At 55.8% G+C, this 57,671-nt stretch carries 53 protein-coding genes (1 of these 53 cut by a window edge); 31 read left to right on the top strand and 22 right to left on the bottom strand.

Going from position 1 to position 57,671, the window contains the following annotated elements; genetic code table 11:
- Window positions 1-1,208, top strand: the 3' portion of a protein-coding gene (locus NOR51B_RS11310) for a sodium-dependent transporter (protein ID WP_009021182.1). It extends 142 nt beyond the left edge of the window; 1,208 of the gene's 1,350 nt are visible here — the last part of the coding sequence; the start codon falls outside the window, past its left edge; it ends in the stop codon at window positions 1,206-1,208.
- On the opposite strand, the gene NOR51B_RS11305 is transcribed toward NOR51B_RS11310, so the two are convergent.
- Window positions 1,182-1,379, bottom strand: coding sequence for a hypothetical protein (locus tag NOR51B_RS11305; RefSeq protein WP_040482062.1), 198 nt, complete (start codon window positions 1,377-1,379; stop codon window positions 1,182-1,184). The two genes, NOR51B_RS11310 and NOR51B_RS11305, sit on opposite strands and share 27 nt — an antisense overlap.
- Window positions 1,380-1,448: 69 nt before the next feature.
- On the opposite strand from NOR51B_RS11305, the gene xrtH reads away from it, so the two are divergent.
- Together xrtH and NOR51B_RS11295 are read left to right on the top strand one after the other, a co-directional pair.
- On the top strand, window positions 1,449-1,952 hold the full coding sequence (gene xrtH / locus NOR51B_RS11300) for an exosortase H (RefSeq protein ID WP_009021673.1): 504 nt from the start codon (window positions 1,449-1,451) through the stop codon (window positions 1,950-1,952).
- Entirely contained in the window at window positions 1,952-2,554 is a 603-nt protein-coding gene (locus NOR51B_RS11295; RefSeq protein ID WP_040482061.1) for an exosortase H-associated membrane protein, read from the top strand. The genes xrtH and NOR51B_RS11295 overlap by 1 nt, the downstream gene beginning before the upstream one ends.
- A 124-nt stretch (window positions 2,555-2,678) precedes the next feature.
- Here NOR51B_RS11295 and NOR51B_RS11290 read toward each other — a convergent pair whose 3' ends face one another.
- Window positions 2,679-3,707 (bottom strand): MerR family transcriptional regulator, encoded by a 1,029-nt coding sequence (locus NOR51B_RS11290; protein ID WP_009020529.1) that lies wholly within the window; start codon window positions 3,705-3,707, stop codon window positions 2,679-2,681.
- Window positions 3,708-3,888: 181 nt separating this feature from the next.
- Here NOR51B_RS11290 and NOR51B_RS11285 point away from each other — a divergent pair, with 181 nt between their 5' ends.
- Window positions 3,889-5,178: a sigma-70 family RNA polymerase sigma factor gene (locus NOR51B_RS11285; protein WP_009019879.1), complete on the top strand. Its 1,290-nt coding sequence runs from the start codon at window positions 3,889-3,891 to the stop codon at window positions 5,176-5,178.
- Between the two features lie 21 nt (window positions 5,179-5,199).
- Here NOR51B_RS11285 and NOR51B_RS11280 read toward each other — a convergent pair whose 3' ends face one another.
- Entirely contained in the window at window positions 5,200-6,084 is an 885-nt protein-coding gene (locus tag NOR51B_RS11280) for a TIGR01777 family oxidoreductase (protein WP_009020306.1), read from the bottom strand.
- A 68-nt stretch (window positions 6,085-6,152) separates the two neighbouring features.
- Between NOR51B_RS11280 and NOR51B_RS11275 the strand changes: the two genes are divergently transcribed.
- From NOR51B_RS11275 to NOR51B_RS11265, 3 genes are all read left to right on the top strand, one after another.
- The gene (locus NOR51B_RS11275) at window positions 6,153-7,010 is read left to right on the top strand and encodes an NAD-dependent protein deacetylase (protein WP_009019320.1); all 858 of its coding nucleotides are present in this window, start codon (window positions 6,153-6,155) and stop codon (window positions 7,008-7,010) included.
- Window positions 7,003-8,436, top strand: coding sequence for a cryptochrome/photolyase family protein (locus NOR51B_RS11270; RefSeq protein WP_009020951.1), 1,434 nt, complete (start codon window positions 7,003-7,005; stop codon window positions 8,434-8,436). The genes NOR51B_RS11275 and NOR51B_RS11270 overlap by 8 nt, the downstream gene beginning before the upstream one ends.
- Before the next feature lie 91 nt (window positions 8,437-8,527).
- A complete protein-coding gene (locus NOR51B_RS11265) occupies window positions 8,528-9,802 on the top strand; it encodes a patatin-like phospholipase family protein (protein ID WP_009020785.1) in 1,275 nt (424 codons plus the stop codon).
- Here the strand turns inward: NOR51B_RS11265 and hldE are convergent.
- From hldE to asnB, 4 genes are all read right to left on the bottom strand, one after another.
- A complete protein-coding gene (gene hldE, locus NOR51B_RS11260; protein WP_009021049.1) occupies window positions 9,789-11,219 on the bottom strand; it encodes a bifunctional D-glycero-beta-D-manno-heptose-7-phosphate kinase/D-glycero-beta-D-manno-heptose 1-phosphate adenylyltransferase HldE in 1,431 nt (476 codons plus the stop codon). The two genes, NOR51B_RS11265 and hldE, sit on opposite strands and share 14 nt — an antisense overlap.
- A gap of 61 nt (window positions 11,220-11,280) precedes the next feature.
- A complete protein-coding gene (locus NOR51B_RS11255; RefSeq protein WP_009019054.1) occupies window positions 11,281-12,306 on the bottom strand; it encodes a glycosyltransferase family 9 protein in 1,026 nt (341 codons plus the stop codon).
- Window positions 12,299-13,573 carry an O-antigen ligase family protein gene (locus tag NOR51B_RS11250; RefSeq protein ID WP_009020365.1) on the bottom strand — a complete coding sequence of 425 codons (1,275 nt, stop codon included), beginning with the start codon at window positions 13,571-13,573 and terminating at the stop codon, window positions 12,299-12,301. The genes NOR51B_RS11255 and NOR51B_RS11250 overlap by 8 nt, the downstream gene beginning before the upstream one ends.
- Window positions 13,570-15,387: an asparagine synthase (glutamine-hydrolyzing) gene (asnB, locus tag NOR51B_RS11245; RefSeq protein WP_009019034.1), complete on the bottom strand. Its 1,818-nt coding sequence runs from the start codon at window positions 15,385-15,387 to the stop codon at window positions 13,570-13,572. The genes NOR51B_RS11250 and asnB overlap by 4 nt, the downstream gene beginning before the upstream one ends.
- A 113-nt stretch (window positions 15,388-15,500) precedes the next feature.
- On the opposite strand from asnB, the gene NOR51B_RS11240 reads away from it, so the two are divergent.
- Both NOR51B_RS11240 and NOR51B_RS11235 read left to right on the top strand, forming a co-directional pair.
- Complete coding sequence (locus NOR51B_RS11240; RefSeq protein ID WP_326544578.1) at window positions 15,501-16,616, top strand: glycosyltransferase; 1,116 nt, start codon at window positions 15,501-15,503, stop codon at window positions 16,614-16,616.
- Window positions 16,617-16,621: 5 nt separating this feature from the next.
- Window positions 16,622-17,272: a sulfotransferase family 2 domain-containing protein gene (locus NOR51B_RS11235; protein WP_009021390.1), complete on the top strand. Its 651-nt coding sequence runs from the start codon at window positions 16,622-16,624 to the stop codon at window positions 17,270-17,272.
- Here NOR51B_RS11235 and gmhB read toward each other — a convergent pair.
- The 3 genes from gmhB to cysK form a co-directional block, all read right to left on the bottom strand.
- Window positions 17,269-17,814: a D-glycero-beta-D-manno-heptose 1,7-bisphosphate 7-phosphatase gene (gene gmhB / locus NOR51B_RS11230; RefSeq protein WP_009021098.1), complete on the bottom strand. Its 546-nt coding sequence runs from the start codon at window positions 17,812-17,814 to the stop codon at window positions 17,269-17,271. The genes NOR51B_RS11235 and gmhB overlap by 4 nt on opposite strands.
- A gap of 7 nt (window positions 17,815-17,821) precedes the next feature.
- Window positions 17,822-18,394 (bottom strand): D-sedoheptulose-7-phosphate isomerase, encoded by a 573-nt coding sequence (locus tag NOR51B_RS11225; protein WP_009019931.1) that lies wholly within the window; start codon window positions 18,392-18,394, stop codon window positions 17,822-17,824.
- A gap of 148 nt (window positions 18,395-18,542) precedes the next feature.
- Window positions 18,543-19,607: a cysteine synthase A gene (gene cysK / locus NOR51B_RS11220; protein ID WP_040482060.1), complete on the bottom strand. Its 1,065-nt coding sequence runs from the start codon at window positions 19,605-19,607 to the stop codon at window positions 18,543-18,545.
- A 411-nt stretch (window positions 19,608-20,018) separates the two neighbouring features.
- Between cysK and NOR51B_RS11215 the strand changes: the two genes are divergently transcribed.
- On the top strand, window positions 20,019-20,753 hold the full coding sequence (locus NOR51B_RS11215; protein WP_009020316.1) for a glutathione S-transferase family protein: 735 nt from the start codon (window positions 20,019-20,021) through the stop codon (window positions 20,751-20,753).
- Window positions 20,750-21,445 carry a glutathione S-transferase family protein gene (locus NOR51B_RS11210; protein ID WP_009020107.1) on the top strand — a complete coding sequence of 232 codons (696 nt, stop codon included), beginning with the start codon at window positions 20,750-20,752 and terminating at the stop codon, window positions 21,443-21,445. Before NOR51B_RS11215 ends, NOR51B_RS11210 begins: the two co-directional genes overlap by 4 nt.
- Before the next feature lie 94 nt (window positions 21,446-21,539).
- Here NOR51B_RS11210 and NOR51B_RS11205 read toward each other — a convergent pair whose 3' ends face one another.
- Entirely contained in the window at window positions 21,540-22,406 is an 867-nt protein-coding gene (locus tag NOR51B_RS11205; protein WP_009020546.1) for an SDR family oxidoreductase, read from the bottom strand.
- A gap of 112 nt (window positions 22,407-22,518) precedes the next feature.
- Here NOR51B_RS11205 and NOR51B_RS11200 point away from each other — a divergent pair, with 112 nt between their 5' ends.
- From NOR51B_RS11200 to NOR51B_RS11185, 4 genes are all read left to right on the top strand, one after another.
- Window positions 22,519-22,983: an LEA type 2 family protein gene (locus NOR51B_RS11200; RefSeq protein ID WP_154647667.1), complete on the top strand. Its 465-nt coding sequence runs from the start codon at window positions 22,519-22,521 to the stop codon at window positions 22,981-22,983.
- Window positions 22,984-23,155: 172 nt separating this feature from the next.
- On the top strand, window positions 23,156-24,232 hold the full coding sequence (locus NOR51B_RS11195; RefSeq protein ID WP_009018899.1) for an NADH:flavin oxidoreductase: 1,077 nt from the start codon (window positions 23,156-23,158) through the stop codon (window positions 24,230-24,232).
- Between the two features lie 278 nt (window positions 24,233-24,510).
- A complete protein-coding gene (locus tag NOR51B_RS11190) occupies window positions 24,511-24,930 on the top strand; it encodes a hypothetical protein (RefSeq protein WP_009020795.1) in 420 nt (139 codons plus the stop codon).
- Between the two features lie 228 nt (window positions 24,931-25,158).
- Entirely contained in the window at window positions 25,159-25,992 is an 834-nt protein-coding gene (locus NOR51B_RS11185; protein ID WP_009020581.1) for a phytanoyl-CoA dioxygenase family protein, read from the top strand.
- Window positions 25,993-26,082: 90 nt separating this feature from the next.
- Here the strand turns inward: NOR51B_RS11185 and NOR51B_RS11180 are convergent, their stop codons facing one another.
- Both NOR51B_RS11180 and NOR51B_RS15715 read right to left on the bottom strand, forming a co-directional pair.
- Window positions 26,083-26,703, bottom strand: a complete 621-nt coding sequence (locus NOR51B_RS11180; RefSeq protein WP_040482059.1) for a DsbA family protein — start codon at window positions 26,701-26,703, stop codon at window positions 26,083-26,085.
- A gap of 245 nt (window positions 26,704-26,948) precedes the next feature.
- Window positions 26,949-29,033: an oxidoreductase gene (locus tag NOR51B_RS15715; RefSeq protein WP_009019839.1), complete on the bottom strand. Its 2,085-nt coding sequence runs from the start codon at window positions 29,031-29,033 to the stop codon at window positions 26,949-26,951.
- Between the two features lie 571 nt (window positions 29,034-29,604).
- On the opposite strand from NOR51B_RS15715, the gene NOR51B_RS11170 reads away from it, so the two are divergent.
- The 13 genes from NOR51B_RS11170 to NOR51B_RS11105 all read left to right on the top strand — a co-directional run bounded on the left by NOR51B_RS11170 (window position 29,605) and on the right by NOR51B_RS11105 (window position 43,837).
- Window positions 29,605-30,570 carry a UDP-glucuronic acid decarboxylase family protein gene (locus tag NOR51B_RS11170; protein WP_009020827.1) on the top strand — a complete coding sequence of 322 codons (966 nt, stop codon included), beginning with the start codon at window positions 29,605-29,607 and terminating at the stop codon, window positions 30,568-30,570.
- Between the two features lie 188 nt (window positions 30,571-30,758).
- Window positions 30,759-31,388 (top strand): sulfotransferase family 2 domain-containing protein, encoded by a 630-nt coding sequence (locus NOR51B_RS11165; protein ID WP_195891496.1) that lies wholly within the window; start codon window positions 30,759-30,761, stop codon window positions 31,386-31,388.
- Window positions 31,389-31,494: 106 nt separating this feature from the next.
- Entirely contained in the window at window positions 31,495-32,526 is a 1,032-nt protein-coding gene (locus tag NOR51B_RS11160; RefSeq protein WP_009018948.1) for a glycosyltransferase family 4 protein, read from the top strand.
- A gap of 542 nt (window positions 32,527-33,068) precedes the next feature.
- On the top strand, window positions 33,069-34,661 hold the full coding sequence (locus NOR51B_RS11150; RefSeq protein WP_040482057.1) for a DUF5672 family protein: 1,593 nt from the start codon (window positions 33,069-33,071) through the stop codon (window positions 34,659-34,661).
- Window positions 34,658-35,659 (top strand): GlcNAc-transferase family protein, encoded by a 1,002-nt coding sequence (locus NOR51B_RS11145; protein WP_009021209.1) that lies wholly within the window; start codon window positions 34,658-34,660, stop codon window positions 35,657-35,659. The genes NOR51B_RS11150 and NOR51B_RS11145 overlap by 4 nt, the downstream gene beginning before the upstream one ends.
- Window positions 35,660-35,711: 52 nt before the next feature.
- Window positions 35,712-36,086, top strand: a complete 375-nt coding sequence (locus NOR51B_RS11140; protein WP_009019761.1) for a hypothetical protein — start codon at window positions 35,712-35,714, stop codon at window positions 36,084-36,086.
- Between the two features lie 10 nt (window positions 36,087-36,096).
- Window positions 36,097-37,482 (top strand): PqqD family protein, encoded by a 1,386-nt coding sequence (locus tag NOR51B_RS11135; protein ID WP_040482056.1) that lies wholly within the window; start codon window positions 36,097-36,099, stop codon window positions 37,480-37,482.
- On the top strand, window positions 37,472-38,086 hold the full coding sequence (locus NOR51B_RS11130) for a hypothetical protein (RefSeq protein WP_040482055.1): 615 nt from the start codon (window positions 37,472-37,474) through the stop codon (window positions 38,084-38,086). The genes NOR51B_RS11135 and NOR51B_RS11130 overlap by 11 nt, the downstream gene beginning before the upstream one ends.
- A gap of 8 nt (window positions 38,087-38,094) precedes the next feature.
- Window positions 38,095-40,092: an O-fucosyltransferase family protein gene (locus NOR51B_RS11125; protein ID WP_009020081.1), complete on the top strand. Its 1,998-nt coding sequence runs from the start codon at window positions 38,095-38,097 to the stop codon at window positions 40,090-40,092.
- A gap of 13 nt (window positions 40,093-40,105) precedes the next feature.
- Window positions 40,106-41,086: a 2OG-Fe(II) oxygenase gene (locus NOR51B_RS11120; protein WP_040482054.1), complete on the top strand. Its 981-nt coding sequence runs from the start codon at window positions 40,106-40,108 to the stop codon at window positions 41,084-41,086.
- A complete protein-coding gene (locus tag NOR51B_RS11115; RefSeq protein ID WP_040482053.1) occupies window positions 41,083-42,084 on the top strand; it encodes a PqqD family protein in 1,002 nt (333 codons plus the stop codon). Before NOR51B_RS11120 ends, NOR51B_RS11115 begins: the two co-directional genes overlap by 4 nt.
- Window positions 42,081-42,998, top strand: a complete 918-nt coding sequence (locus NOR51B_RS11110) for a GlcNAc-transferase family protein (RefSeq protein ID WP_040482052.1) — start codon at window positions 42,081-42,083, stop codon at window positions 42,996-42,998. The genes NOR51B_RS11115 and NOR51B_RS11110 overlap by 4 nt, the downstream gene beginning before the upstream one ends.
- The gene (locus tag NOR51B_RS11105; RefSeq protein ID WP_009020166.1) at window positions 42,998-43,837 is read left to right on the top strand and encodes a class I SAM-dependent methyltransferase; all 840 of its coding nucleotides are present in this window, start codon (window positions 42,998-43,000) and stop codon (window positions 43,835-43,837) included. The genes NOR51B_RS11110 and NOR51B_RS11105 overlap by 1 nt, the downstream gene beginning before the upstream one ends.
- Window positions 43,838-43,909: 72 nt before the next feature.
- On the opposite strand, the gene NOR51B_RS11100 is transcribed toward NOR51B_RS11105, so the two are convergent.
- Both NOR51B_RS11100 and NOR51B_RS11095 read right to left on the bottom strand, forming a co-directional pair.
- On the bottom strand, window positions 43,910-44,269 hold the full coding sequence (locus NOR51B_RS11100; protein WP_154647666.1) for a hypothetical protein: 360 nt from the start codon (window positions 44,267-44,269) through the stop codon (window positions 43,910-43,912).
- Window positions 44,262-46,226, bottom strand: coding sequence for a C25 family cysteine peptidase (locus tag NOR51B_RS11095; RefSeq protein WP_195891495.1), 1,965 nt, complete (start codon window positions 46,224-46,226; stop codon window positions 44,262-44,264). Before NOR51B_RS11095 ends, NOR51B_RS11100 begins: the two co-directional genes overlap by 8 nt.
- Window positions 46,227-46,395: 169 nt before the next feature.
- Between NOR51B_RS11095 and NOR51B_RS15425 the strand changes: the two genes are divergently transcribed.
- The 3 genes from NOR51B_RS15425 to NOR51B_RS11085 all read left to right on the top strand — a co-directional run bounded on the left by NOR51B_RS15425 (window position 46,396) and on the right by NOR51B_RS11085 (window position 49,002).
- On the top strand, window positions 46,396-46,608 hold the full coding sequence (locus NOR51B_RS15425; RefSeq protein ID WP_230198455.1) for a hypothetical protein: 213 nt from the start codon (window positions 46,396-46,398) through the stop codon (window positions 46,606-46,608).
- Window positions 46,609-46,692: 84 nt separating this feature from the next.
- Window positions 46,693-47,703, top strand: a complete 1,011-nt coding sequence (locus NOR51B_RS11090) for an NAD-dependent epimerase/dehydratase family protein (protein ID WP_009020117.1) — start codon at window positions 46,693-46,695, stop codon at window positions 47,701-47,703.
- Window positions 47,704-48,624: 921 nt separating this feature from the next.
- Window positions 48,625-49,002 (top strand): glycine zipper domain-containing protein, encoded by a 378-nt coding sequence (locus NOR51B_RS11085; RefSeq protein WP_009019366.1) that lies wholly within the window; start codon window positions 48,625-48,627, stop codon window positions 49,000-49,002.
- A gap of 31 nt (window positions 49,003-49,033) precedes the next feature.
- Here the strand turns inward: NOR51B_RS11085 and NOR51B_RS11080 are convergent, their stop codons facing one another.
- The 7 genes from NOR51B_RS11080 to NOR51B_RS15540 all read right to left on the bottom strand — a co-directional run.
- Window positions 49,034-49,537 (bottom strand): nuclear transport factor 2 family protein, encoded by a 504-nt coding sequence (locus NOR51B_RS11080; protein ID WP_009020658.1) that lies wholly within the window; start codon window positions 49,535-49,537, stop codon window positions 49,034-49,036.
- Window positions 49,538-49,690: 153 nt separating this feature from the next.
- A complete protein-coding gene (locus tag NOR51B_RS15710) occupies window positions 49,691-49,879 on the bottom strand; it encodes a hypothetical protein (RefSeq protein ID WP_009021194.1) in 189 nt (62 codons plus the stop codon).
- Window positions 49,880-50,349: 470 nt separating this feature from the next.
- Window positions 50,350-51,912, bottom strand: coding sequence for a virginiamycin B lyase family protein (locus NOR51B_RS11075; protein ID WP_195891494.1), 1,563 nt, complete (start codon window positions 51,910-51,912; stop codon window positions 50,350-50,352).
- A gap of 434 nt (window positions 51,913-52,346) precedes the next feature.
- Window positions 52,347-52,955: a nuclear transport factor 2 family protein gene (locus NOR51B_RS11070; RefSeq protein ID WP_009019466.1), complete on the bottom strand. Its 609-nt coding sequence runs from the start codon at window positions 52,953-52,955 to the stop codon at window positions 52,347-52,349.
- A gap of 230 nt (window positions 52,956-53,185) precedes the next feature.
- The gene (locus NOR51B_RS11065) at window positions 53,186-53,614 is read right to left on the bottom strand and encodes a cupin domain-containing protein (protein ID WP_040482049.1); all 429 of its coding nucleotides are present in this window, start codon (window positions 53,612-53,614) and stop codon (window positions 53,186-53,188) included.
- A 173-nt stretch (window positions 53,615-53,787) separates the two neighbouring features.
- The gene (locus tag NOR51B_RS11060) at window positions 53,788-55,956 is read right to left on the bottom strand and encodes a PQQ-dependent dehydrogenase, methanol/ethanol family (RefSeq protein ID WP_009019041.1); all 2,169 of its coding nucleotides are present in this window, start codon (window positions 55,954-55,956) and stop codon (window positions 53,788-53,790) included.
- An 87-nt stretch (window positions 55,957-56,043) separates the two neighbouring features.
- On the bottom strand, window positions 56,044-57,671 hold a 1,628-nt coding region (locus NOR51B_RS15540), incomplete at its 5' end, for a GMC family oxidoreductase (RefSeq protein ID WP_195891493.1).

Below are 57,671 nucleotides of genomic sequence, written 5' to 3'. Positions count from 1 at the left end.
TGGTTCTGGCGTTTGTGCTTGCCTATCCGGTATTGATGGCCGAGCTTTTGATCGGTCGCCATGCCCACGGTAACGCGGTGGCGGCACTGCGCGGCATATCAAACTCGCGATTGAGCGCGGGAATAGGTGCCTTGACCGGCGGCATAGGTATTCTTATGGCCTGCCTCATCCTGAGCTTTTACGGCATCGTCGCTGGATGGATCCTGGGCTATACGGCCTCGTTTCCGATAGAGGCCTTGGGCTTTACCTCCGCAGCAGACTGGCTCATCGGTTTTGATTTATCGCGCAATATCTCACTGATGGTGCTGTTTATGTTTATGACCATCGGCATTGTGGTCGGCGGGGTTCACGATGGCATCGAACGATGGTCCACCCGACTTATGCCCGCCCTGATTGTTACCCTGATCGCGCTCGCGCTTTATGTGCTGACGCTCGACGGTGCCAGTGCAGGGTTAAAAGTCTATCTACTACCCGATCTCTCGAGAATTTTCTCGGGCGACCTCATCTTCGATGCACTGGGGTCGGCTTTTTTCTCGCTCTCGCTGGGGGTGGGAACCATGCTGATCTACGGCTCCTACCTATCCGATAAAGAAAATCTGCCATCCACCGGTGCGCAGGTCGCTCTCATCGATGTGGGCATCGCCGTTCTCGCCGGATTTTTGATCGTGCCGGCCATGTTTGTCGCCGCTGAGCGCGGTGTCGAAATATTTGATGCCCGCGGCGCCCTGCTTTCAGAAGACACCTTGATCTTCAACGTGCTCCCCGCCCTGTTCGAAACTCTGGGTTTAGCGGGGACTTTTATGGCCACAGCGTTTTTCGCTCTGCTCGGTGTCGCCTCGTTGACCTCGTCGATCTCGATTCTCGAGGTGCCGGTAGCCTTTCTGGTCGAGCAATTTAACTGGCCACGCAAGCGGGCGGCGCTGACTGCGGGCGCTCTGATAGCAACAGTAAGCGGCATTGTTCTGATGAATTTCGATGTCCTGTTTGGTCTGGTGGTCACACTGACTACCCGCTACGGCCAACCTATACTGGGCCTGATGCTGTGCATTTATGCGGGCTGGGTATGGCGCCAGGATAGCCTTCTCGGCGAGCTGAAAAAAACCGATGCAGCCGCCGAAACCTCGCTCTTTTTCAGAATATGGCCGGTTTATGTGCGTTTTGTCTGTCCGGTCATTGTCGGCTCAATCGTCATCCGTTCGATCCTCTGAATCGGGTCCACGGCGCAATCGGTCGAGGTAGCCACCCGAAAAAAAGAGGCCGTAGCAGCCGCTAAGCACCATGAAAAGAATGGCTACCCAATCACCGGTTTCGGAGTAAATCCAGGCGCTGAAAGCAAACATTCCGGCGCTGAGAGCAATGGCGATATACTTTGCAGACATGGGTTGCTACCTTTACCAAAAGCCAATTGTTAATCGTTACTAACACTTCACGGGGATACAAACGGATCAATGGGTCGATTTCTTCTGCTCTTTTGTGGCGCCCTCGCCGTCCTTTTTACACTGGAACTACTCAACCCGGTACAGGCGGCCGTGGTGCAGCCGTTTACCGGCTGGCTGGCATCGGTAAGCGCCGCGCTGGTGACACCACTTGATGCCGATGTTATCAGCACTGGCCGCATTCTCATGGACAGGACCACCGGGTTTGCCGTCTCCATTGAAGCCGGATGTAACGGCGTCGAAGCTTCCATTGTACTGGTCGCCGGGGTGCTGGCCTTTCCGTCACTGTGGCGACATAAAGTGGCCGCTATTTTGCTGGGCTTTGTGGCGATTCAGGCGCTCAATATTTTACGCATCGTGTCGCTCTTTTATCTCGGGCAATGGAACCAGCACATTTTCGAATGGTTCCACCTCTACTTCTGGCCCATTCTCATCATGATCGATGTTCTCGTTGTGTTCGCTGTTTACCTGCGCTGGCTTGCCCGACGCGGAGAACAGGCCTCGGTAGCTGCCTGATGTCCCCCTTTCGGCGGCAGGCCTTCTATACCGTCCTATTATTGCCCATTATGTTCGCGCTCTGGTATGCAGCAGGCAACCTGCTTGCCGCACCGGTGGCATGGCTTGTGGACATTCTCCTACCACTGTGGCTTGGCCACAGTGTCGATACAGCACAATTGAGCGGCACTGACATCATCGTCAGAACATTTTATGGCGAAAACAATGGGGTGATCACCAGTGCTGAAGTGGCCGGTTATCAGATGGGCCTGCAAATCAATACACGCCTTGTCAGTTATGCCATGCCCTTTTATGCCGCCTTACTGTGGGCGTCCAACGTATCGAATCCGCTGGAGCGGTTCGCGAGAGGTCTATTCCTGATCTGGGTGAGCATGACCTTCGGCATCGCCGCCATTGCTGCGAAAGACCTGATGCTCGTCATCGGCGAGCCTTTCCTGTCACAACCGGGCGTGCCACCGGCTCCGGTCATTGCGGTACTTTATCAGTTCAGCGTGCTGCTGATGCCAACACTCGTTCCGGTCGCGCTGTGGGTCTGGCAATTACAGGGCTCGCCCATGTGGGAGCAATTGTCCCGTCAGCTCTCCACGTCAGCCAAGGGCTGACGCCAGGGTTTGCCGTCGCAGTGCTCGTAGTTCGGGCAGTCCCGGGTGCAGCCGCGACAGGGAAGACGCACCCCTGCTGCCACCGAAACGTTTGCATGCTCGTCCCTGTTAACCTCCGTCGCCGTCATCGACCCTGCTCCCCACGCGTCGTCGCCGGCGCCTCAGCAAGTAGCTGCTGAAATTCCTGACCCCGATTTTCGAGCACGGCTTTGAGCGCCTTTTCCATCAACCATCGCGCCTGGTTGGTGTACGCGTAGATGCTCGAGTGCACCGCTGCATCGCGCCAGTTATCCACCGAACACTCACTGCTGTAGGTCTCGAAGTGGTTGAGCGCCATTAACAGATCGGCGATGTGCTTGGGACATTCGCAGTCAAGCAAACTCTTCAGCTTACCCGCCGCGATAAGCTCTTCATCGGTGAAAGTCCGGTCCTTGGGCTGGACCAGTTCGCCCATGTCATATTGCCCCTGGGTCGTATCACGTGCGGTTTTCAAGCGACTGAATTCAAAGGCCAGGCGCGCGGGCTCCGGCGGAAACTCCATTCCCGACGCGTCATGCCGTTCGAGTTCCTCAAGCCACCGCTCATTGGCATAGCGATAGAGCACCAGCACCTTGCCGACCTGTAACCTTGCGCGCAGCGCCTGAATCGCCTGCATACGGGAAGCCGACAAACTGGGACACTCAATCACCAATAGATCAATCTCGCCGTCAAAGGTCAGCTCGTCCAACTGCTCGGTAAGGGTCTCGCGCACCATAAAGGCGCTCACACCGGAGATGCACCCCTGGTGCCCGTCCAGCCAATGGCACAGCTCACGACCGACAAATACCACCGTAGACTTCGCCGCCGGCAGTGCCACTTTGATGCGGTCCCCGCGAGCTTTGACGAGCTGAGCCAGCGTCTTGCTCTCGGCGGAAGCGATTTCGCCGATGCGGGTCCCGTCCGCCACCAATGCGGCAATCAACTGCAGATGATCGAGGTCCGATTGCGTATACTGGCGTCGACCTGTGGCAGACTTGTAGCTCGCCCCCAGGCCATAACGGCGCTCCCAGACTCTTAGCGTGTCCGGCTTCAAACCGGTAAGACGCGCGACAGTTCCAATTCCATAGAGGGGGCGCGGCTCCAAAATGCCCGAGGGCTCGGCGACAGCATTCATAGTCAGTGTCCATTTGTCGTGAATTTGTCGTTGTTACGCCGCGCCTTCCTGGACAGATTAGCCAAATAGGTCAAATGTCCACGTTTTGACCAGAAGATACCTGGACAGGCTGTTCAACTATAAATCCTCTGAGCGCTCAAATACCGTATACCCTGCACAACCCATCAACTAGGACCGTGGCATGCAATACGCCAGTGACAATGACGACAAAGACCTCGAGCTGATGTTCGCTGAAGCGCGCCGGTACCCATTATTGACGGCGCAGCAGGAGCGGGAAATCGACGGTAGGAAGTGGGGTGCAGTGCAAGCGCTGCACGGCCTGTTCGCGGGCACGCCTGAGCTCGCTGAGTACCTGATCACCTTCGCCGGCCAGTGTCTTGAAAATCCCCCGGAGATCAGCCGCTTTCGCAACCGTGAGCAGCATTTTGTGCTGCGCCGGGAGCTCGCCACTTATTTTGCGGGCGCCGATGGCAGTGAGGCCGCAATCGCGCTGTCCAAGAAATTCCAACGTTTACGCAGTGTTGCCGGTAAAAGAAAGCTGGTGGACGCCCTGAACCTGCCCGCCAGCCTGACTGTGGGTATGGCCGTCGCCATGCTGCGTCGCTCGGGAGGGCAATACTCGGACAGCGTCGCCGACGCTATCGGCACCTGGGAGCGACAGTGGCAGTCACCAATCAGCGGCATTGTATTGGAGCGAGACAGCCTGAAGGCGCTGCGTTCAGCCTTAAATGACTACACCAAGGCGCGCGACGCCTTGGTCATGCACAACCTGCGATTGGTCTACTCCATCGCGGCGCGCTACAAGGGCCGCGGGGTCAATTACCTCGATCTGGTGCAGGAAGGCACCCTCGGGTTGATTCGCGCGGCTGAGAAGTTCGAATTTGAAAAAGGCTACCGCTTCAGCACCTACTGCTTTAACTGGATTACCCAGTCGGTCCGGCGCTACGTCGGCGATGTGGGCTCACTCATCCGGTTCCCCACCCATGTTCAGGAACAAATGGGCCGCCTCTACCGGGAAAAAGCGCTGGAGACCGCCCGCACGGGTATCGAGCCCGACGAGGAAACGCTGGCCAAGAATCTGGGCATGGACCTCGACAAGACCCGCGAGCTGCTGCAGCTGCGGAATCTAGGGGTATCGCTGGACGCCCCGCGTTTCGATGACGATGAAGGTACTATGGTTGACAGTATGACCGGAGATACCTTCGGCGATACGGAAGACACCGCCGAGCAGGACTCTTTGAACCGTTTTCTGACCAATGCCATCGACACTCTCGAACCCGCTGAACGGGATGTGGTCACCGCGCGCTGGGGCCTTCACAGCGGCCCGCCCCTTTCCCGCGCTGAAATTGCCGACAAGCTTGGCGTCAGCCGGGAGTGGGTGCGCCAGCTCGAACGATCGGGGTTGAAGAAACTGCGGGGACAGAGCGAGATCAATGAGGCCTACAGCGATTTTATTTCCGCGGAAAACTAAAACGGTGTCCCGGGCTGTTGTCTAGCGGTCCAGGATATCGGCGAGAGCAGCGTCCAGGGTCGGAAACTCAAAGGCAAAGCCGCGCTGTTCGAGCGCGGTGGGAACCACCTTCTGGCCGGTAAGCAGTAGCTCATCGGCCATTTGCCCTAACACCAGGCGCATCACCGCACCGGGGATGCCCATGTTAAACAGCGTGGGCTTGAAACGCCCAACAGTCTGGGCGAATTGCTGATGGGTTACGGCCTTCGGTGCCGTTACATTGAAAGGACCGCGCGCCGCAGGGTCGTTGAGCAGCAGCTCGATGGCATTGACCACATCCCGACGGTGAACCCAGCTGAGCCACTGTTGACCGCTGCCCAGCCAGCTTCCCACGCCAAAGCGAAACGATCGCAACATGGGCTGCAAAGCGCCGCCACCCTGATCGAAAACAACGCCCAGTCGGAGCAGTACAACCCGGGTGCCGAAACTCGATGCCCGCCTTGCCGCAGACTCCCAATCGTCACACAGGGAGGCGGAGAACCCCTCACCGCGAGGGCTGGTTTCATCAAAAATCGCGCTCTGGGACGCGCCGTAGTACCCGATTGCACTACCATTGATGAGGACCGCGGGCGGTTGATCCTGCCGCTCCATCCAGGCGGTCAGGTCGCGTGTAAGGTCCACTCGGCTGGCGATGATTTCCTGCTTGTAGCGCGCAGTCCATCGATGATCGGCGAGGGAAGCGCCGGCGAGATTGATGACGGCATCAACGTGATTATCGATCGCATCGAGGCTTTTGACGTAACGGACATCCGGCGTATCCGCGCGGCTGGCGCGGGACAATACGGTTACGGTGTGGTTTGAGGCGCACAACGCTGGTACCAACGCTGAACCAATAAAGCCCGTACCACCGGTTACCAATAAATGCATTACTGTTTCACACCGTTAAATGTTGATGACATCTGAAAGTATCGACCTCTGGGAGACATATACGCACCATGCCTGATTTGGTTGCCCATTTTAACGACTTACTTGAGTCACATCGCCGCTGGACGATAATTACCGGTGCCGGCGTCTCCGCCGACTCCGGTATTCCCACCTACCGTGATGCCCGCGGTAAGTGGCTGGGTAGCAATCCGATTCAGCATCAGGAATTTCTCCGTGATCCCGGGGCGCGCAGGCGTTACTGGAGCCGCTCGGTCCGCGGATGGCCCGGCGTCCGCGACGCAGCACCCAACCCCGTCCATCTCGCACTGACTCGTTTTGAACAACTGGGTCACCTTGAGCTTCTGATTACCCAGAACGTGGATCGACTGCACCAACGTGCGGGCACCAACAAGGTTGTCGACCTCCATGGCCGGCTCGACCGGGTCATCTGCCTGCATTGCGGCGCCGATGAATCCCGTGAGCGGGTTCAGCAACGACTCGAGCGAATCAACCCCACCCACGACTGGCGCCCGGGGACGCTGAGACCCGATGGTGACTCCGAACTCCCCGGCAGCGTCGTGGAACAGATAAAAATCACGCCGTGCCCACACTGCGAGGGAGTGCTCATGCCCGATGTGGTTTTTTTCGGGGGCTCAGTGCCACGTAGCCGGGTGCAACAGTGCGAACAGGCCATAGCGACCAGTGATGCCGTATTGGTGCTCGGCAGTTCGCTTCAGGTGTACTCGGGCTACCGTTTTTGCAAGCGGGCCCACCAATTGGAAAAGCCTATTGTGATACTCAACAACGGCGTTACCCGCGCCGACGCATTGGCGACCCTGAAGATACCAACAAACGCGATGCAGACGTTCATAAACGCTGTAGATACGTTAATGATGCAGCATGCCGACAAGAGGAACCTTCATGGCTGAGACGACTATTTTCTGGTTTCGGCAAGATCTCAGACTGACCGACCTTCCCGGTTTGTGTGCGGCGGCCGAACGCGGTGCCGTACTACCGGTATTTATCCATGACCCTTCCCTGGGCAACGAGTGGTCCCTGGGCGGTGCCAGTCAGTGGTGGCTGCACTACAGCTTAAAATCCCTGCAGGCTTCGATAGAAGCGCGCGGCGGCGAGCTCATCCTGCGCCGGGGTGCGCCCGAAGACGTGCTCACTGCACTCATCGAGGAAAGCGGCGCCAGTGCTGTTTACTCGAGTCGACAGTATCAGCCCTGGGCAACGTCACTGGAAACAACACTTCATGAGACGCTTACCGACGAAGGCATCGACTACAAGCGCTACGCCGGCACGCTCTTATTCGAACCCGGCAGCGTACTCACGGGCGGTGGCACACCCTACAAGGTGTTTACGCCATTCTGGCGCGCCTGCCTGCAATCAGAAGCGCCGCGGGAGCCTCGATCGATCCCCGATGTCGAGTGGCATGTCGGCGTCCGTTCCGAATCGGTCGAGGATTGGAATCTGCGGCCATCAAACCCCAATTGGGCCGATGGCTGGGAATCACTCTGGTCTCCCGGTGAAGAAGGTGCCACGCGGCGGCTGGACGATTTCCTCGCAGGCACGGTTAAACACTACGGGGATGGACGCGATATCCCCGCAGAAGCCTATACGTCCCGACTGTCACCGCATCTCAAATTCGGCGAGATTTCACCGCGACAAATCTGGCATGCGGCCCAGTACGCCAAGCAGCGACTGCCCGAGGCAGCCGAATCGATCGATAAGTTTCTCAGCGAAATAGGTTGGCGTGAATTCTGCTACACCCTACTCGACCAGTTTCCCGAAATGCCCAACAAGCCCTTCAAAGCACAGTTCGATCATTTCCCGTGGGCGGGAACCCAAAAAGCGCTGAAGGCGTGGCAAAAAGGACTGACGGGCTACCCCATTGTTGACGCCGGTATGCGCGAACTCTGGCAAACCGGGTTTATGCACAACCGGGTGCGCATGATTACCGGTTCATTCCTGACCAAGCACCTACTCACCCACTGGCGCGCCGGGGAACTGTGGTTCTGGGATTGCCTGGTCGATGCGGACATTGCCTCCAATGCCTGCAGCTGGCAGTGGGTAGCGGGTTCGGGCGCCGATGCCTCACCCTACTTCCGCATATTCAACCCGATCGCCCAGGGGGAAAAATTCGACAAAGCCGGGGAGTACGTGCGCCGCTACGTACCGGAAATTGCCAATTTACCGGATAAGTACATTCACAAACCGTGGGAAGCCCCGGCGTCGATTCTCGAGCAGTCAGGTATTGTGCTCGGTGATACCTATCCTGAGCCTATCGTCGACCACAAGTCCGCTCGCCAGTCGGCGCTTGCGGCCTATGAGGAAGTTAAAAACAGTTAATCCCCTGACCGGCGAGCGCTGACAGACATTACAAAGTGATGGCGACTGTGGTCGAATAGGCGGATTCAGCCGAGAAAGGGAAGATTGTGATATGACCGGTAAAACCGGCTTGGTACTGTCTGGTGGTGGCGCTCGGGCCGCTTATCAGGTGGGTGTTCTACAGGCCATTGCCGAGCTGCTTCCCGTCGGTGCGCGCCAGCCCTTTCCCATCATCACCGGCACGTCCGCCGGCGCCATCAATGCCCTTGGCCTGGCGGGTCGGCCCGGGAGTTTCCTCAGCCGCACCCGCGCACTGACCACCATGTGGGGATCCCTGCAGAGCGAGTCGATTTATCGAACGCACTTCTGGGGCGTGACGCGCAATGCCCTCGATATTCTTCTGGCCACGCTGAGCTCGCGGTATGCGCGAGAACGATCACTGGCGCTGCTGGACAACGAACCCTTGCGGGAACTGCTGGAAGACATTATTCAATTCACGCATATTGAGCGGGCCATCGGATCCGGGGACCTTCACGCGATCGCGGTTACCGCGATGAATTACTCCTCCGGTCGATCCACCACGTTTTATCAGGGTCAGCCCGATATCCAACCCTGGAGCCGCACGCATCGCCTGAGCAAACCCGAGGTGTTGGAGGTCGCACATCTATTGGCCTCTTCAGCGTTACCCACACTGTTTCCCGCGACGCAGGTCGGGGACAATTTTTACGGGGACGGCGCACTGCGGCAGACTCGACCGCTCAGCCCGGCAATCCACCTCGGTGCCGATAAACTGCTCATCATCGGAAACAGCGAAAACCGGCGACTGCAGCAGCCCGACGACAGCATTATTGTTCCTCCGACGATTCCTCAGGTGATGGGTCAGATGCTCAATGCCGTATTTCTTGACGCGATCGATGCCGATCTCGAAACCCTCGATCGCATCAATGGACTGGTGTCGCAGACCAGTCAGCGGCAGCGTGAAAATATTGGTCTGGGCAACCTGCGGGTCATCGATGCGCTGACCATATCGCCCTCGCAATCCCTCGCCTCCATCGCCCGGGAACACATCCATGAGTTGCCCCGCTCGATGCGGCTCTTTCTGAAATCAACACGATCGATCAAGGAGACCGGATCCGGTGGCGCCCTGAGTTACATTCTGTTTGAACGGGGTTACTGCAAACGCCTGATCGAGCTGGGATATAACGATGCCATGGCGCTGGCGGACCCGGTGCGCCAGTTCTTTGGTCTCACGCCGGAAGGCGCTGTCACTCGCAAATCAGCACTGTGGCGGGAACATGGCCCGGTGGTGAAAAAACCACTCAACCCGGTGACCAAGGCCTGGTATCACCTGCTCGGCAAAAAGACCCGGCGGATCAACGGGACTTGATGGTGCTAATCATCGACGACGTGGAGTGCCCGTCAACAAAGTCGAGTATCTCGACACGCCCCCCCGCATCCAATACGGCTCGATGCCCCGCGATCGCCTCGACCTCGTAATCGCCACCTTTTACCAGTACATCGGGCAGCACATCGGCGATCAGATTGGCCGGGGTATCCTCTTCGAAAGGCACCACCCAGTCGACGCTGCGCAATCCGGAGAGAACGCGAGCGCGTGAATCCAGTGGGTTAATCGGTCGCTCAGGGCCTTTCAGGCGGGCCACCGATGCGTCATCGTTAAGCGCAACAATAAGGCGATCGCCGAGCGCCCGCGCCGCCTCCAGATAAGCGACATGGCCGGCATGAAGCAGATCAAAACAGCCGTTGGTCATCACGACCCGTTCACCATTTAACCGCGCCTGCTCTACCAGTCGCAGCAGCGACGGCCGATCGAGCAGCCGACCGGGGGTTGCCGGCGAATGGTGGTCATCCGCCGCCAGTGCGTGATTTAGTTCATCGGCGTTTACCGTCGCCGTACCGAGTTTTCCGACGACGATACCGGCGGCGGTGTTGGCGAGTTCGGTAGCACCCAGTAGTGACTCGCCAGCGCCAAGCGCGGCACCCAAAACCGAAATTACCGTGTCGCCGGCACCGGTGACGTCGTAGACCTCTCGGGCCTGCGCAGAGAAATGTTGGACGGGCTCGCCACGCTCTATGAGGGTCATGCCCTGCTCGCTCCGGGTGATCAGTAACGCATCGAGATCCAGCGATTCGCGCAATGCCTCCCCGCGCCGCACGAGTTCGGATTCATCCGCACACGGCCCCACTACCGCCTCGAATTCGGCACGGTTGGGCGTTAGCACGGTGGCACCGCGGTAGCGGTCAAGATCGACGCCCTTGGGGTCGACCAGCACACGCTTGCCCAGCGCACGGGCTGAGGCAATCAATTCAGTCACACCGGTCAGGGTCCCCTTGCCATAATCACTGAGAATGACCACATCGGCCTGGGGAATCAGCGTCTTCACGTAACCGAGAAAAACGTCATCGGCGTGGTCACTGAGATTCTGCTCAAAGTCCATCCGCAGTAACTGCTGATGGCGGCTCAGAACTCTGAGTTTGACAATGGTATCTACCGAACAGGGCGTCACTGACCACTGAACGCCGTGCTGCTCAACGCTGCGGCGCAGGGCCTTGGCGGCATCATCCTCACCACACAGACCAGCGAGGGTCGCTCTACCGGCCAGAGCCGCCACATTGACCGCCACGTTGCCCGCCCCACCCGCGCGATCCTGGGTATGCCCCACCTTCACAACGGGTACGGGTGCCTCCGGACTTACGCGCGCGGTGCTGCCGCTCCAGAAACGATCGAGCATGACATCCCCGACCACAAGCACCGATACATTTTTAAAATCAGGACAGACCCGCATCGCTTTTTATCAATTCGCTAAAAACGGGCAGGATCGTAGCACAGTGGGCAGTCTCTAAGGATCAGGGTGCCAACAGGCGATCGACCTGGGCAAGAACTGCAGCGGGCGTGATCTCACGCATGCAGTCAAAGCGTCCCTCACAGGTCGGGTTGCGCCGACAGGGCGAGCATTCCAATTTGCGGTACAGCACCACTGCATTTTCCCGGGTGGTATCGGTGTAGGGGCAGGTTGAGCCGAAAAGCGCCACCGTGGGCGTCGCGTTGGCGATGCCCATGTGGGTAAGCCCGGTGTCCACGCCTATCAATATTTCAGCACGCTCGATAAGCGCCGATGTCTCGGTCAGCGTTGTCAGGCCAGCGCGACTCTCAACCGCAGTACCCTCAATGTAGGCATCCACCATCTCCACGTCACCGGGCCCACCCAGAAGCAACACCCGCAAACCTCGATCAGCAAGCCCAATGGCAACGTCGCGCCACTGCTCAACAAACCAGTGTTTCTGCGGCCGGGTCGTAAACGGGCACAGTACGGCATAGCGGCCCCGTAATCGCTCCCGATCAGCCTGCGCGCGATCGCCGGGGCGAGTGGCAACCTGCATCTCGAAGTCTCCCACATCCAGCCCTACCGCCTCGGCAAAGCCCAAATACTCAGAGCCAATACGCGCGACATTTCTGGATTTTGGAAGCACTCGCGTCATCAACCAACCGGTGGGTTCTCCGGAATCGAGACCGGTACGCTGTGGCGCTCCTGTCAGTCGGGCCAGAATGGCGCTCTTGAGCAATCCCTGAACATCGAAGACCTGATCGAAACGGCGCCGCTTGAGCTCACGACGAAAGTCGAGGACTTCCCTGAATAGCGCTAAAAGACGGAACGATCGCAACAGTGATTGCCAGCGTTGCCTGGGCCACACCACCACTTCCTCGATGTCGGGATTCACCGAAAGCATACTCGCCAACGCCGGTTCGGCAAGCCAGCTCACTTTGGCATCCGGCCAGGTCCGCTTAACGGCCCCTATCAGGGGTGAGGCAAAGACGCCGTCGCCAATAGCCCCCAGGCGTACGATCAGCACATGAGGACTATCTTCATTCATTGGCCAATGCACCCGCCACGTTTTGCTCTTCCGAGGGGCGCTGACCCGCTCTGGAAACCACCAGGGTCAAGGCGATAAGCGCCCAGGCAAGACCCGCGAGGCGCATGGAATAAACCGACAGGCTTGAACCGAGTGGGAATAGCGCGAGTAACGCAGCAATTCCGGGAACCCACGTTGAAAAACTCTGTGCAAGTAACCATCGGAGAAAGGAGAACAAGAAATAACCGTAACAAGCCAGGCCGATAAATCCTGTTTCTACCGCCACCTCAAGAACGATGAGGTGCGGCATCTCCTTTTGATTGGGCAAGGTATGTGCTGCGGACAGCGCCTCCATGGCGGCGACACCAAAACCCCGAACCCCAACGCCATTGATCGGATGCTGGAATAACAAAGTCCACGCCTCCTGCCAGATAAACGGCCGCAATGAGAGCGCTTTGTTCAGTTGCTCACCCGAAAACGAAAACAGGGCCAACGCATCCGTCCAGTGTTCACCCTGATCAAACCCGATAAACACCAGAACGCCCAATGACACGCCCGACACCACCAGCATCGCCGGTGCCAAAAATGCACGCCTACCGAAGTGAACGAAGCCTGCTATCAGGTAAACCCCGCCCCCCACCGCCATCAGGGCAAAAGATGCCCGGGAACCGCTCAACAAAACGGCCAGCGCAAACAGGGGAATCAGCAGCCAGGCGATTGTCGTCCGCTTACCTGACTGGCGGACCATTTCGAAAACAAAGGGGGACAGCACGGCAAGTACAGGCCCGTAATCGATCCCCAGCGTACCGGTGATACGGTCACCGTAGCGCCAATCGCTCAACACCGGATCCCCCGTCAGATTGATACCGACAACGAATTGCACGATTCCATCCACCGCTGCTACCAGCAGAATTAAGCCGGCAACTCGCCACAGCCAGTTCACCTGGGGTGTATTTAACACGGTGGTGAGTAATGCGGTGCCCGCGAAGCCATAGCTGAGCAATCGAAAAAGCGTACGCGCCGAGCGCTCAGGATCCGCACTGTCAAAACAGGACACCGCCGCCGGTAACAACCAGAGACACAGCAGGCCCCAGTAAAATCTGACCTCGGTATTTTCCCGCCAGACCTGTCGATATTTCAGCCACAGAAAAACGCCTGCAAGTGCCAGCAACCACATCACCTGCTGATGCACCGCACCGAGTACGAATCCAATGAAAAGCAGCGTCCATAACCGATGAGCGCGCTGGGTCCTTAGACTCGAAATGGTACTGGCACTCGATGCTGTCACCGGCTCGCCTCGAGAAAATCGACCGGATCAATCGCAGCGGGGCGCGAGCCACCCGGCTGCTCAATCATCAGCCGGTGCCAGATCGCAAACTGAAGCAGTGCCATCACATGACGGGCGACGTCGCCGCGGTGTGCCTGACGCTGGATTAAGGCCTCAACACCGTCGCGCTTAAACCACTCGTTGATTGCAGCGTTACCGACCAATGTTCGTCCGACCCGCTGCAGGTACTCACCGGTCATCCAATCTGAGATGGGAACATGAAATCCGCGCTTTTTACCCTGAAAATGCTCAGAGGGCATAAAGGTCGCGGCCCAGTCCTTGAGGAACGCCTTACCGCTCTTCTGTCGGATTTTAAGGGTATCGGGGAGCCGCAGACCAAACTCGACGATACGCCGGTCGACAAAGGGCATTCGCCCCTCGACACCGCACGCCATCAGCATCCGATCGGCTTTGACCAGAAGGTTATTCGGGAGCGCGTGTGTCAAATCCAGCGCCTGCACGCGCTGTAGCGCCGTCCAGTGGCCCGGGAACTCAACGCTCGATTCCGTGAGCGGCTGACGCCAGTCGCCAGCGATACGACTCAGCCGGTCACCGTAAAGCGAGCCGGCGAAACCCCGTTGAAAATCGCCCCGGGAACGGAAACCTTCCGTACCCGGGTACGCCCAGCTCTTCAGCAAGCGCTCGACACGCCCGACACGATAACGGCCGTACCCGGCGAAGGCCTCGTCCCCGCCCTCGCCGCTGAACACCACCTTCATGTCCGCTGACGCGGTCTCCGCCAGCATCAGGGTGGGCAAATTGGCGGCATCGCGCATCAAATCGTCCGCCGCCCACACCGTCGTCACCAGCCGTTCAAGCATCGCCGATGAGTCCGGCGTGCAGAGCTCCTGACGAACGCCAAAGTGACGTGCCAGCTCGGTCGCGATCTCGAGCTCATCGCCTACCGATGACCCGGGAAACCCCAGGCTGAAGGCCCGGATGTCGTCGACGCCGAATCGCCGCATCAAACCCAGGAGAATGGTTGAGTCGACGCCGCCTGAAAGAAACAGCCCAATCGGTACATCGCTGCGCAGATGCTGCGTGAAGACCGTTTCCATCAGCCTGTCGAAAGCCGCAATCGGGTCCTCAATAGGCGCATCGCCAATATCTGCGATCTGCCAATAACGCCAGCGCCGCTCTACCCGTGAATCGCGGATCAGTACCGCCTCGCCGGCAAGTACGCGGTCCACACCCGCGATCGGTGTGGTGCTCCCCGAGCTATGCTGCATCTCAAGAAACTGCAATAAGCCCAGGGGATTAACTTCCGGCTTATTATTAAGTAGAGGCATTAACGCCTTGATTTCAGAACCAAATATGACCGATGACGGAGTGCTGGCGAGAAAGAGGGGTTTCATACCCAGCGGATCCCGCGCCAGCAGTACCTGTCCCGACTTTCGATCGTGCAAGGCGAAGGCAAACATACCTTCGAGCCGCTGCAAAACCTCAACGCCCCACTGGCAATAGCCGTGCAGTATGACCTCGCAGTCCGAATCAGTGGCAAATTTCGCCCCGAGTTGCTCGAGGTCCCGACGCAGCTCAAGGTGGTTGTAAATCTCACCGTTGGCGACCAGCGCCACGCTCTCATCTGCAGTGATGAGCGGCTGCGCGCCGCCTTCAAGGTCAATAATCGACAGTCGGGTATGGCACAGGTGGACACCGCCGGACTCACAGGTACCGGTGCCGTCGGGACCACGGTGGGCGAGTTGTGCGAATACCTGTCGCAGGGTTGTGCTCGGTATAACACCAACGCCAGCACTGCCTGCAATTCCGCACATAATAGAGATCCGGGGATTTGGCGGGATTCTACCGTGGCTTAACCGAGCAGACCACAGCGACCCTACCCTATGCTAACTTTCCGTCTTATTCCTACCGCAGGGTACGCAATCCCGTGTCCAGACCGCCGCACCTCGCTGTCTTCATCTCCTTCTCAGGACAAGGGGGTGTGGAACGCATGATCACCAATTTGTGCACGGCCGTCACCGCGCTGGGGGTGCGCCTCGACATCCTGCTGGTCAAGGCAGAAGGCCCCTACGTTGAGAAGCTCCCGGCCAGTGCGCGTCTAATCCGCCTCCGAACCGGCCATACCGCCACCAGCGTTGTCGAGCTGGCCCTCTACCTTCGCCGCGAGCGACCCGACGCGCTGCTTGCCGTCAAGCACCGCGCGATTGTCGCCGCTGTGCGCGCGCGGCGCCTTGCGCGGGTCGATACACCCATCGGCGGGCGACTGGGAACCACGGTCACCGCCGCTCTGGAGGGCAAGAGCGAGCGTCGCAAGCGATTATGGTTCGATGCGATGCGCACCTATTATCCCGCAATGCAGGCCATTATCCCCGTCAGTGAGGGGGTCGCTAGCGATATCGCCCACATCACCGGCCTGAGGCGCGATGCGATGACCGTCATCGCCAACCCCGTTATTACACCCGAACTATTTCGCCTGGCCGATGCGCCATCGCCGCACCCCTGGTTCGACGAGGAACCCCCGGTGATTATCGGCGTCGGAAGGCTGACCGCGCAAAAGGACTTTCCGACGCTGCTTGAGGCCTTTGCGTTGCTTCGCAAGACACGAAACGCACACCTGATCATTCTCGGCGATGGCGAGCAGCGAGAATCACTACAGCGGTTGGCAGAGCAGTTGGGTATCGCGGATGACATCGGCCTGCCGGGCTTTCAGAAAAACCCCTGGGCGTGGATGTCACGGAGCCGGGTTTTCGTACTGTCATCCCGCTGGGAAGGGTCACCCAATACGCTTTCGGAAGCACTGGCACTCGGTGTTCCTGTCGTGGCCACAGACTGCCCGAGCGGGCCGCGCGAGGTCCTGGATGGGGGCGTCGTTGCACCGCTGGTGCCCATGGGGGATGCAGGAGCACTGGCGTCCGGCATGGAACAGATGCTGAACTCACCTCCACCACCGGAAATACTCAAAGCGGCGGTATCGGCGTATCATGCGGAAGCCAGCGCACGCGCCTATCTGCGGGCGCTGGGTCTTTCTGTCAACGGTCAATAGTTCCCATGCTGCTCTCTCACCGCTACCGTTTCCTGTTCGTCCACATTGCCAAGACCGGCGGCACCAGCGTCAGAGGTGCACTGCAGAAGTACCGGTGGCGCGACCCCTACTATCTGCCCCAGTTCATTGCCAGCAAATTAAGCAGTATCACGAGGCACGAGGTGGGCATCAAACTACCGCGACACAGCAAGATAATCGCTGCCCGGGAACTACTGCCACACGAGTTCTTCGACGAATTGTTCAAATTTGCCTTTGTCCGCAACCCCTGGGATTTACAGGTCAGTTCCTACCACCACATCAAGCGCGAACGACCGCAGCTACTTCTTGAGAACGAAAGCTTCGAAGACTTCCTGTCACGCAAGCTCGACCCGCAGCGACCGTGGCAGTACCACCTCGACACCTCGATTACGCCGCAAAGCGACTACCTGATCGACCTTCGAGGCAACGTGATTGCCGATTTCATCGGCCGCTATGAAAACCTGCAAGAGGACTTTTCCCATTGCTGTGAGCGGATTGGGATTCCTGCCCCCACGCTGCCCCACAAACGGAAAGCCGATGACCGGGATCGCTACCGCAGTTATTACAACGATAAAACACGGGATCTCGTTGCTCAGCATTTCGCCCGAGATATCGAGTTGTTTGACTACGCGTTCTAGGACGCGCCGATAAACCGATCCGCCGCATCCAGAAGCGATGCGACAGCGGTCGCCGGCGCAACCGGCGTCGCCTCGGTGACCTGATACAAATGTCCGATGGATGCCCGGATGCCCGCCTCGATATCGCTCGGCTTGTCACCGATGAGTAGCGAAGCACCAGGGTCGATATCAAATTCATCGATACCACGGAGAAGCATTCCCGGGGCGGGCTTCCGACAATCACAGGCCACGCGAAAATCCCCCAACGCCTTTTCGGGGTGATGGGGGCAAAAGTAAACGCGATCAATACGCACCCCCTGCTCTTGCAGGTGCTGACACATTGTGTCGGTCAGCGCCTCGAAGACGGCCTCGTCGTAAAAGCCCCGACCGATACCCGACTGATTGGTGATGACAATGATTCGACAGCCATGCTCCTGGAGACGGCGCATGCCCTCAATGGCACCGGGAAGAAATTCGAAATCCTGCCACTGATAAACATAGCCATGATCGCGATTAATCACTCCATCACGATCGATAAACGCCGCCTTACCTGAGCGAGCCATCGGCAATTTACTGACGCAGTCCCAATTCCGACTCGATGAGACCGCATAAAATATGGCCGATCAGAATATGGCACTCCTGGATACGAGCGGTGGTCTGGGAAGGCACGGTGATGCAGCCGTCGACCCGACGGGCAAGTTCACCACCGTCTTTGCCACTCAATGCGACGACGGTTCCACCTTTTTCAAAGGCAGTATCCACCGCGTTGAGGACGTTGGCGGAGTTACCCGAGGTCGATATTGCAATCAATACGTCGCCCGGGCTCAGCAGACCCTCGACCTGGCGCGCAAAGACATGGTCGTAGCCGTAGTCGTTGGCAATAGCGGTTAATGCTGATGTATCCGTGGTTAACGCCACCGCCGGCAGCGATTTACGGTCATGGATCAGGCGGCCAATGAGCTCAGCCGCAATATGTTGCGCGTCCCCTGCCGAACCCCCGTTGCCGCAGAGATAAATCCGCCCGCCACGATCCAGTGCAGCCGAGCAGAGCCTGGCCGCATCAGCGATATCGCGGGTCAGCGATCCCAGCGCCTTGATAACGTCGCAATGCTCGCTCAACTCTTGCTCAATAAATGCGTTCACTAATGTGCCTCCAGAGCACGGCGACGCCCGATCGATTGCTGGAAGACTCGCAGACCAACCCGACATTCAGACGCTGTAATAAATAGCGGCTTTAAGGCCGACGGGTAGCCGCAGGAACGGAGCCCGCCAGCGCTGTACCGCTGGATGTTCAGCACTGGTAACCGGGCGTGGACCGGGATAGAGCGCGCTCTTCATCGCTCATTTCCTCGGCGATGTCCTCAAACAACGGCGTCGACAAATAGCGTTCACCGGTATCGGGCAACATACATAAAATAACCGACCCTGCAGGCGCCTTTTCAGCCACAGCCATGGCCACCGCGAAAGAAGAACCACCGGAAATACCCGTGAGAATCCCCTCCTCTGACGCCAACCGCTTCGCCCAGGCAATACCGTCCGGGCCCGCCACTGGAATCAGTTCATCATAAAGCGAATCATCAATCGCCTCCTGCAGTACCCAGGGGATAAAGTCCGGGGTCCAACCCTGTATGGGATGCGGCTCGAACTCGGGATGACTCTCGGTCGGTTGGTGCGCTTCGTTACGGGCATTGATCTTGCCCGAGCCCAATAACTGCGCATTGGCAGGCTCGCTGAGTACGATTTTGACCTCCGGCCGATGCTCGCGTAGAACACGCCCAACCCCCGTGACGGTACCCCCGGTGCCATAGCCGGTCACCCAGTAATCCAGGCGCTGCCCAGCAAAGTCGCCCAGAATTTCGGGGCCTGTGGTGGACTCGTGGATATCCGCATTGGCGCTGGTCTCAAACTGACTCGCCAGAAACCAGCCATTTTTTTCGGCGAGTTCCTGTGCTTTTTTGACCATACCAAAGCCCTTCTCCGCCTTGGGCGTAAGCACCACCTTCGCGCCCAGAAAGCGCATCAACTTTCGACGCTCGACAGAGAAACTGTCCGCCATGGTGATCACCAGTGAATAGCCCTTCGCCGCGCAGACCATGGCGAGACCAATCCCTGTATTACCGGAGGTTGCCTCGACCACGGTTTGACCGGGCTTGAGTGTGCCATCGCGCTCAGCGGTCTCGATGATACTCAGTGCGAGACGGTCTTTGACCGATGCCGCCGGATTGAACGCCTCGGCTTTCACATAAACGGTGACACCATCGGGAGCCAGTCGATTGATACGGATGACCGGGGTGTCGCCCACGGTTTGCAGCACGGAGTCGTACCGCCTGCCGAGTCCAGTTGTCTGATACGCCATGATTTTGGTACTCCTTCAATGAGGAAAGACCGGCTATTGTCGCGCAACCGCTCCGGAGTTACGAGCGGCGATTGCTGACGGAGCCCACGTTGGTTTGGCGTATGCTGGGCCTTTCAAGAACGGGAAGAAGGGACCATACCGATGAGCATCCTCGTCTGGCACGAGCACTACGCCGAACAATGGCGGCAACGGCTCGGGCTCGGGCTCAGCCACTAACAATACCTTTGGCTCGCCTATGTGAAAGGCATTGTCACTGCGTTATTTGTGGTGTGGCTACTGACTTGGCCGCATCGCATCAAGATGCCACAAAGCGCCGTTTGACCTGCAGGGAGACCAGAATACGGCAGGTGCCGTGGACTAGAGCTGATATGCTCTTTCCCCTTCAAATTCACGCAACCGAGGTCGGAATCCATGAAGCTCTTTTACTCACCTTTCCACACCTTTATTCACAAAGTCCTGGTCACCGCGCACGAGGCGGGCCTGTGGGATGACATTACATTTGTACCGGCCTATCCGTTCAAAAACCGGGACGGTGAAGATCAGGGCGATGCCTATTCCTTTGCCGCACTCAACCCGCTGGACAAGGTACCCACGCTGGCCCTCGATAGCGGGCAGGTCATCTACGGCAGCCAGGCCGTCGCCGAATGCCTCGATAGTATGAGCAAGACAGGCAAGCACCTGTTTCCGTCGACCGGACCTGCACGTTGGGACGCCATTACCCGACTCGCACTGGCTGACACCATGTTTGAGACCACCGTCATGCTGGTCATGGAAGGCTGGCAGCCAGAGAAGGAGCAACGCATTGAATTCTTCGAGTGGATCTGGCCCAAGATTATCCGCGGCTGCGACCAGCTCGAAGTCGCCTGCAAGAAGGGATTCGACCAGTTTGATATCGGCCAGGCCTCCATGTTGCACGCCATCAGTTACATGGACTTCCGCGTCAAGTTTTACGAGGCCAAAGATCCGCTTCACCCGGAGTTTGATGTCTTTGCCGGCCGCCCGAACCTCAAGGCATGGTGGGAAGAGTCGATTCAGCGACCTTCAGTAACCAGCCACTACAACAAGGATTTTGAAGGCGACGATTCCGCGGCATTCCTGCAAAAAAATGTTCAGGAAGTACTCGCGGCGCAGGAAGCCAACGCATGATTAAGCACTATTACTGGCCGACGCCCAATGGCCACAAAACGGCGATCATGCTTGAAGAGGTCGGCCTCGATTATGAAGTCTGCCCTGTCGATATCCTCAATGGTGAGCAGTTCGACCCGGAATTTATCGCCATCAGCCCGAACAATCGCATTCCTGCCATCGTGGATACCGAGGGCCCCCATGGGGAGCCCTATGCGGTATTTGAAAGCGGCGCGATCCTGATGTATCTCGCCGAGAAAACCGGAAAACTGTGGCCCTCTGATACCCGGGACCGCTATGACGTTATTCAATGGCTGATGTTCCAGATGGGTAATGTGGGACCAATGTTCGGTCAGAACGGTTACTTTCAGGGTTACTGCCCTGAAGACGTACCCCTCGCCAAGGAGCGATACCACAAGGTGTGTAATCAGCTCTACGGCGTCATGGATCGCCGTCTTGCTGACTCTGAGTATCTTGCGGGTCCGGAGTACTCCATCGCCGATGTTGCCACCTACCCCTGGACAATGCCCAAGCAGCGGGAGATGCACCGCATCGATATCGAACACTATCCCAATGTGAAGCGCTGGGCCGATACCATCGCTGAGCGTCCCGCCGTGCAGCGCGGCGTCGCGGTTCTTGCTGAAGATCAAAAGGTAGGCAATCCCACCGAGGAAACCTACAAAAACATGTTCGGCGACAACCAGTTCAAGTAGATGCTGGGCGCCGGTTCGCCCTCTGCGAGCCGGCGATCTTAGCACCGCCGACAACGGCGACTGCGCTAGCCCATTCCACCGATATTGTAGGAGCCTAATACGTGGTTAGTGTCCGGGTAGGCAGCGCATCCGCTATCGACTCGGGAACAAAAAAATCGCGGTATAAATCGGCAGAGGGATCGACCGAGTACCGGTCGAAATCGATAACACCGGCGTCGCGAAGCAGCACTTCGTCGATATAAAAATTGCCGGTGCAGTCACCCGAAGGGCGTGTAATCACCTCGTAGGCCGCGTCGGCCATGATATCGACCGTGCGGCAGCCACCGGCGACTCCCTCTCCTCCCAGCACGTTTCTTACCGCAGCGGTGTCAATCGCCGTCAGGGGCCACAGCGAATTCACCGCGATTCCCTCTCCAGCAAGCTCCTCCGCCATTCCCAGCGTACACAGGCTCATACCCATTTTGGCGATGGTGTAGGCGACATGGGGGGCGAACCAGCGGGCATCCATATCCAGTGGCGGCGCCAGGTTGAGAATATGCGCGTTATCCGACTGCTTGAGATGGGGAATACACACCCGGGAAGTGAGAAAAGTCCCCCGGGTATTGATCTCATTCATCAAGTCGTAGCGTTTCATATCGGTCTCACAGGTAGGCGTGAGACTGATCGCGCTCGCATTATTAATGCAGACGTCGATACCGCCAAAACGATCGACGGTTTTATCCACCGCCGCCTGTACTTGATCCTCAAAACGAATATCGCAGGTCAGCGGCAAGGCCTGCCCCCCGGCTTCCTCGATCTCCTCAGCCGCGGTATAGATGGTGCCCGGCAGTTTCGGATGAGGCTCGGCGGTCTTGGCGGCAATCACAATATTGGCGCCATCGCACGCCGCCCGTTTCGCGATTGCCAGGCCGATACCGCGACTGGCGCCGGTAATAAAGATAGTCTTGCTGGAGAGGCTCATACTCAGCTCCTGAAGAAAGGACGTCGCCCACAATAGACAGGCGTAAACTCAAACGATTTTGGCATTGCCCAGTATCACCGGAACCATCAATGCGGGCCAGCGGAGAAAACCGATGCGATTAGTCATGTTAACAATCCTGACACTGATTATGTCTGGATGCAGTACGTTGAACGACCTCAGTGACTTTGATGACCCTGAAGTTGAGCTGCTCTATATCAAGCCCACGGGCACCCGTGGTCTGGATGCGGTTTTTGCGGTGGGATTGCGTGTCACCAATCCAAACGCCATTGCACTCGGTATCGACGGACTGGCCTACGACGTCTTTCTTCGTGACACCAAAATACTTTCGGGGGTTAGCAACCAGCGCATCGAGATCGGGGCATTCGACGAAGGGACAGCGGAGGTCGAGTTGACGGTCAGTATGCTGTCGTCACTAGGTGTACTGCGGGACTTCATCAACAACCCACCGGACGCTGCGGTGCCCTACCGGCTGGATGCCAAGCTCGCCATTGATGGATTGCCCGTATCGGTGCGTACCCGCCACGAGGGCGCTATCGATTTACGCGCCGGTCCCTGAGCATGACAGACTCTTTGGATCAATCGGCTTCGTTGTTAATGACCACTATCAAACTCCATTGCTTTGACCCCATGTTCGCCTGATATCGCAGTTCGCACTACATGACCCCAACCCACCATTCCGCTATATTGTCCGCCTCCCACGCCACAGCAAAAACAAGGAATACCCTCGCATGCCCACGCTTCAGGAACCACTCACCCTCGCCCATGGCCCCGCCTGGCGCAACCGTTTCATGCTGGCAGCGCTCACCAATCTGCAAAGTGCCGAAGACGGCGTTCTCAGTGATGATGAATATCACTGGCTGACTCTACGTGCCGAAGGCGGGTTCGGTGCGGTAAGTACCTGTGCTGCCCATGTCAGGCAACGCGGCATTGGATTTCCGGGGCAGCTCGGCATTTGGGATGATCGCCATCTTGACGGCCTGACACGTCTGGCTGACAAACTGAATCAAGAAGGGGCGCATTCGATTGTGCAGCTTCATCACGCCGGCATGCGCACCCCCCATGACCTGATCGAGGGGAAACCAGAGTGCCCATCGGATAACGATGAATTTGGTGCCAAGGCGATGCCGGCTGACGATGTGGAGCAGCTTAAGGACGATTTTGTTACCGCCGCACGTCGAGCCGCCAAGGCGGGCTTCGACGGCGTCGAACTCCACGCCGCCCACGGCTACATTCTCGGCCAGTTCCTGAGTTCGGAAATCAATCAGCGCGACGATCACTACGGCGGCTCATTGGAAAATCGGGCGAGGATTCTTTTTGATCTGGTTGAACGTGTTCGCGATGTCGCTCCCGCCGATTTCAGTCTGGGGGTTCGCCTTTCACCCGAGCGCTTTGGCATGCAACTGGATGAAGTCGTCGAGGTGGCTCGGCGCCTGTGTGCGGATGGCCTAATCGATTATATCGACCTGTCGCTGTGGGACGTGTTCAAAACTCCCGCGGACGCGGAAAGCGACGAGAAAACCCTACTGGAATTTTTTACCGAGCTGGATCGGCGCCACGTCAAGCTCGGCGGCGCCGGAAAAATCTATAACGCCGCTGACGCCCAGCGCGCGCTCGATAGCGGACTCGATTTTATAATTCTCGGCCGCGGGGCCATTCTGCATCACGACTTTCCCCAACAAGTAGCCCGCAATCCTGACTTTAAAGCCGCCGAGTTACCGGTGACGGCTGCTCACTTGAAAAAAGAAGGACTGGGGCCTGATTTTATCGACTATATGCGCGGTTGGGACGGCTTTGTCTCCGACTGATAAGAGCTGCTAATTCCCGCTCGCTCACAGAACCCCAAAGCGGGCACGCCGATCTGCTTCAACATTTGCCTGAGCAGGAACGTGAACAAAGTATCGGACAATGAAGTTCACGGCGTTGATATACGCCTCCCCTATGAGGGAATGAACTCCATCGGTGAATGACACCAAAGCGTGATGCATGACCTAAGCTCGTTATCAGAGCCGTGGCATGGCCACGTCTTGTGGGCGAAAAAATCACATGACATGATCACAACTCCCTTCGAGAATAGAAGCACCCTGTGGACAGCTTTTCAAAAAAATACCTGACAGTCTTGGTCATTCTTATCGTGGCCGTTGTGGCTTACAACCTGCTCGGTCAAGATGAGCGCGTTGAAGCGATCAACGCGATGCTATCGGCTGATGAACAACTGAGCGCTTACCCGTATCAGTTCCGGGTGCTGCGTATCGAAAACACCACGGCGATTGTTGGCTCGCCCCGGTCCTCTGACGTTTCTGTCATTCATTATCTTCGAACGCAGTTCCCGGAACTTAGCGCCAGTACAGTCGACGATCCTGCGGTAATGGAAGCCCAGATCAAACTGGCGCGACACCAGAGTCGTGCCATGGCGCTGGTTCAATCTACGGAGTACATCGAGGGTGTTGGTTGGGAGCTTGACGAACGCTGGTTCAACGAACGCGGTGTCTTCCTCAACTTCTGACCACTTGCGGAAGGAACCGCACTCCAAAAGACGGGTCAGTTATTCGCTGTCAAAGGTCTTTGTGGGGATTGATCTAGAGAGCCAAACTCAAAGACAATGTTTCTTCTAGCGAGCACGCATTTTGCGTCATAGCGATATAGAGCGGCTTGGCGCCCCTATCTACCATTCGATAAGAGGTGCGCACTCAAAAAGCAGTGAACGTCAGCAGGTATAAGGAGTGATAACAACATGGCCCGCAAACTCTCCGATGACGAAATCAGTAGCTATAACAACGCGGGAGTAGCCTTCCTACCTCAGGTAATTGATCCAGAGTGGATTGATCGCCTCAATGCCCTCGTCGACGAGCAACTGAGTAATCCCGGGCAGTGGGTGAATGATGCCAATCCTGGCCAGACAAGAGACCGGATGTTTACCGAGCGCTACATGTGGCAGCACAATCCCACTATTCGCGATTACGTCTTCAACAGCGGTTGTGCTGAGCTCGCCGCACAGGCAATGGACTCCACTACGGTGCGGTTCTACTTTGATCATCTGTTGGTAAAAGAGCCCGAGACAGCCACACCCACCCCCTGGCACCAGGACGTTCCCTACTGGCCGTTCAAAGGCCATAAAATTTGCTCGATCTGGCTGGCACTCACGGAAACTACGGTCGAGGAAAGCGCCATGGAATTTGTCCGCGGCTCCCACGCCGCGAGAACCTACTATCGCCCGGAAGTCTTCGCTGCGCGCGAGGACCATCCGAACCAGGCCTGGACCGGGGCAGAGGGCGGTGAGCCGGTACCCGATATCGAGGCGCATCGCGATCAGTTTGATATTGTGGGCTTTGATGTGAAACCGGGAGACGCCGTTATTTTTTCCGCCTGGGTCCTGCACGGCGCCCAGGGCAATAAATCAACCGACAAACGACGTGCGGCCCTGTCTACGCGCTGGTTGGGTGACGATGCCGTTTGGTGGCCGCATCCCGGCAGTGATCCCACGGTATCGCAGGATGACGTCAACTTACGTCCCGGTGACTACCCGGCGGATGACCAGGTATTCCCGCAGGTCTGGCCCAGAACCTAACGGGAGATCAGCGGCGCTCTAACCGCTGGCAGCACGGAAATCGTTAGACTCATGCGCAAGGCGCGCCGGCAAGCGCTGACGCGGAAGCACCTACGCCGCCAGAATAGTGTCGACCTGTTTGAGGGCGGCTCGGTGATCCTTATAGTCGAGTTCGATGCTGTGGGCCATTCCCTTGTGAACTAACACCAGCGAGGGGAAACCCTGTATCGGCAGGCTTCGCGAAAATTCGAGCTCAGCCGTGAACTCATCCTGTAAGGAATCCGAGCCAAGGTCCGCGGTAAATCGATCAATATCCAGGCCGAGTTCCCCAGCCAATTGCACATGTACCGCGGTATCCGACGGATTCATGGCTCGCAAATAGTAGGCGCGCTGTAGGGCATCGACCATCGCCAACTCTGCGTCTTGCCAGCGCGCGGCGATACTCGCCCGACAGGCCGGGTAGGTAGATCGACGAGGTTTGGCGGTAGTCCAAAAATCGAAGTTGAACTCCGTACCCAGCAAGTCATGTATTCGCCGCCAGGTCGCAGAAATAACGGCCTGCTGCTCTTCGGGCATGGGCGCATCGCTATCGGGCGCGAGCCCACCCACTCGGTATTCAACAGGCACCCTTTTCCCGATTTCGGCGGACAGCACATCCCATACGGGTCGATGACCCCAGCACCAGCTGCACATGGGATCGTGTACATAAACAAAGCGGCTTTCTGAGTTCACAGTGCGTCCCTACCATTTAATTCTGTCTTACTAGAATAGGATGGGGCTGGCTACTTCCCCACCAGTGTCACACCGCTAAACCCGAGTTTCCCAGCTTCTGCCCAAAGGTACTGGGCGGCAGCGGCAATGCTGAACCGGAAGCTGCCGCCGCTGACGTAACGAAACCACTTGTTCGATGGATCCGCGCGCGCAACCCCATTGTTTGAGCGCAGCGCTGGCCGGGTGCGGCTGATATCGAAACGATGCTAACCAGACACGACGCTCTCGACGGCTTTATCCCAGCCGTCCAGCTCGCCCGTCTGTATGTACCTCGAGTCTTCAGTCAGGATTTCTCTCCCCGCAAGTTCGGCCTCATAAATCACATGATCCAATGATCGCGGCGCAAGTGCATCACCGATGAGATGAACGTTATCCAGTTTGGCTTCAAGATCGTGGAACAGCGCGTTATTCGCCTCCGCACCCCCTGCCAGGACAAAGGTATCGATATTCCTGAGCCGGGTCTCTTTACCGGTATAAAGATGGTATAGCGTTGCTGATTTGCCCTTGATCGACTGAACCCATGAGTTGGCAACCACATTCAACTCCTTCGCGAATACGTCGGAGTAAACGAGGGCCATTTCCAAGGTCTGTCCCGTGATCGGGGCATACATGGGAAAACGCGTTACTGCGCTGACGTTGTGCCCCTTGTTCAACAAGAATTGGGCGGTACCCGCCGCGTGCCGGGTACCGTCATCGTCAAGTATCAGCACCCGATTGCCAACCTTCTTCCCCTTCAAAACATCCCAAGTGGTTAATACATTGTCCTGATCAACGCCGGGAAGCTTTTCTACAAATGGCGCGGCTACCGAAAAGCCATCTTTCAGCGGGGTCGATCCGGTGGCCACAATGACTCCGTCGGGTTTCATGCGAGCAATAGACTGAACAGTTGCCGTGGTCTTTAGCTTTACCCGGACACCCAAAATGTCGAGTTTTCGAGCCAGGTCGGTGATCAACGGCTTAAACGACTTGCGATTGGGCTGCTTGATAATCAAATTGACCTGACCCCCGAGCTTCGCTGATTTTTCGATTAGCGTCACACGATGCCCGCGAGTAGCCAGAACGTTTGCCGCATGCATACCGGCGGGACCCCCGCCGATGACAACCCATTTTCCGGGGGACGATGCTTTATCGAGGGAATCACGCCCAAAAATTTCTTCGCGACCGGAAGCAGGATTGATGGTGCAGCCTATAGGTGAGGCGCGGTAAATTCGGTTAATACAGCCCTGATTGCAGCGAATACAGTGGGTAATCTCATCGGCCTTATTTGCCTTTGCCTTTTCTGCCCATTCCGGGTCCGCCATCAGCGGCCGCGACATGGCGATAGCGTCTGCAGCCCCGGTGGCAATCGCTTTCTCGCCCATCTCGGGCCGCGTGATCGCACCCGAGACAATGACCGGCACATCAACTTTTTTCTTGATCTTTCGGGCTCTCGAAATCAACCAACCTTCCGGCAGATCCTCGGGCGGCACCTCGTAGGAGTAGGCGTGGTAGCTACCTCCCGCCAGGCTGATGTAATCAACAAGGCCGGTTTCCACAAACCGCTGCGCCATAACGGCACACTCCTCAGCGCCCATCCCGCCGGGAAACATCTCATCGGCACACAGCCTGACACCGACCGCAAAATTCTTATTGGTTGCGGCTCGAACGGCCTCCAAAATCTCCAGCGGATAACGCATGCGATTTTCAAGCGAACCACCATACTCATCAGTACGCTTGTTGTAGGTAAGAGACAGGAACTGATGCATGAGATAGCCATTGGCCATATGGATTTCTGTGCCATCAAACCCAGACCCTTCGGCTATTTTTGCAGACAGCGCCCACTTATCACGCACCTCATCCATGTCCGCCCGATCCATCGGCTTGGGGGTTTCACCCCAGGAAGGCGACTTCATCGTGCATGATGAAATGAGATTACGATAATCATCATTACTCATCGTATTGGCCTGGGAGCCGAAATGATTGAACTGCACGAAAATCTTCGATCCGTACTTGTGCACCGCATCGGTGAGCACTCGATCACGCTGCATATTTTTCTTAAGAAAGCCCCAGGAATAACCTCTGCACGGCGCCGACGAATGCTCCTGGGTCAAGCGATTGCCGGCAATAATCAAGCCGGTACCGCCGCGGGCAATTTCGCGTAAAAAGTAGACATTCCGCTTTGATATCAAGCCGTCTGGAATAGAAAAGACCTCTGCGGTCGCAGCCATGGTGACGCGATTGGAAATCGTATGAGAACCGATCTTAAAATTGGAAAACAGGTTCGGGTAATTCGACTTAGTACTTTTACTCATTATTCTTCCTCGTCTCTTATTGGCGGTCTCTTAAGTCTTCAGTAACGGTGGCTGGGATGATTAAACCATCACATCACCGCAAAAACACGCTGTCAGTTTGTTTCGTTTGAAATATCGAATCACGCCCCTCCCCTGCAGTAAGACCTAACAGGCGCTCACTGGTGGGTCGATAGTCGTCGTTCATCTGCCCGCTAACGTTCGCTATCCGTAGCCATGAGCGGCCCCCTGACAGTCTGGATCATTTGCCTCCCTGTAACTATCCGCAGAGACAGGAAAACGTAGGTCAGCGGTGTCTCACTCGAGGCAAAGTAGACCGTTTCACAGCGAGTCGTTGATTGAGCCAATGAGCGACAGATTACAATGATGTACATTTAACCTGACGAGCCGACTCAAAATGCCCGTATCGCACCGTGAAGCATGAATGGGGGGTTACAGTTGGACGCGGAGATATCGGCTAAAACGCCAGCCCGGAGAGTGGCGCTCTTCGGTATGGCGAACGATCGCAAGACAAAGGGTGTATTCGCTGGCCTGAGATGTCGATGTCGGCAAGCCCTGGAAATAAGGATGCTCCATGACACGCCTACACGAAAGCCGTAAACGCATTTTGGTTACCGGCGGCGCCGGATTTCTCGGCTCCCATCTTATTGACCGGCTTCTGGATCAGGGCCACGAGTTGTTGTGCGTGGACAACCTGTTCACCGGCACCAAGCGCAATATAGACCACCTTCACAACCACCCCCGCTTTGAATTCATGCGCCACGATATAACGCTACCCCTGTATGTCGAGGTCGATGAAATCTACAATCTGGCCTGTCCTGCTTCGCCGATTCACTACCAGTATGACCCGGTTCAAACGACAAAGACCTCAGTGCACGGCGCAATCAATATGCTGGGCCTTGCCAAGCGGTTGAAATGCAGGATTCTTCAGGCCTCAACCTCGGAAGTCTACGGCGATCCATCCGTACATCCCCAATCTGAGAGCTACTGGGGCAACGTCAACCCGATTGGGCCAAGGTCGTGCTACGACGAGGGGAAACGCTGCGCAGAAACGCTGTTTTTCGACTATCACCGGCAACACGCGCTTGATATCAAGGTGGCTCGTATCTTCAACACCTACGGTCCTAGGATGCATCATGCCGACGGTCGCGTAGTGTCAAACCTCATCACCCAGGCCCTGCGTGGGGATCCCATCACGATCTATGGAAACGGGGAGCAGACACGTTCATTTTGCTACGTCGACGATCTGATTGACGGTCTCATACAATTAATGGAAAGCGACAGGAAAGTCACAGGTCCGATCAATCTGGGCAACCCGGCCGAATTCACCGTCCGCGAACTGGCCAATAAAATCCTTGTAATGACAAATTCAACATCTGAATGGGTGGAGCTTCCCCTTCCGCAGGACGACCCGAAGCGGAGGCGGCCGAATATCGAAAAGGCGCAGGAAGTCCTTGGATGGCAACCTACCGTCAGCCTTGACGAAGGACTTGGAAAAACCATCGACTTCTTCAAGACACGCCTACCCAAAACAGGCTGAACCAGCATAATGGATCATAAAAGTCTTTGCCAAACTGCGCTTGCCACATGTGTCCAAACAGCAGCCAAATGGAAGGATTATTGGCCCCTCCCATAGGGGCCTGGCCTTCCAGTCCCGTCACATAAGGTACGTTCTGGCCAGTGGGCATAACCCATACACCGGATCAAGAAAGAAAAAGGGGTGGTTTCGTGCCAATCTGCCACGCGAGAAAGTTTATTTTCTTCCACATACCGCGTTGCGGCGGGACTTCATTTGAGGCTCATTTCAACCTCAACAGCATGGCCAATCTTTACGGCATACGCGCCATTGAGAAAAATGTCCTGACCCTACAACATATGACGGCTCCTGAATTACTGCGCGCAGGGCTGATCGACGAACACACGCTACAGTCTTATTTCAAATTTACCGTGATCAGAGAACCCTTTGATCGCATGGCCTCTGACTTTTTCTGGCAGAAGCAACATGACGCGCATGGGGAATTCGAGGATCTTGGATTCACCGCTTATCTGGAAAAAGCAAAACGCATAGTGAGTGAAAAACGTTTTTTTGAAAAACGCCATTACGACCACTTTCGCCCGATGACCGATTACTGCATCAATGAGGGCAAATTGCTTGTCGACGATATTTTGCGTTTGGAATACATCGAGGATGAATTAACACGAATCGCAGATTATCTCGGAAATTTTCAGCTTCCGCACCTTAACCATGTCCGTAGCTACGATGAACTGCGAACCACTGAAAATATCGAGCGTGTCCATGAGCTTTATGCCGGCGACAAACTGCTTCACGATAACGTGGAGGCCATACTCGGTCGATAAACCCGTTCACATCGACTGTGTTGGCATGCTCTGAAGAGGGCCCATAAAAAGTCCTCTTCGACTATCACTGCAGCCCACGCGCTGACGTCGCACTGCGACACGTAGTATGCTCATTGCAAGCCAATTATGCAGCGCAGTCGCCTTGATCAAGGTCCTCGAGTGGACAAATCAGTGGTCCATGGGTGGCACCGAGAAAACGGCACAGCTGTTTGTTGAACACCTGCCAAAAAACAAGTACGCGGTATTCGCGGCAGGCTGGCGCGGTGGTGAACGCCTCGCGGCTTTTAAGCGCTCTGCCACCGAGATTTTTATCAATCAAAACCCGGTCGAAATGGCCGCATGGATCCGCTCGCGAGGCATTGATATCGTGCACTTTCATCGCATGGGCGTCACCGATGAAAAGCTGATAAAAACGTTTACCAACGCCGGCGTAAAAATCCTTGTCGAACATAATATTTTCGGCCATTTCGATCCGTCAGCGGACACCCATAAGATTCACCGACACATCCTGCTCAGCAAGGCACAGCGGCACATCTACGCCGCGCGCGCCGGTGCGGAATACGCGCCAGAAAAGTGTGTCGCCATGTACATGCCTATTGAAACCAGATCCTGGGATCAGCACTCACGGCCCCGCGACCTGTCCAGACCCATCTTTGGTCGTCACAGTCGCGCAGCGGCGGCAAAATGGCACGATATCAACGTCGATAGCCTACCGCACATCAGAGAGGTGCTACCCGATGCGCGCTTCCACATCATTGGCCTCCCGGACGAGTATCGGCAAAAAATCAAAGCGATTCACTGCCTCGATATGGTCCGGGAATTTCCACCGGCGATCGATAACAAGACACTCAGTGAATTTCTGTACGGCATCAATGTATTCAGCCACGGATCCAACCTCGGTGAGTCGTTTGGTGTCGCAATCGGTGAGGCAATGTCAACTGGCCTGCCGGTAGTGACCCACAGCGGCGGTGATGCGACCCAGGAAGAGCTGATTTCCGATGGCTTTAACGGTTACGTTACCCACCCCAATAATGCGCAGGGGTATGCCCAACGCATTATCGAGCTGTTACAGAACCCAGAGCAAATGGCGACACAAATATCACGTTTGACAGGTGCTTGTGATGCTGCCTGTCGATAGGGCTCCTTTACACAGTAGCCAATTGGAATTACCCGGCGCTTGTAGTCCTCAAGCCCATCCCTCCGGTGGCGAACAACACTGCGCTTGAAATACAGGCAAAGGGGCGCAGGGAATACGTGGGTCTGCTGGTCACGGTAATCCACCATGATGGTCTTTTCAGGTCGGGTGATGCGATAGTAGTCGTGCAGCAGGTGCCGGAAGTCCAGCAGTATAAAGTCCGCCTCTTCCGGGCAGGCGCAGTGTTCTGCCGCATCGGAGGTGGTCACACCACCGAACAGGACCGACTTGAGCTCACCCATGAAGTGAACTTTCGGCACAGGTGGAATATGAATTTTCCAGCGTTTCATTGCTGCAGACTTTATGATGTTGTGCTCAGATGCCATGTAAGAAATAGAGCGCCCTGGGTTTGGCTATTTGCCACTGCACAATGATACAACGGTACCCGCATGACAGCGTTTGCTGTGCAAGCAGAGGACTGCACGTGCGATGACCGACCATGGCAACGGGGCAGGAACGTGCACGGGGCAAAACAGAGGCAGGGTATGAAACCAGATTCACTCTCGTCTGCTTCGATACTGGCGCAGCAAATCACGCTCCGGACTGGCACCCCAAGAGAACACCTTGGCAGCGAGCATATCGCCGACCTCGGCAGTACACTGAGCAAGATCTTCCCAGATGCAACCGAATGTGTGGTATCGGAGGCCTTTGCGCATCTTGAGTTCGATCCGGAGCCCTCTGGCGAGCCGCTCTGGGGCGTTATTGTCGAAACACGCGAGCATCCAGCGCTGCACACCGTGCTGCACAACATCATCAGCCACTGTGCCATTCCGGTACAGCTGTTTCATGGGGCTGAAAATCGCAATTTCATCTACTCAGGGCCGATTGCCAGACTTATCGACGACGGGCAGCTGACCACTACCGAACTGAACATCAGGGCACCCATTGATCTTCGCTACTACAACCAGCTCATGCTGTCACGCCGGTTCTGGGATCAGATCTTGGGACGGGGCAAGATTTTGATTTTCCAGACAGACTCGATGTGCTGCCCGGGATCGAGCTACCGTATCGATGACTTCACCGCCTACGATTACATTGGCAGCAGGTGGGGCCGCCAGCGCCCGGTTGGATTGACCATCGATGGCGGTAGTGGCGGCTTCAGCCTGCGGGACTGGTCGCGTTCTGTCGGGTGCCTTGAGCGGTTCCCGCCCACGCATTGGCCGGCCGGCGAGGACGGTTATTTCGCATTTCATCTCGATCTCGTCGGGCACCGGGTCGCCAGCATGGCGCAAGCCGGGCGATTTTCTACCCAGGACACATTTACCGAGCGCAGTTTTGGCTGTCATCAGATCAGTCGTCTGCCTGTAAGCAAACAGCAGGCATTCCTGCGTTACTGTCCCGAAGCACTGGATGTCTTTCCGGAACTTCGGCATGGTGAACTTAGAGGAATGGTTGATTCATCGCCAAGCGTGCAAGAATCGACCCATCAGGGAGCGTTTTCGTCCGACTCAATGTTTATTTCACATCGATACCAACTGATATTTTTCGAAGTCCCCCGCACCGGCAGCAATTCGGTGACGCAGGTATTGAATCGGATCGATCCCGATTCCCCCACCCTGGCCGAACGCAAGGTTCGCGGTGGCGGCTGGGCTTTTCATTACTTCACCGAAGCCGCTGAAGAATTTCCGCACTATCGGCTCGTTGCGGCACACCGCAATCCCTACGAGCGACTTTGGTCTTTCTGGAAGCACCGCAAGCACGGCGGCAATCCCGAAATATTCCTCAGCCTGAGCTGGAAGCGCTACATTGACTGGGTCTGCGAACCGACGTCGGTACCCGAGGTTCAGGCAGCGATGCAGGACATCCCGATCACCGAGATGCTCGACGTATCGCGGGTCAGCCATTGGCTGGACTTTCACAGGTTGGGCGACAGCTGGCAGACTCTGATCGAACAAATGGGGCTGCCGCCCGCAGTGCTGCCAGCATCGAACGGTTCACCGGATCACGGCACCCTGCACCAGGCCTTCAACGAAACCCTGGCACAACGGGTTGCCGAGCGATTTTCCCAAGACTTCGACTACTTTGGCTACGATCGCAACAGCTGGCAAGCGGGCTATCCACTTGAGTCCCAACGATGACAGCGCGTATTTTCGTGGCCATTGCCTCCTACGCAGACCCCGAGCTGCCCCGGACCGTGAAAGACTGCATCGACATGGCGGCGATGCCTGAGCAACTCAGCTTCGGCATTTGCGCGCAACAGGACCCGCTGGCACCCATCGACCTCGACCCTTTCAAAACCGATGCTCGGTTTCGATTGATAGAGCGCCCCGTCAGTGAGAGCCGCGGCGGACCCTGGGCGCGTAACCTGGTGCAGTCGCTGTGGCGCGGCGAGCCCTACACCCTTCAGGTTGACGCCCATATGAAGTTCGAACCCAGCTGGGACACCCGGCTGATCGACATGCTGGAGGCGCTGCCTGCAGAAAAGCCGATTATCACCATGAACGCCCCACTTTTTTATTATGACCAGCAGGGTCGGCTGCACCGGAAAACGGAAATGGGGGTACCCACCACCCGGGTTAGCGACTGGAACGCCGACTATGGCTGGGCGCCCTGGTTCGATTTCGGCCCGCCCAACCGTCAATCCCAGGCTCGGACCCGGTTCATCAACGGTAACTTTGCGTTCAGCCACGGGCAGTGGAACATCGAGGTGCCCCAGGATCCCGAGCATTATTATTGGGGCGAGGAATTCAGCGTCACCGTGCGCTCCTACACCTGGGGCTACGATTTCTTTCTCCCTGATGAGGTCGTCGCCTGGCACATGTTGCATACCGGCGCGCCACCCCGGCGGCATTGGGAACACGGCGAGGCGGTCATCCGGCAGCGCAATGCTGTCGCTTTTGCGCGCCTGCACCGGCTTGTTTACAGCCCGGGCGGCTACTCCCTGGGCCCTTACGGCCTCGGCCCCCACCGAACACTTCGCGACTATGAACGCTACGCAGGCTTCGACCTGACTCAGAAAAGAGCACATCCGGATGTATTTACCGGGACCAATCCCGACCCGGTGACCCTTCACGGGGCCGCCGACTGGCAAAAATGCATCGAAATGAGTGAGGCTCGGGGGCTTTTACCGGCCTGAATAGCCTGATATTCTCTGAGGCGATACGGGTTTTTCGAAGGCGGAGCGGCTTATGAGTGATTCAGACAAAACAAAGGAAGAGTTGCTGGCAGAAATTGCGGCGCTGCGTGCAAAAATGAATGCCGACGACGCGCCGGACGAGAGCGATACTGGCGGCAGTGGCTTAACCCGCCGGGAAGTGCTCTCAACCGCCTGGGTAGCCCCCGTTATCCTGACCGTGCCGCTGGGTGGCATGGTAGCGCCGAATCGCGCGCAGGCTCAGACGCCCGCCCCCACAGTTCCGGCAACAGCCCCTCTGCCGACTGCAGCGCCGGGAGCAGTCCCACAGCCCCCTACGCCTGCACCTACCCTAACGCCGACGGCATTCCCCACAGTGGCAACCGCAGAGCCCATTCCGGTAGAAATCTCAGACTTCGATATCAGCTGAGGCGACCGCGGTGGACACCGCGGCGGATAGCTCCGCCGACGACGAGCCGCGTGCACTCGCTCGGTCAGACCGCACTGATTCGTTGACCAACAGCAGCCACCCCCAAGCTCGCCCCCTTCAAAAGGCAGGCTTTACCAGTTATTCGGTATCCGATGAGCTCGTGCTCCTGCCTGGAGCCGGTGAAACCGTCTATGCACTGAACAGCACCGGTGCCGCCATTTGGCGACTGTGTGATGGCAACCATACGCTCGAAACGATCTTCAGCGCGCTGCGCCAGCAGTTCAGTGGCGACGATCTGCAGATCATGTCGGACCTCAGCGCCGCACTGTTTCAGTTTCGCGAGCTCGATCTGCTCGAACCCGCGCCGCCGAGTGACAGTCATGCGGCTCAGTCCGGTGTCATCACGGCACCCCGGCGTGACGCTGATCGTGGCCGGGTACGCATTGTCCACGGCATCGAAGATCGCCCCTACTTCCACTGGCAACTCGCGATCATGTTCGAATCCCTCATGGGGCAACTGCCCGCGGGTTGGGACATTCAGGTCGTGGTGTGCAACAACCACGAGCCCATCTCCGAAGCGCTGCAAAACATCCTCAATCTCTATGGTGTACAACACCACACCGGCGCCAGCCCCGGTGACAATCACGATATCGATTTTGCTGATGGCGGCGACCGCTATGTGCCGATGAATCGCGTGGAAGCTCTGAACGTGATTCGCCACCATACGGCGCCGGATGATCTCGTCTGCCTGATGGATACGGATATTTTCCTTTATGGCGACCTCCAAGCGCCACTGTTCCCCAAAGGTAACGCTCTGGCGGCCAACTGGATAATTGGCCAGGAGCGGTTTTTTCACTTTTCCACCAGGGATTCACGCGGCCTGTCCCTGCCAAAACTTCTCGACGCCCTTGGCTTCGAGGGCGACTTCAAGGCGGGTGGCGTCAACGTCTTTGTGACCGGTGAAGCGCTTCAGGCTGATGATGGCAAGCTGGTCAAGGACTGTTTCCGGTTTCTGCAGATACTCTATCTGTCGGGAAAGCTGTTGAAGCTGCCACCCAGCGGCATGTGGGTTGCCGAGATGGCCTGCTTCGCGATGGCAATGCAGTTTAACAAGCTCGATGTTGAGCTGCTCGACACTGAGCAGTTTGCCGTCCAGGAGCCCGCCGCGGACACCCTTGCCGACGGCAGCTTCTGCCACTATTACACCGATCGTAACGATGGCGCCGTCGGCCCCTTCAGCAACTCCCAGTGGCACAAGCAGCTATTCGCTGAGCAGAGCTTCCTGGACGCCGATATTGAGAGTTTCCGCAAGATCGCCGAGGGTCCGGTTGAGCGCCGCTTCATGGAGCTTGCTCTGAACGCACGCAGCAGGATTTTCGGTAGCGATGATGCGTGATCAGGCCTCGAATCGGGTCCCTTTCGATATGCCGGATTGGCTGGCACAGCAGACGCGGCAACACCAGGCTCAGGCACCCTATCTGGGTCTCGGGTTTGCGCAGGGGCAGCTGCCCGACGAGCTGCACAACGTGCTGCGCGATAAGCTTGCCGCTAGCGCGGGCCAGTTTCGCCCGGAACAAGCCATCCCCGAGTTGGCAACGGCAGACGCTGACTTTATCCCCGCCATGCATTTTGAAGATCCGAGCTTCAATGCGGCGATCTGCGACACTCTGAGGCCTGCACACGAGGCGTGGTCCGGGATGGAGCTTATCGACTCTGCCTGTTATGGGTTTCGTGCCTATCAGCGAGGCAGTTATCTGCACAATCACGTCGATCGCGGCACCACGCATATCATCAGCTCCACGATCTGTGTTGACTCGCGCCTCGATGAGCCCTGGCCACTTTATATCGAAGACATCTACGGTGAGGCGCACGAAGTGAATCTCTCGCCCGGGGAATTTATTTACTACGAAGGCGCGCGCCTGATTCATGGCCGCCCGTGGCCACTCGTTGGCGATTACTACGTGGGCCTATTCGTCCATTACCGTCCCGTGGGCACCTGAGGCACACTATGCGACAGCTGTTCTTTACCAATTACATGTCGGGCCGGGTCGGCCTCAGCAACAGCATCATGTCCATCGAGTGTGCCGTGATGATGGCATTTCTCACCAAGCGGTTCTTGCTTCTGGATGGCAACACGCCGCCGCTTGCAAATCTCGTCGACTATGACGGTCGGGTGGACAACTCCCGTCCCAGCCGGGTCACGGATCTCATGGACATCCCGGTGCCCTGGTCGGAATCAGCCGAGAATGAAGTGGCACATCTCGATGCCGAGGAGCTGACGCAGCACAGCCTCATGGACACGGTGTTTCACGTACCGGGCTCTGTCGATATCGGCTCACAGGATGCCGTGGATTTTGCTCGCGGTCGTACCGAGTGGGTGGGCGAGGACCCTCGCCTGGCTGAAGTTCCCCTGCTTCGGGTGTCCGAGCTGCCCCTTGTCCCCGGACGCGATCAACATCGCAACAACCTCTGCTTCTATTCCTACCTTTTTTACCTGGATCCCGAGCACCGCAAAGCCGTCTACAACCTGTTGACGCGAATGCAGGCGCAGGCGCCCTACGCAGAGCTCGCGCAAAAAGTGGCGTTTGACCTTGGGGATTTCAACGCGATTCATATGCGCAGAGGTGATTTCAAGGTGACTTATGGCGTAACCGTGCTCGATAGGCAGCCCTGGGAAGCCATTGATGCCATGGATCACCATTTCGACCGCGATGACCGGTTGCTCATCTGTACTGACGAGCGGGACGATCCTTTTTTTCATGACATCAAACAATGCTTCAACGATCACGTGTTCGTCGATCACCATATCCTCGACTACTACGCCGCTGAATTTGCGGCGCTGCCGCAGAATGACAGCCTGGCACTGGCTTATCTTTCTCAGCTGGTGGCTGCCTACTCGAAAGATTTCATCGGCTCCATGACCAGTACCTACACCGGCATGATCCAGCGGCTACGGGGAAACCGAGGCGTGCACGAGCCTTTTAAGTTTCTCTGGAATGAATTGCCGGACCCTGGCGACACCCTCGAACGGGGCAGTCATCCGGTCAGTAATTGCGTCCCCCTGGAGCAGGGAATCATGGTCCCTGAGTTCGACGGTCCGTACTCCTGGAATCATTACAGTCCACTGATCAATCCTGCGTGGATGCGCGAATGGCCGGAGAGTTTTCTGACCCCGGAGGTGCTCGCTTCAGGACGTTTTGGGTCCGCAGGACAACAGGGCTCGACACAGTCCATACCGCAGACATCTGAAAACGCCTACGCCTACTTTGAGGGTTTGCGCTTCCGTATCAAAAGTACCGTGCCGGGACTTGCGAAAAAGCTGACCGAAATGCTTTACGACGATATCGAGCATCCAGAGACCAATGTGATCGCCGACATCGAGGTCAAAAGTTTAGGGAAAGCATTTCTAGTCAGGCTTCCCGAAGCCCCCACCACCCGAGTAGCGGAGGAAGCAGAGGTGCCGGGCGCAATACTGAAAAAAATCATTCCGCTGCTTGCCCGTACCCGCAGGCATTGTTGCTGGCTCGCGGGAATGGCTTTACGTAGGAGCGGCAAGACTATCCTGGTACTGGGTGATTGGTCCGCGGAGGATGCCGGCATCGGGCTGGCTGATGCATTGGGTCGTGATGGTTGGCAGCTTCTCGGTGATACTGCACTACCGCTGCGAACTCAGGACTGGAGCCTCGTACCCTTCACACGGATCGACAACAACTACGGCCAGCCATCGCTACAGGATATTGGAAATCCCACTATCGATGCCATTGTTTACTGCGCTCGCCAACTCCAAAACCACACCGCATTGTTTCAACTGTCGCCATCGGCGGCGGTGGCGGAAATGACCCGTTCATCAATCACTTTCCCGAGTGATCGCGATACCACCATAAAGAATCTTTGCAAGCTCGCTGAATCTATCCCTGTCTACCAGCTTTGTTACAGCCATCTCGAGAGCGCGTCCGCCCCCCTCGAGTCACTGTTTGCTGATTCAGATGCCGTTTCTCAGGATTGATTGAGGGTCACCGATGGAGCCAAGGCTGATTGAGGTGACCCTGCTGCTGGAGGGTGGACAACGAGAAACGCTGGAGCTGGCATCGGACTCGCCAGAATTAAGCCGCCTGCTTGCGGTACTCGGTGGGCGCAGGTCGCGGACGGACAGTCAAGAGGAATTCGTGCAACTGCCGTTGCGAGGGGGCGAGGAATCTCTGAGTTTCAGTACCGCCCAGCTGGTGGCTATCAGCACGCGACCGCCAGTGCTGGTGCAGTTTGACCAGCCTGACGTAGCCGTTGCCAGTAATGCCGCCCAAGGCGCCCAGGCGTCGGCACCAATGACGATTAATCGATCGCCGCACATGGTGATCGATGACTTCCTGAGTCCTTATGAGCACCGGGATATGCTGTCCTACGCGCTCATGCAGGAAGACGCCTTCGATGCCGGCACGGTTTCTACTGGAGAAATACGCTCACGGAAAAACCTCGCCATCCTCAACTTTTCGGAAGCTGCTCACTCGAGGCTGCTGTGCAACCGCTTGCTGACCTGGCTCCCCTACATCATCAAAGGCCTGGGGATCGATTTCTTTCCGGTCCAACGCGTGGAATCCCAATTAACAGCGAGCAATGACGGCCACTATTTTCGCGCACATATCGATTCTGATGAGCGCACAAGACTGGACCGGATGCTCACCTGCGTGTACTACATCAGCAGAGAACCAAGGCCCTTTACCGGCGGCGCGCTTCGGCTCTATGACAGCGTGGTGCGCGATGGCGTTCGCCAGCAGGGAACCAGCTTTCAGGATATCCAGCCGGTATCCAACCGCATGGTTGTTTTTCCCAGCGAAACGTTTCACGAGCTGCTCCGGATACGCTGCCCAAGCGGACGCTTTGAGGACAGCCGATTTGCAGTGACCAACTGGATATGGCGCAACGATCCTGAGCATCCGCCAGAAGCACAAGGTTGGGGCCACATGAATTGCGCCCGAATCCATCTCGACTGGAACGCATCGTGATCATCACGATACTGGTCAACGATCCTGGCGATGAGGCACAGCGTGAAGCAGAGCTTCTGGAAGTCAGCTGGCAGCAGTGCGGCCAGTCGGGAGAACTGCTGCGTTTGCTTTGCAGTCGCCCGGGGCTGGAGCTTCCGAGACACGCCCTCGCGCGGGTGGAGGCTGCCCTGCCCTGGGAGCGCCACCCCTATATCGACGACACCTTCAAAGGCTACAACGTTCCCGCGGCGCTTCTCGAATGGCTGCTACGGGAGCCCCTCGACAGCACCGTGCTGGTCATGGGCGGCGGCAGTGTAATGCGGGAGGCGGTTACCAGGGAGCTAAGCCCGGGAAAAGCCATCGCCTGTCATTGGGAGAACTTTCCCGAGGGGCCGGGGCCCTTTGGCCTCCCCGACACTTACAGTGCTTTGCGGGCCTACTGTGTGCAGCGAGACCTGCCGCTGCCGAAAATTAGACTACCACTGCTAATACATTCAACGGACTTATTGAAAATCTGCCCGCGGTGGCTGGAGCTGCTGGGGTTGCTGCGGACTATGCCCGGCGCGGACTCGCAGCCCGAGTCGGATTATCTGAATATTGCTCTCGCCATCGCTGCCACCGAATATCAACTCACCGTCAATACGCAGGGGCTGTCGCAACGAATAGCCGTACCCGATGATCCGGCCTATCCGGAACTGTCGACAACCTATGACAGCGCTCGGTCCACAGGTGCTTACCTGACCACGCTGCGCCCGGTGCGCCAACCCGGAGTACGACAGGCGTGCGTCCTGGATCACTACTATCTTGAGCTGGGCGCCGCTGACCACCTGATGTCACTGAATCGGTCGGCGAGTGAAATCTGGCAGCTGTGTGATGGCCAAAAAACGGTGCAGGACATCATTGCTGAACTCGAAAACCGCTATCAAACTCCCTATGAACTGATGGCGCCAGACGTTATCAATACGGTCATAGGCCTCAAATCTACCGAAGCCCTCAAACTGGAAGTTCACAGTAAATGACTGACAATGCCGATACAGCCAAAATCTTTGTTTCAATAGCCTCCTATCGGGATCAATTCCTGCCTTTCACCATTGAAGCGGCATTGTCACAGGCGAGTCACCCGGAACGACTGACTTTTGGCATCTGCTGGCAGGCCGATGAATCTGAAAACCTCGATAAATGGCTGGAGGACCCGCGCTTCAGAATTCGCAAGTACCCCTACCAGTCCAGTCTCGGTTATGGCTGGTCCCGGACCGAAGTACAGAAACTTTACGCCGGGGAGGAGTACCACTTGCTCGTCGACTCACACACCTGGTTTGCCGAGGGCTGGGATGTCAATCTCATTCAGCAGCTGGAGAGTAAACCCAGCGAAAAACCGCTGCTGACAACAAGCTCCCCGCCCTTCACCTTTGACGATCAGGGCAAGGTGGTAATCCCCTGGGCCGGAACCGACTACGATGGTGTACCTCTCATGCGCTGTGAGCTGATTCCTCCCGTGGGATGGATCGATATTCAGATGTCAGAAAAGCGGAAAACTGAACCGCACCAGAAAACAGCCCTGGTCTGTTGCAACTTTGTATTCACTCATGGACGTTGGATACGGGAGGTTCCTGAGGATCCGGCGATGATCAATGCGGGACACGAGTCAGCGCTGTCGGCCCGGACCTATACCCATGGTTACGATATTTATCTGCCCGACGAAATCCAGATCTGGCACCTCGACTACAACAATTATCCCGGTGGCAATCGCCACAAGGTATGGGAATCCAAGACCGATGCGTGGCAGGACGACAATACTCGTGAGATGGTCCGACGCCTCCATGCGCTGCTGTTCGGCAAAGAGGACCCGAAGATTCTTGGTCGCTATACTTTGGGCACAGAGCGAACGGTCGACGACTGGGCCAGGGAGGCCGGGCTGCGACTCGTTATTTGATGGCCGCTCCCGTTCAGCTCCGCGTCACGCTCAGGGGTGGCCACCGGTTGGCACTGGATCTCGCGCCCGACGACCCGGAGCTTAGGTGGTTACGCGAGCAACGTGCGCAGATCGTGTCACCAGAGCCGACGACAGCCACTCCACTACTGCAACTACCCCTGGATGACGGCCGGGAGGCTCTGACCGTCTCGTCAGTGGATGTGATCGATTTACAGTTCGTCAACCCGGAACATCCGGCCATGAATATTCGCGAGGGCCATCTCGGCGGTTATATCAGCGCACGGCATCCGGATGCTCACCAACTCAGTATCGAGAACGGCGACCCACTGACCTGGTCGCCGACGCTTTGGCGCTGGATTGTTGAAGAACTGGGCGTCACGAGCGTTCTCGATGTGGGCTGCGGCGAGGGCCACGCGGCTGGATTCTTTCTCGAGCTCGGCTGTGATGTACAGGGTGTTGATGGCAGTGCGGAGGCACTACGCGACTCGGCGATACCCAAAAACCATGTCAGGCACGATTTCACCGCGGGGCCCTACCATCCCCTGCGCCGTTTCGACATGGTCTGGTCCTGCGAGTTTGTAGAACACGTCGAGGAGCGCTATTGCGAGAATTTTTTGGCCACCTTCGCGACCGCCGAACAGTACATTTTCATGACGGCGGCACCCCCGGGTCAGCCGGGCTGGCACCATGTGAACTGTCAGCCGTCGAGCTACTGGGTAAGCAAAGTTGAGCAGCGGGGTTTTGCGCTCAGTCAGCACCTGACCGACAGGGCCAGAGCCATGGTTGAGCCCGGGCATTTCGCCCACACGGGGCTGGTATTCAAACGCTGCGCACCGTAGTCGCTAACCACTGGGCGCTCCAAGGCTTTCCCGGACCGAGTCATACTGCATCAAAAGCTCACAGAATCCGCGCTACCAGGAAAGCCGTGACTTGGGCCGTGAAGCACCCACGGGCGTCAGGCGCGTATGTTCTCCCGACAGCGAGACGCTTTCGACGTAGTACCAATATACTGCGTCGAACTCAATATCAGCATCGCTGAATCGGTAGCGCTGGGGTAGGTCAGTTGTTCCGGCACCAAGAATCATTTCGGTGCTGATGCGCTCGAAGGGCCCCTCTCGACTTGTGCCACGAAACACCACATAGGCAAAGGTATTGTGTTCACTTTGCGTGGTCCAGCGGATGACATTGGGCGCCGGTGCGCGCACAAAAAGCCACCAGCCGAGCATAACGACAATCGCCATCCCCAGACTCACGCCCACTGCCCTATTCATGGCTCGTCCCGAACCGCAGCGGCATCGCCGGATCACCCAGAAGGTTATACGACTCTACAAGACTGCGGTGGCGCTCGGCGCGTTTGGCCTTCATAAGCGCAGTACCGATGGGCGTACCGGGAATAAGTAAAAAGCGCAGCAACCGTTCACTGAAAGCGTGAACCGGGACCACTCGCCAGGAAGCAGCCACAACAGCAAAGGCACCGCGATTTTCGGCAGTTAAGAACACCTCGGCTAGGGAATTGGCGTTAGGATGATCAAACGGGCCCGAAGAGCAGGTCATACTCAACACCAGCGGCAGATCTTTTTTCGCGTCAAGATCTGTGAGGGATTCTACACTGAAAAGGTCTGCAGCAGTCCGCAAATCCGGGGGACCGGTCCGCCAGACAAACCGCCCACCGTGACCGAGAAAATGCACGACATCAGCATCGCCGTTGAGCGCCGCAAACACCTCGTTCTGGCCCTGATTTTCTGCCGGATAAATCCGGGTGTTTATCGCGCCTTTGATTTCTGCCTGCCGCGCCAGTGCGTCGGTTATTTTCTGAAATGAACGATCCTCGCCAGCAATCCAAACGGCCTGCAGCGACTTATCGGTAGCTGAGGCCCGGGATCCGTGGGCAATCACCTTATTCACCATGCGGTCGAGCTCCTCAGGGCTACCCGCCGGTAACCGCCCGACTGCGAGGTCGGGTAGATAATCATCTCCCTCAACACTGACAAGCCGATTATCACTGGCGGCAAAATGACCCTGCACCATGACCTGTTCGGTCGGTACCAGATTGCGGGAATTCCCGGTGGGTGTTGCCCGCTCCCAGCTGGCATCGCCGACAAGCAGCAACATGGCAGGGGCGGGTTTTTGCCAATGGCTACGCGCGTACTGAACAAACCTGCGCAGGGCGTCAGGGGCGTGAATCCCATTATTGAACTGGTCAAAGATCGCTTCCACATCGGCAACGACGACTGTTCGACCGCGATTACGGTGGAATTCAGCCAGCGGCTCCAGTGAAGTCCGCAGCGTACTGTGGACAATCATCAGATAATCCGCCTGCAACGAGGGACTTTTAAGATCAGGCTGAGGCGAAACCGGGATCACGCGCTCGGGAGACAGAACGCCCTCGGGCACCCTGAGACGGTGGCTTGCAGAACGGTCCAGTATCGTATGTTGGTGATCGTCGCCTGCTGGGTACTCCAGTTCGATCCAGTTCAGCAATGCGGCATCGACAAGTTGACGTCCCGTTTTCGGATCGATTCGTTGTGGAATCCGAAGCTCGAGCAGCGCTCCACTTGCATCGGTTTCTTCCAGTTGAAGGTCGTCAATGACAACAATTTCAGGCTCCTGCCCCTCCCAGCTTGACTGTGCAACCAGCCTTCCCGCGAGGTATACCTGAAGCCAATGCTGCGGCACTCCTGCTACGGTGGCATTCTGATCATCCGTCAAGCCCGCCAACGCCACCCGCAAACGCCTGGGTGGCGCTGACCAGGAGAGCCGATAGCTAAAATGATCGCCCTTTACCTGGCTGATACGCTGCCAGTACCAGGGCTCAAGCGCCGCGGGTTCAGTGGCGCGAGGCAGTGCCACCCGCATCAGCTCCTTTTCGAGATGTTCAATAATCGGCACACTCGGAGACGGCTTTTTTCCGACAACGGCAGCGGGCCGAGAGATCTCTGTGGTGAGCTGATAGACGTTGTAAGCGCTGTAAGGATCGAACCAGGAATGATCGCCCCGGAGGCGTCTACCGGTAAAATGGAAATAATCACCAGGCCCAAAGCGCCCGTCCCCTCCATCGAAAACGTCGATGTCGATGGGCAAGCCTCGGTGACTCAGGCGCAGCTGCCCAGACGGTATTGGCAATTCACTGGCAGTCAGGTCCTCAAAACCCACCCGGTAGCGGGCATCATCGAGCACCGCAATATTGTATGCCCCGCTCGACTGCCCCAACGCTGACGTTGCTGCCATGCAAAATATCATCGCGAACATGGGCTGGCTAAAGGGGATGCCAGTTCTCCCGCAGAGGCCGTGTAACAACCCAAAACGGCCGTTGGCTCCTATCACCGTTGACTCCATTTCTTGATGCTCAAACTGACCACACAGGGGGTGCAGCGTTGGAGAAGAATAGGATATGCTCATGTCTGGTGTTTTACTAACGGTATGGAGCAGCTTTATGAACAAGATGGAACTGTGGCTCACAGCCCCGATCATGCTGGCGACAACGCAGGCCCAGGCGGCCGTTGACGTGACGGGTTTTACCGTCGAGGGTGCGAGCAGACCTTATGGTCTCATCGCCCTTGCTCTGCTTTTGGTGGGGATTGGCCTGACTCGCATGCGTAAAGCGTCCTGATCGCCTTTTGATCAAGTGGAGTCGCGACGCTGTTGGCAAATGACGTCGCCCTCTACGTTTATTGATTACTCCAACGGCTGATGGGTGAAAGCTGAAACCGAAACCCTGAAACGGGCGGTGGTTTGTGGTGCCGGTGGCTTTATAGGCCACCACCTGGTCAATCGACTCAAAAGTGAGGGCTTCTGGGTGCTCGGCGTGGATTTGAAGTATCCCGAGTTTTCCCACTCTGTGGCAGACTCGTTTATAGTCGGCGATCTGCGAGATCCTAGCCTCTACGATAAACTACTTTCATCCGAGATCGACCACGTATACCAGCTTGCTGCTGACATGGGCGGCGCGGGCTACTTGTTTACCGGCGACAATGACGCCGACGTGATGCACAACTCAGCACTTATAAATCTCAACGTCTTACAAGCCTGCGTTCAGCATGGCGTCCAGCGCGTATTCTATTCGAGTTCTGCGTGTGTCTACCCAACCTACAATCAATTGGATCCGGACAACCCCAACTGCAAAGAAGCAACGGTCTATCCCGCCGAACCGGATAGCGAATACGGCTGGGAAAAGTTGTTCGCTGAACGGCTGTACGAATCTTTTTCCCGAAACTACGGACTGGAGACACGGGTCGCCCGCTTTCACAACATTTACGGACCGGAGGGCACGTGGTGCGGTGGCAAAGAGAAAGCGCCCGCCGCGCTGTGTCGAAAAATCGCAGCAGCGATGAACGGTGGCGCCATCGAAATATGGGGAGATGGTCGCCAGACCCGCTCATTCCTCTACGTCGCGGAATGCGTTGAAGCCGTACGACGACTAATGGAATCCGACTGCCGGGAGCCTGTGAATGTCGGCTCGGACCGGATGATCAGCATCAATGAACTGGCTGCAACCGTAATGCGCATATCGGGTAAAACGCTGAAGATCAATCGTATCGACGGGCCTCAAGGCGTCCGCGGCCGTAATTCCGACAATACCCTGATTGAAGCACGACTTGGTTGGCGACCCGGGACCGATCTGGAGGCGGGTCTCCGCTCGACGTATGCATGGATTCTTGATCAGGTAACGCAACAACTCACGAATCCAGAAATGCCAAGCTGCTGAGCTCTCAGACGCCCAGGCACCTGCGATACGTCACCACCAGATCGCCCGGCGCTATGCAAGCCTCCTTATCGACCTCTAGCCAATTCCCGCGCCAGTTGGCATCTTGATAAACCGGCGAAAATACGTTGTTACGCTGCGCTGGTGAAACTTTCCGGGTGATAACTGCCGGCTCGCCCCACGGTGGACGCATGGGGCAACCTTGCTCCTGCGGAAAATAGTTGCGTGGGGATAGTTCTATAAACTTTCCCGGCTCGTGTGTGGGGGAACTGCGGGAAAATAAAACCTTTTTTTAGGTCGTTGTTTTTAAATCGTTTTATCGGAAAGGGCGGAGGCTCGGGTCGCCCCTGGTGGTTAGCATTTATGGGGGTTGGGGAGCACTTGTACCCGTTTGTGTCCCCGAATTGAGCAGGACAGCCGCCAGAATCGCCGCCACATCGGCTCCTCGGGTAATCCCCCACCGTCAGCCAACGACTCACAACGACGAGCGACCCCACGAATGTCTGGGAGATCTGCCGCCCAGTGCTTATTGGCAGATACTGGAAAACACCCGTTCAGCGCTGTCTCTCAAGCGGGAAGTGGGCAGATGGCTCAAACTGCAGGCAGTGTCCATATTCACCATGATCGAGCGTCACATTTTTTTGGCCGCCTGCCCGGCTGGAAAAGAATAGAGGTTCTGTTCTCAACCTGTGTCCGTTTCTTGGGCTGCCAGTCTGACTCAATGATCCAGCGTTGCAAAGAATTGGGCCCACCGAAACACCCTGCGAGTGGGCACCGTGTTTATGCCATGATGTACTTGGAGGATGTGCGCGACCTATTGGTTGGCGCTAAACGCAACGGCAGACGGACAAGCGCTTTTGAGTGAGAGCGTTTATGGCCTTTGCGACACCGTAGTTCAAACCCTTTTGAATCCGGAGATTAGCAATGTGTTTTTATACCGAAATTCGCAATGCCACCGTGATGGCACCCCTGATTTTTCTCGTAGCATGTACCACCACCGATGAGATTGTTATCGACCGACAAGGTGTCGATATGGCGCGCTACGCAGCCGATAAGGCTGAATGCGAAACTTACGCAGAGGAAGTTCGCACCGGTGAGAAAGCTGCTCGAGGAGCATCCTCTGGCGCGGTTGTCGGCGGCGCCGTGGGGGCGATTGCCCGCGATAGCAGCAAGGGCGCGCTGCAGGGCGCTGGCGTCGGCGCTGTCACAGGTGGTGCCCGGGGCATCGCTGAAGGCGAGCGGGACAAAGTACGTGTTGTGAAACGCTGCCTTGCGGGTCGCGGCTATCGCGTATTGAACTAGTCGCGCTGGGGATTAGAAAGTCCCGAAAGCGCTAATAGTTGTATAGTGGATCCTCGCTATCACGGCTGCCACGTGGAAACGATTCCGCGTAGGGCGACGCCTCATCAAAGGTCACCAACCCGGTCCAGTCAAACACGATGGTTCGCTCAGCGATCAGCCATTCGCCGTTCCTGTGCGAGAAGCGATCCAGGTAGCGACCACCGATGAAGTCATCTGCGGCCCTGCCATTAACGCGCTGATATGACAGAAAGTAGCTCTCCACGCGCGCACTTTGACCATCCAGCTCAATCAGTATATTGGTCAACTCGTGCCGCGCCATGGGTACAGTCGTCAGGTGCTCGATGACGAAGTCGCAGTAATCCCTCGCCGGCCCATCGTAAAAGGAGCCGTGGTGCTCAATGGCATCCAGATGGTAGGCGGATTTCATCATGTCCGCGTCACCACGATCAATACCGCGGCAGTAGCGGTAAAGCGCGTCGCGGATCTCCTCTTTGTCAGCTGCTGCCAGCAGTCGGGCTTCCGTGATCTTGTCCAATATCAACTCCCTGTCAATGCCAGTGCTACTCGGGTGACGGTTATACACGATACTATCGCGACAGCGTTTGCTAGAAATTTACCCGCGCTACTTCACGGCCAGTCAAGCAAAAAATAACTGTGTTGGCCACCCTTCATGGGAAATTGCAATGCCTTAGCGTCTTGCGCAGACAATAACGCCTTCAACATCGTTACCTCGCTCGGCACGCAGAATATCGTAGTGTATTTCTACGTCGACCAGTTCGGCATTCAGAAGACGACGGTGTAGATATTTTTCCGTATGAGAATAGCGTCCAGTGGCGTTCGGCTGATAACTGTCGACGGATGCACTCGCAACAGTCACCCGAACCGCTAAACTCAACTCTCATCATATGGTGACCAACGCTTGGAGAGGATTCAAGTAAGGCGTATCAACGCACTGTTAAGTTCTATTTCCCGCACCCAGGCCGCCCAAGATGCGGGGATGTCGGGCCCAGTTATTGCAAACGACTGTAGTTGTTAACTGATTTCGGACACTTTTTGGGGTGGTAATCTGCCACCGATTGAGGAGTGTTCAAATGAAAACGAGAAGATTATTTACCTCTGAACCGTTCGCTAGAAGCAACGCTGCTCGGCGTAAACCTTTTTCGACAAAGAGGGTCAATGAGGTTTTTTTGGCGCAGATTGAATGGCTAGTCTAGACAAACAGCATAGCGGATCACTTCACTCGGGAATCGGTGGTGCTTACAGGTATTAACAGACCAATGCTGCCAATCAGAGCCAGTTAACCTGGCGATACGCCATAACTACAAGGCACCACGCACCCTGAAAAAATCAATCTGCAATCTGCATTCTGACTACGATAGCAGCAGGGTTGTCACCCCATTGATTCGGAATATTACTGTATGATGTCCAAATATCACCGGTCTTGTAATCAATTGCCAGCTGCCGCGTAAAGGTGTAAGCATTCGGAAGTGGGAATTGCGTGAACTCCCCAGTGTTTGGATCGAGCCGATAAATTGAGTCCGAGCCCGTTCCACAAATCCACACCACATCCTTCGTACCATCTACCCGGAGAGCATAAGGATAATCGCCTTTATCAGGCAGAGGATAACTTTTAAACGTTAGCTTCAACGGATCAAACACTGTGACCTTGCTTGTGGCAAACTCAGGAATCCACAACCTATCCTGAGAGTCGACACCAATCCGTCTGGGGCCCGAAAATTTCGTGGGCATCTCATACTGCGTTATTTTTTTGGTGCCCGAGTTGAGTTTTCCGAACACGCCTTCGTTCAACTTCGTATACCAGACGTTTTTCAGAGAATCTATGGCAACGCCGTAAACACCAACCTGCGTCTTTGGAAGAGTACCTGTTAGGGGTAAAGGATATTCCTTAACCTCACCGGTTTCCGGGTTGAGACTCGCAAGAGCATTGTTTGTGAACTCACTAATCCATAGATTTCCCTCGTCATCGTATTCGATATAACCCAGTGAATCGATGGCGAAAGAATGCGGCAAAGAGTTAAGACTAAAACCACCGTAAAGTCGAAATTCTTCGGTGTTAGGGTCAAAGCTGGCAACCATATCCACCAACTGAAGGGTTATCCACAGAATATTGTTCCGATCCGGGTGGATGGTATGGGCGCCTGCTCCCTTAATAGGCAGCTCGTAGGTAGTGACTGCACCGGATGTAGGATCGATTTTGTGAAGAGTATCGTGAACGTAATCCAAACCCCAGCCGTAGCCTTCTTTCCCTACGGTAGAGTCATGTAGAACAGAATCAGGCTGTCCTACATCATATTCGATAATCTCTATCTCGGCCGCAGCACCCGTAACTGGCGACGGCACTTCTGGCCGCAAGGAATGTCCGGCAGTTCCGAAACCACTATCCACTAGCCAGGTCGCCAGATCCTCAGTACTTAGACCGGGCATCAGAGCATGGCCAACTTGATAACTACCAAGACCTTTAGACTTCATATTAGTTATTGTCGCTATCCATTGCTCCCGCGATCGGGGCGCCCGAGTGATCATGTCTCCGAACTGATGACAACCAATGCACCCAAGCAAAAAGCCACGCTTAAGTGGGCCATCCGGTAACGCCGCAATCCAGCTAGTTCCTGACACTTGCTGCGCAATATCGGCACCGTGGGCTAAGTCAAACTCAATATTAGAAAGACCCGCCTCACTAACAAAAATGTCATTCTTTTTCTCCGTCTCGAATCCAATCTGGACCGCTGTTATATCGTACTGCCCAGGGAAGAGGTCAACCATCCGAAATTCGCCTTGATCATCGGTAAACACGGTTTTTGTATATCCTCGATCGAGATTCTTGGCTGAAATTTGTGCGCCAACGACTGGGCCCAATTCCAAACTTTTGACAGCACCGGTAAGTGTCACACTGAAAGCCGCGGATGGCCAAAGCCATAATAGGGAGGTAAGAACCGCGATCGCGCGCGTTAGTTGAACTCGGCTTACGTGGAAGCTTATCCCGTTATTTTTTTTATGTTTTGAGCCCATCGCTAATTCCTCTGTGAATCGTTATTAGGAAGCACTTTAACCAGCACTTCGATTGACGCATATCGAAAAGGTTGACGTCAACTAAGGTGCCCCAACTAGATTCGGGGGAAGTCCATGCATTTTAAAGATGTCTACACCGCGTTTAGCAGTATAATTACAACCCCACACATGACAGATGTATTATTATCTTTATACGAAGAGAGTTTTATCCATGCATCCCGAGAACGTTAGATGAAGCCTAACGAAATATCGCGTTTTATATGATCTTCAGCTTAGCGATTAGGGCTCAATTTTATTTGCGAAATTGCAATACCTTAACGAGCCAAGCTTGAGACGCTAATCACCCTCAGCTCCAGCCTTGTCACCAACCAACTCTCTTCAGTCTTTTTAACAGACAGTGTATAAAACCCTTTGGATTCTGTAACATCAGTCACTGAACTCCCCGTGGTATAGCTATAATTGACGCGTGTTGCGCTCAAATAGGCCTCTAGCTTTCCCTCATCACCATCCAACTCAACGAAATAATTACTTAACATATGATGGCCGCGGGATATTGATTGTCCCTCTTCGTTTCTCGGTATTACGGAATCAACAAACTTGGCCCACGCATCGGGTGTTACGATTGATTGTGAAGGCGGCCCATCAAAGTCGCTGCCCACGGGCCAGAAATTAAAAGACGCTTCTTCAGAAAAACATTTTTTATAAATTGCCAAGGCCTCATGATACGCATTCGTATTGCCTAGTTCTCCAAATGTGTCGGTGGCCCTTGCATAACAGACCATGAGATCGATAATCTTGCTCTTCGTCTCTAAATCGACCGCCTTTACCATATTCGAGGTCAGAGGTAACAAAGCAAACACGCAGGTTAACGCCAAGCTTTTCTTCACTGTTTTCAGACCAGCCTTTAAATCGCAATTCGTCATGGTATCTGCACGCCCTCTTCCTTCTGCTCTAGACTGCTAGGATAGGGGCAGTTTTTTATTTTTTCTGCAACGGCTCCTACTAAATAATAATCGTGTGGCCTTGAGAGAATGCATGACCAGTGCTAATTTCTCGACCGAATATTACTTCTCGCCAATTTGTTCCGCCGGACATGACGAAATATCCATTGATTTAATTGCCACCTTGAGACTAAACCTGACGTCAGTGCTCCTTAATCTCCAGCGTTGTAAACCTCACCATCTTTCCAAGCTACTTCTATAGGCCCCTGGCTAATCAAAATGAACTCACACCCTTCCGGCCCCGCCTCTTCAGGCCCATAAATGGTACCGGCGCGAACCCAACGTACATCACCAGGAGAAAACCAGCCTAATCCGTCATTGAAGTTTAGGGATCCCTTGGTAATAAGATAAACAGTGTCAAAATTGTGGGAGTGCTCTCCAGCTTTCACGTTTGGCGGGAATAAATTTGCAACAATCCACGGCCCTTTTTCCCAATTTTCACCCATAAATTTGACTTTTATCGTCTCCGTCATCTTCTCAAAAAAGCCGGGGTTTTCCCCAGGATCAACGAAAGTGTCCCACTCGCCCTCTGAACTGTTCGCTTTAGCTACCGGCCCAAGGACTGTCGCAATAGTTTCCAATTGAATTACCTCCTATCTGACTCTACAAATGACCTGGAAAGCTCTGTAGATTACATATTAAAAAACCAATGTACCTTTCGTTAAACACGAAGAATTTCCCAGCTCGGCAACGAAATTCGAAAAACAAGCTTCATAGATCAAAAATAAACCTAACCTAGGACTGGGTAATCGTTTCAGTCCCCGCTTAATGCAGCACGGTCCTTGGCTGCGCGATCCGATACGTAGTGTCGCACCGCCTCAACTGATTCTTCCGACAAGTCGGAAAACTCCGGCATGCCCAAGTCAACCAAGACTCCGTTTCTTACAACCGCCGCAAAAGCGCTGGGAGATTTGAGCGTATCTGAGCGACGTAGATCGCTCGCGGCGCCGACAGCGATCGCTTTCTGTCCATGGCAAACTGCGCAATATTGCGCATATACTGCGTGCCCTTTAGCCAACGTTTCCGGCTGCGTTTCGAGCGTATCGTCAGATAGAAGTGGCGTTTCAGCATTGTCTTGTACAGGCAACTTCGCTTGACCGCCCAAAGAGAATGTGAGGACTCGCCTCTTTTGCTTCTTCGGCTGTAAATTAAAGCCTTCTATCAAGGCGCCCAGATAACCACCACTCGTACCCATCCCCGTTAGAACGGTTACGTATTGCCTCCCTCCGGCTCGGTAGGTAATGGGTGGCGCCAGAACAGGCGCCTTCGCATCGAACTTCCAAAGCAAACTTCCCGAGGAAGCATCAAACGCGTTGAAACTACCATCTATATGGCCTTGGAACACCACCCCACCGGCTGTTGTCAAAACGCCACCGTTCCAATATCCCGGTGTTTTGAGGCGCCATACTTGGCCTTGGGTTACAGGGTCGATAGCTACTAAAGAACTTGAACCTGTCGTGTCTGGCGGGTAGCCCACAACTGCCCCTGTATCGAGCACATTATTAGGCAAACGCTCCCAGTCCTCCTTGTTTCCGGCAAAGTCCTGGAAAACGGCGGTCAACTCGATGGTTGGTATATAAACTAATCTTTCGTCCGGATTGTAAGCCATGGGTAGCCATGTATGTGCTCCCATCGGGCTGGGTGCAACCGCAACTGGCTCGCCCTCCTGATACCGAATACCCGGGACCTCATTGGGTCTACCAGTATTCAAATCAATATCGGTAGCCCATGTCACGGGCACAATATTTTCAGCCGAAATAAGCTTCCCATCGACTCGATCAATCACATAGAAAAAGCCGTTCTTAGGGGCAGTCATTAACACCTTACGTGGAGCTCCCGCTATCTCCAATTCGGCAAGTTGCATATCCATCGCCGCGTTGTAATCCCATGTTTCTCCGGGATTTGTTTGATAGTGCCAAATGTACTTACCCGATTCGGCATTTAGAGCAACTATGGACGATAGAAATAGATTATCCCCCTCCCCTTTGCTTCTGATTGTGTGATTCCAGGGGGCTCCATTGCCTGTGCCAAGATAGATCTGATCCAACTGTTCATCGTAGGTTATTGCATTCCAGACGGTCCCTCCGCCGCCAAAACGCCACCATTCCCCGGCCCAAGTTTTAGCCGCCATGCGCATGGCATCATTTTCGAATCCATCGGCAGGATTGCCCGGCACGGTATAAAACCGCCATAGACGCTGACCTGTTTCTGCGTCATAGGCAGTTACGTAACCACGAACATTTCCGGCATCAGCGCCGCCATGACCAATAATTACCTTGCCATTGAACGCTCTTGGTGGCCCACTGATGTATCGCATATCGTCCGGATCGACGGTCATGACGCTCCAAACCTCTTTGCCTGTATCAGCATCGATAGCGATCAAGCGTCCATCCTGAGTGCCGGTGTAAATCTTTCCATTCCACCAGCCCAGCCCCCGACTCCCCCAACCTTGACGAAGTTTATAACCAGCACGTTCAGCCGCCTTGGCGTCAAACGTCCACAGCAGTTGTCCTGTCACGGAATCAAGCGCGTGCACCTCGCTATAGCCAGGAGCAAAGAACAACTTACCGTCGATTTGAAGTGGCCCAGTTACGCTGTTTCCCTTTGGAAGATCAAAAAACCAGTCGAGTGACAATTCGGAAACTGATCCACGGTTAATTACTTTCAAAGGACTGAAGTGCTGCTCACCATAGGTCCGACCAAAAGCCGGCCAGTTAGCGCCATCACTCAGGTCGGATAAGATTGTGGCACTGTAAGTCGCACCCTCAGAGTCAGCGTGTGCAACACTAAAATTACAGAAAATCGTAAAGGTCAGGAGTTTCGCTATCACGGCAAGGCAAAAAGGCCTGGTCGCACCACTTATCCGACTCGATTGAAGCCTAAGTTGTGATCCGCTTTTATGTCGTTTTATCAAGATCAGCATCAATTCCCCTCAGAGAATATTTATACAAATTTAAATCCAATCCGTTTTACACGATTGGTACCAAAATAGCGTTTAACAAAGAAGACATTAGGTATTAGCTCTTTCTTCATTAATCAGCTCTGATGCGCGAGCGGCAACAGCCATAGCTGGCGCGTTGGTATTACCAGTCGTTTGTGTCGGAAATATTGAAATATCTACAACACGCAGCCCAGTAACGCCTCGTACCCGGCAACGGCTGTCCACAACTGCCAGGTCGTCAGCCCCCATCTTCACAGAACCACAGGCGTGGTAGCCCGGACCACAGTAGGCTGAAAAGGCATCCAAAATATCTTCATCACTCTCGACATGGGGGCCAGGTATCGTCTCTTCTCCGATAACATCGGTTAAAGAGTCATGAGACAGGAGCTTCCGCATGTATCGGAACATATCGATACTGATTTTCCTATCGTATGGGTGAGTCAAATAATTTGCTTGGATCTCTGGCGGCTCCTCCGGGTTCTTAGACTTTATATGCACGCTCCCCTGACTTTGGGGGTTAGTCGGATAGCCCATTAACTGCATTCCCGGCAAGGATTCGAGTGTGGGTCCCTTGGTCCACCCATCCCAAGACCGCAAATCCATTGATGTTCTGGACGCAATAAGGTGAACGTCTGGGCGCAGAGTGTCAGAAGCAATACGCACAAGGGCTGACATGTCGAAACCCGGATAGGCCATCAATCCTTTTTTAGATAAAGCATATTTCGCGACATTCTTATAAAGACGCCAACCAGAAAATTCTGCATTTTTACTCCATGGCTTTTTAAGCCGACGCTGCATTACGATGAGGCAATGCTCTCTGAGGTTCTCGCCGACTCCCGGGCTATCTAAAATAACGTTAATTCCGAGCTCCTCCAGAAGCGCTCGCTGACCAATTCCGGAAAGCTCAAGCACCTGGGGTGACTGGAGCGCCCCACATGACAAAATGACCTCTCCGGAAGTCTCATAGCTTGTCACAGAACCATCAACTACACATTCAACACCACAAGCTACACGACCATCAAAAAGAACGCGGCTGACTAATGCACCCGTAACAACGGTTAAATTGGACCGGTGCAATATTGGATGCAGGAAAGCCTGCGATGCCCCGGAGCGTTCTCCCTTACGTATGTTGTAAGGTGTATAGCCGATGCCCTCATGGGGCGGCTCGTTAATGTCCTCGACTACACCTAGACCTTCTGCAGATCCCGCCGATATCAGCGCATCGATCAACTCACTTCGATATGGGTTTATAGAAACGCCCACGGGGCCACCGCTACCTCGACATTTTCCTGGTCCGAGGCTATGGTCCTCCATCTCCTGGAAAACACGTCGGATCTCATTCCAGCCCCATCCATTATTTCCAAGCGCCTCCCAACCATCGTAGTCACCGGGGTTGCCGTGAAAATATAGCATTCCATTTATTGAACTGGAGCCGCCAAGCATGCGGCCTCGCGACCATACCTCGCCATCCGGCTTGGCCCCCTTGTCGGGACCGGTCTGGAAAAAGCGAGCACGCGTCTCGTTAAGAAGGAGTTGCGCAAAGCCACGTGGCATTTTTGTTAGGAAAGTCTTGTCGCTCGGGCCCGCCTCAAGCAGAAGAACCTCGACGGATGGGTCAGCAGTAAGTTTGTTCGCAAGCACGCAGCCCGCAGCACCCGCACCACAAATAATATAATCGAAGCTTTTCAAGCTATTAC

The sequence above is a fragment of the Luminiphilus syltensis NOR5-1B genome, from assembly GCF_000158175.1.
GTDB lineage: Bacteria > Pseudomonadota > Gammaproteobacteria > Pseudomonadales > Halieaceae > Luminiphilus > Luminiphilus syltensis.
The sequence above is the reverse complement of the archived record's forward strand: the minus strand, read 5'-3'. Positions and strand labels throughout refer to the sequence as shown.

Coding starts and splice junctions, on each gene's coding strand:
- NOR51B_RS11085 (WP_009019366.1), top strand. CDS start 48,625: ATGTGTTTTTATACCGAAATTCGCAATGCCACCGTGATGGCACCCCTG.
- NOR51B_RS11215 (WP_009020316.1), top strand. CDS start 20,019: ATGAAGCTCTTTTACTCACCTTTCCACACCTTTATTCACAAAGTCCTG.
- NOR51B_RS11130 (WP_040482055.1), top strand. CDS start 37,472: ATGATGCGTGATCAGGCCTCGAATCGGGTCCCTTTCGATATGCCGGAT.
- hldE (WP_009021049.1), bottom strand. CDS start 11,219: ATGCGGGTCTGTCCTGATTTTAAAAATGTATCGGTGCTTGTGGTCGGG.
- NOR51B_RS11095 (WP_195891495.1), bottom strand. CDS start 46,226: ATGGCAGCAACGTCAGCGTTGGGGCAGTCGAGCGGGGCATACAATATT.
- NOR51B_RS11070 (WP_009019466.1), bottom strand. CDS start 52,955: ATGACGAATTGCGATTTAAAGGCTGGTCTGAAAACAGTGAAGAAAAGC.
- gmhB (WP_009021098.1), bottom strand. CDS start 17,814: ATGGCTCGCTCAGGTAAGGCGGCGTTTATCGATCGTGATGGAGTGATT.
- NOR51B_RS11265 (WP_009020785.1), top strand. CDS start 8,528: ATGACCGGTAAAACCGGCTTGGTACTGTCTGGTGGTGGCGCTCGGGCC.
- NOR51B_RS11255 (WP_009019054.1), bottom strand. CDS start 12,306: ATGAATGAAGATAGTCCTCATGTGCTGATCGTACGCCTGGGGGCTATT.
- NOR51B_RS11285 (WP_009019879.1), top strand. CDS start 3,889: ATGCAATACGCCAGTGACAATGACGACAAAGACCTCGAGCTGATGTTC.
- xrtH (WP_009021673.1), top strand. CDS start 1,449: ATGGGTCGATTTCTTCTGCTCTTTTGTGGCGCCCTCGCCGTCCTTTTT.
- NOR51B_RS11140 (WP_009019761.1), top strand. CDS start 35,712: ATGAGTGATTCAGACAAAACAAAGGAAGAGTTGCTGGCAGAAATTGCG.
- NOR51B_RS11195 (WP_009018899.1), top strand. CDS start 23,156: ATGCCCACGCTTCAGGAACCACTCACCCTCGCCCATGGCCCCGCCTGG.
- NOR51B_RS11185 (WP_009020581.1), top strand. CDS start 25,159: ATGGCCCGCAAACTCTCCGATGACGAAATCAGTAGCTATAACAACGCG.
- NOR51B_RS11305 (WP_040482062.1), bottom strand. CDS start 1,379: ATGTCTGCAAAGTATATCGCCATTGCTCTCAGCGCCGGAATGTTTGCT.
- NOR51B_RS11120 (WP_040482054.1), top strand. CDS start 40,106: ATGGAGCCAAGGCTGATTGAGGTGACCCTGCTGCTGGAGGGTGGACAA.
- NOR51B_RS11150 (WP_040482057.1), top strand. CDS start 33,069: ATGAAACCAGATTCACTCTCGTCTGCTTCGATACTGGCGCAGCAAATC.
- NOR51B_RS11105 (WP_009020166.1), top strand. CDS start 42,998: ATGGCCGCTCCCGTTCAGCTCCGCGTCACGCTCAGGGGTGGCCACCGG.
- NOR51B_RS11125 (WP_009020081.1), top strand. CDS start 38,095: ATGCGACAGCTGTTCTTTACCAATTACATGTCGGGCCGGGTCGGCCTC.
- NOR51B_RS11270 (WP_009020951.1), top strand. CDS start 7,003: ATGGCTGAGACGACTATTTTCTGGTTTCGGCAAGATCTCAGACTGACC.
- NOR51B_RS11160 (WP_009018948.1), top strand. CDS start 31,495: ATGCTCATTGCAAGCCAATTATGCAGCGCAGTCGCCTTGATCAAGGTC.
- NOR51B_RS11275 (WP_009019320.1), top strand. CDS start 6,153: ATGCCTGATTTGGTTGCCCATTTTAACGACTTACTTGAGTCACATCGC.
- NOR51B_RS11235 (WP_009021390.1), top strand. CDS start 16,622: ATGCTGCTCTCTCACCGCTACCGTTTCCTGTTCGTCCACATTGCCAAG.
- NOR51B_RS15425 (WP_230198455.1), top strand. CDS start 46,396: ATGTCTGGTGTTTTACTAACGGTATGGAGCAGCTTTATGAACAAGATG.
- cysK (WP_040482060.1), bottom strand. CDS start 19,607: ATGGCGTATCAGACAACTGGACTCGGCAGGCGGTACGACTCCGTGCTG.
- NOR51B_RS11210 (WP_009020107.1), top strand. CDS start 20,750: ATGATTAAGCACTATTACTGGCCGACGCCCAATGGCCACAAAACGGCG.
- NOR51B_RS11100 (WP_154647666.1), bottom strand. CDS start 44,269: ATGAATAGGGCAGTGGGCGTGAGTCTGGGGATGGCGATTGTCGTTATG.
- NOR51B_RS11205 (WP_009020546.1), bottom strand. CDS start 22,406: ATGAGCCTCTCCAGCAAGACTATCTTTATTACCGGCGCCAGTCGCGGT.
- NOR51B_RS11280 (WP_009020306.1), bottom strand. CDS start 6,084: ATGCATTTATTGGTAACCGGTGGTACGGGCTTTATTGGTTCAGCGTTG.
- NOR51B_RS11200 (WP_154647667.1), top strand. CDS start 22,519: ATGCGATTAGTCATGTTAACAATCCTGACACTGATTATGTCTGGATGC.
- NOR51B_RS11290 (WP_009020529.1), bottom strand. CDS start 3,707: ATGAATGCTGTCGCCGAGCCCTCGGGCATTTTGGAGCCGCGCCCCCTC.
- NOR51B_RS15715 (WP_009019839.1), bottom strand. CDS start 29,033: ATGAGTAAAAGTACTAAGTCGAATTACCCGAACCTGTTTTCCAATTTT.
- NOR51B_RS11060 (WP_009019041.1), bottom strand. CDS start 55,956: ATGCTGATCTTGATAAAACGACATAAAAGCGGATCACAACTTAGGCTT.
- asnB (WP_009019034.1), bottom strand. CDS start 15,387: ATGTGCGGAATTGCAGGCAGTGCTGGCGTTGGTGTTATACCGAGCACA.
- NOR51B_RS11170 (WP_009020827.1), top strand. CDS start 29,605: ATGACACGCCTACACGAAAGCCGTAAACGCATTTTGGTTACCGGCGGC.
- NOR51B_RS11295 (WP_040482061.1), top strand. CDS start 1,952: ATGTCCCCCTTTCGGCGGCAGGCCTTCTATACCGTCCTATTATTGCCC.
- NOR51B_RS11145 (WP_009021209.1), top strand. CDS start 34,658: ATGACAGCGCGTATTTTCGTGGCCATTGCCTCCTACGCAGACCCCGAG.
- NOR51B_RS11110 (WP_040482052.1), top strand. CDS start 42,081: ATGACTGACAATGCCGATACAGCCAAAATCTTTGTTTCAATAGCCTCC.